45 protein-coding genes and 1 tRNA gene are annotated in these 50,621 nt (G+C 63.8%); 20 read left to right on the top strand and 26 right to left on the bottom strand.

The features are described from left to right. Positions 1–412 precede the first annotated feature (412 nt). From ACIQ09_RS07690 to ACIQ09_RS07665, 6 genes are all read right to left on the bottom strand, one after another. A complete protein-coding gene (locus tag ACIQ09_RS07690) occupies positions 413–1,255 on the bottom strand; it encodes an OST-HTH/LOTUS domain-containing protein (protein WP_398307855.1) in 843 nt (280 codons plus the stop codon). A 415-nt stretch (positions 1,256–1,670) separates the two neighbouring features. Further along, positions 1,671–2,525 carry a hypothetical protein gene (locus ACIQ09_RS07685; RefSeq protein ID WP_398307853.1) on the bottom strand — a complete coding sequence of 285 codons (855 nt, stop codon included), beginning with the start codon at positions 2,523–2,525 and terminating at the stop codon, positions 1,671–1,673. Next, positions 2,522–3,277 carry a hypothetical protein gene (locus ACIQ09_RS07680; protein WP_398307851.1) on the bottom strand — a complete coding sequence of 252 codons (756 nt, stop codon included), beginning with the start codon at positions 3,275–3,277 and terminating at the stop codon, positions 2,522–2,524. The genes ACIQ09_RS07685 and ACIQ09_RS07680 overlap by 4 nt, the downstream gene beginning before the upstream one ends. Positions 3,278–3,359: 82 nt before the next feature. Continuing rightward, on the bottom strand, positions 3,360–4,463 hold the full coding sequence (locus ACIQ09_RS07675) for a hypothetical protein (RefSeq protein WP_398307849.1): 1,104 nt from the start codon (positions 4,461–4,463) through the stop codon (positions 3,360–3,362). A gap of 8 nt (positions 4,464–4,471) precedes the next feature. Beyond that, positions 4,472–5,746 carry a hypothetical protein gene (locus tag ACIQ09_RS07670; protein ID WP_398307847.1) on the bottom strand — a complete coding sequence of 425 codons (1,275 nt, stop codon included), beginning with the start codon at positions 5,744–5,746 and terminating at the stop codon, positions 4,472–4,474. A gap of 176 nt (positions 5,747–5,922) precedes the next feature. Continuing rightward, the gene (locus tag ACIQ09_RS07665; protein ID WP_398307845.1) at positions 5,923–6,855 is read right to left on the bottom strand and encodes a nuclease-related domain-containing protein; all 933 of its coding nucleotides are present in this window, start codon (positions 6,853–6,855) and stop codon (positions 5,923–5,925) included. Positions 6,856–7,333: 478 nt separating this feature from the next. Here ACIQ09_RS07665 and ACIQ09_RS07660 point away from each other — a divergent pair, with 478 nt between their 5' ends. After that, the gene (locus tag ACIQ09_RS07660) at positions 7,334–8,392 is read left to right on the top strand and encodes a helix-turn-helix domain-containing protein (protein ID WP_398307843.1); all 1,059 of its coding nucleotides are present in this window, start codon (positions 7,334–7,336) and stop codon (positions 8,390–8,392) included. Then, complete coding sequence (locus tag ACIQ09_RS07655) at positions 8,389–8,877, top strand: hypothetical protein (protein WP_398307841.1); 489 nt, start codon at positions 8,389–8,391, stop codon at positions 8,875–8,877. Before ACIQ09_RS07660 ends, ACIQ09_RS07655 begins: the two co-directional genes overlap by 4 nt. A 130-nt stretch (positions 8,878–9,007) precedes the next feature. Here the strand turns inward: ACIQ09_RS07655 and ACIQ09_RS07650 are convergent, their stop codons facing one another. From ACIQ09_RS07650 to ACIQ09_RS07635, 4 genes are all read right to left on the bottom strand, one after another. Beyond that, positions 9,008–9,673: a type II toxin-antitoxin system HipA family toxin gene (locus tag ACIQ09_RS07650; RefSeq protein ID WP_398307859.1), complete on the bottom strand. Its 666-nt coding sequence runs from the start codon at positions 9,671–9,673 to the stop codon at positions 9,008–9,010. Positions 9,674–9,924: 251 nt separating this feature from the next. Next, positions 9,925–11,220, bottom strand: coding sequence for a HipA domain-containing protein (locus ACIQ09_RS07645; RefSeq protein WP_398307839.1), 1,296 nt, complete (start codon positions 11,218–11,220; stop codon positions 9,925–9,927). Next, the gene (locus ACIQ09_RS07640; RefSeq protein WP_296407712.1) at positions 11,204–11,488 is read right to left on the bottom strand and encodes a helix-turn-helix domain-containing protein; all 285 of its coding nucleotides are present in this window, start codon (positions 11,486–11,488) and stop codon (positions 11,204–11,206) included. The genes ACIQ09_RS07645 and ACIQ09_RS07640 overlap by 17 nt, the downstream gene beginning before the upstream one ends. A 217-nt stretch (positions 11,489–11,705) precedes the next feature. After that, a complete protein-coding gene (locus tag ACIQ09_RS07635; protein ID WP_398307837.1) occupies positions 11,706–12,776 on the bottom strand; it encodes a DUF1176 domain-containing protein in 1,071 nt (356 codons plus the stop codon). 180 nt (positions 12,777–12,956) lie between these two features. Between ACIQ09_RS07635 and ACIQ09_RS07630 the strand changes: the two genes are divergently transcribed. Beyond that, the gene (locus tag ACIQ09_RS07630) at positions 12,957–13,499 is read left to right on the top strand and encodes a DUF2058 domain-containing protein (protein WP_398307836.1); all 543 of its coding nucleotides are present in this window, start codon (positions 12,957–12,959) and stop codon (positions 13,497–13,499) included. A 39-nt stretch (positions 13,500–13,538) separates the two neighbouring features. Here the strand turns inward: ACIQ09_RS07630 and ACIQ09_RS07625 are convergent, their stop codons facing one another. Further along, positions 13,539–14,429 (bottom strand): LysR family transcriptional regulator, encoded by an 891-nt coding sequence (locus ACIQ09_RS07625; protein ID WP_398307835.1) that lies wholly within the window; start codon positions 14,427–14,429, stop codon positions 13,539–13,541. Between the two features lie 124 nt (positions 14,430–14,553). On the opposite strand from ACIQ09_RS07625, the gene ACIQ09_RS07620 reads away from it, so the two are divergent. Continuing rightward, the gene (locus tag ACIQ09_RS07620; protein WP_398307833.1) at positions 14,554–15,171 is read left to right on the top strand and encodes an NAD(P)-dependent oxidoreductase; all 618 of its coding nucleotides are present in this window, start codon (positions 14,554–14,556) and stop codon (positions 15,169–15,171) included. A 55-nt stretch (positions 15,172–15,226) separates the two neighbouring features. Here the strand turns inward: ACIQ09_RS07620 and ACIQ09_RS07615 are convergent, their stop codons facing one another. Next, positions 15,227–17,296, bottom strand: a complete 2,070-nt coding sequence (locus ACIQ09_RS07615) for a M13 family metallopeptidase (protein ID WP_398307831.1) — start codon at positions 17,294–17,296, stop codon at positions 15,227–15,229. A gap of 122 nt (positions 17,297–17,418) precedes the next feature. On the opposite strand from ACIQ09_RS07615, the gene ACIQ09_RS07610 reads away from it, so the two are divergent. Both ACIQ09_RS07610 and ACIQ09_RS07605 read left to right on the top strand, forming a co-directional pair. After that, positions 17,419–18,795 (top strand): sigma-54-dependent transcriptional regulator, encoded by a 1,377-nt coding sequence (locus tag ACIQ09_RS07610; RefSeq protein WP_398307829.1) that lies wholly within the window; start codon positions 17,419–17,421, stop codon positions 18,793–18,795. An 85-nt stretch (positions 18,796–18,880) separates the two neighbouring features. Then, positions 18,881–20,911 (top strand): cache domain-containing protein, encoded by a 2,031-nt coding sequence (locus ACIQ09_RS07605; protein ID WP_398307857.1) that lies wholly within the window; start codon positions 18,881–18,883, stop codon positions 20,909–20,911. 13 nt (positions 20,912–20,924) lie between these two features. Here the strand turns inward: ACIQ09_RS07605 and phnE are convergent, their stop codons facing one another. From phnE to ACIQ09_RS07585, 4 genes are all read right to left on the bottom strand, one after another. Beyond that, positions 20,925–21,695 carry a phosphonate ABC transporter, permease protein PhnE gene (gene phnE / locus ACIQ09_RS07600; protein ID WP_398307827.1) on the bottom strand — a complete coding sequence of 257 codons (771 nt, stop codon included), beginning with the start codon at positions 21,693–21,695 and terminating at the stop codon, positions 20,925–20,927. After that, on the bottom strand, positions 21,692–22,513 hold the full coding sequence (locus ACIQ09_RS07595) for a PhnE/PtxC family ABC transporter permease (RefSeq protein ID WP_398307825.1): 822 nt from the start codon (positions 22,511–22,513) through the stop codon (positions 21,692–21,694). Before ACIQ09_RS07595 ends, phnE begins: the two co-directional genes overlap by 4 nt. A gap of 313 nt (positions 22,514–22,826) precedes the next feature. Then, on the bottom strand, positions 22,827–23,636 hold the full coding sequence (locus tag ACIQ09_RS07590; RefSeq protein ID WP_398307823.1) for a phosphonate ABC transporter ATP-binding protein: 810 nt from the start codon (positions 23,634–23,636) through the stop codon (positions 22,827–22,829). 196 nt (positions 23,637–23,832) lie between these two features. Next, positions 23,833–24,714 (bottom strand): putative selenate ABC transporter substrate-binding protein, encoded by an 882-nt coding sequence (locus ACIQ09_RS07585; protein ID WP_398307821.1) that lies wholly within the window; start codon positions 24,712–24,714, stop codon positions 23,833–23,835. A gap of 342 nt (positions 24,715–25,056) precedes the next feature. Between ACIQ09_RS07585 and fdnG the strand changes: the two genes are divergently transcribed. From fdnG to ACIQ09_RS07530, 11 genes are all read left to right on the top strand, one after another. Further along, positions 25,057–28,128, top strand: coding sequence for a formate dehydrogenase-N subunit alpha (gene fdnG / locus ACIQ09_RS07580; protein WP_398307819.1), 3,072 nt, complete (start codon positions 25,057–25,059; stop codon positions 28,126–28,128). A gap of 10 nt (positions 28,129–28,138) precedes the next feature. After that, complete coding sequence (gene fdxH, locus ACIQ09_RS07575) at positions 28,139–29,035, top strand: formate dehydrogenase subunit beta (RefSeq protein ID WP_374477701.1); 897 nt, start codon at positions 28,139–28,141, stop codon at positions 29,033–29,035. Beyond that, on the top strand, positions 29,032–29,658 hold the full coding sequence (locus ACIQ09_RS07570; RefSeq protein WP_398307816.1) for a formate dehydrogenase subunit gamma: 627 nt from the start codon (positions 29,032–29,034) through the stop codon (positions 29,656–29,658). Before fdxH ends, ACIQ09_RS07570 begins: the two co-directional genes overlap by 4 nt. A gap of 107 nt (positions 29,659–29,765) precedes the next feature. Beyond that, complete coding sequence (gene fdhE, locus ACIQ09_RS07565; protein ID WP_398307814.1) at positions 29,766–30,698, top strand: formate dehydrogenase accessory protein FdhE; 933 nt, start codon at positions 29,766–29,768, stop codon at positions 30,696–30,698. Between the two features lie 13 nt (positions 30,699–30,711). Beyond that, on the top strand, positions 30,712–32,139 hold the full coding sequence (gene selA / locus ACIQ09_RS07560; protein WP_398307812.1) for an L-seryl-tRNA(Sec) selenium transferase: 1,428 nt from the start codon (positions 30,712–30,714) through the stop codon (positions 32,137–32,139). Beyond that, positions 32,133–34,061, top strand: a complete 1,929-nt coding sequence (selB, locus tag ACIQ09_RS07555; RefSeq protein WP_398307810.1) for a selenocysteine-specific translation elongation factor — start codon at positions 32,133–32,135, stop codon at positions 34,059–34,061. The genes selA and selB overlap by 7 nt, the downstream gene beginning before the upstream one ends. Positions 34,062–34,104: 43 nt before the next feature. Next, positions 34,105–34,201: transfer RNA gene (locus ACIQ09_RS07550), tRNA-Sec, on the top strand. A gap of 25 nt (positions 34,202–34,226) precedes the next feature. After that, complete coding sequence (locus ACIQ09_RS07545) at positions 34,227–34,703, top strand: glycine cleavage system protein H (RefSeq protein WP_398307808.1); 477 nt, start codon at positions 34,227–34,229, stop codon at positions 34,701–34,703. Next, positions 34,693–35,085: a DsrE family protein gene (locus ACIQ09_RS07540; RefSeq protein ID WP_398307806.1), complete on the top strand. Its 393-nt coding sequence runs from the start codon at positions 34,693–34,695 to the stop codon at positions 35,083–35,085. Before ACIQ09_RS07545 ends, ACIQ09_RS07540 begins: the two co-directional genes overlap by 11 nt. 2 nt (positions 35,086–35,087) lie before the next feature. Next, positions 35,088–35,684 carry a molybdenum cofactor guanylyltransferase MobA gene (mobA, locus tag ACIQ09_RS07535; RefSeq protein WP_398307804.1) on the top strand — a complete coding sequence of 199 codons (597 nt, stop codon included), beginning with the start codon at positions 35,088–35,090 and terminating at the stop codon, positions 35,682–35,684. A gap of 158 nt (positions 35,685–35,842) precedes the next feature. Then, positions 35,843–36,460 (top strand): glutathione S-transferase family protein, encoded by a 618-nt coding sequence (locus ACIQ09_RS07530; protein WP_398307802.1) that lies wholly within the window; start codon positions 35,843–35,845, stop codon positions 36,458–36,460. On the opposite strand, the gene ACIQ09_RS07525 is transcribed toward ACIQ09_RS07530, so the two are convergent. The 4 genes from ACIQ09_RS07525 to ACIQ09_RS07510 all read right to left on the bottom strand — a co-directional run bounded on the left by ACIQ09_RS07525 (position 36,448) and on the right by ACIQ09_RS07510 (position 41,194). Further along, the gene (locus ACIQ09_RS07525; RefSeq protein ID WP_398307800.1) at positions 36,448–37,359 is read right to left on the bottom strand and encodes a DMT family transporter; all 912 of its coding nucleotides are present in this window, start codon (positions 37,357–37,359) and stop codon (positions 36,448–36,450) included. The two genes, ACIQ09_RS07530 and ACIQ09_RS07525, sit on opposite strands and share 13 nt — an antisense overlap. A 139-nt stretch (positions 37,360–37,498) precedes the next feature. After that, the gene (locus tag ACIQ09_RS07520; RefSeq protein ID WP_398307798.1) at positions 37,499–38,989 is read right to left on the bottom strand and encodes an NYN domain-containing protein; all 1,491 of its coding nucleotides are present in this window, start codon (positions 38,987–38,989) and stop codon (positions 37,499–37,501) included. Positions 38,990–39,079: 90 nt separating this feature from the next. Further along, a complete protein-coding gene (locus ACIQ09_RS07515) occupies positions 39,080–40,888 on the bottom strand; it encodes a GspE/PulE family protein (protein WP_398307796.1) in 1,809 nt (602 codons plus the stop codon). A 111-nt stretch (positions 40,889–40,999) separates the two neighbouring features. Next, positions 41,000–41,194 (bottom strand): hypothetical protein, encoded by a 195-nt coding sequence (locus tag ACIQ09_RS07510; protein WP_398307794.1) that lies wholly within the window; start codon positions 41,192–41,194, stop codon positions 41,000–41,002. A 157-nt stretch (positions 41,195–41,351) separates the two neighbouring features. On the opposite strand from ACIQ09_RS07510, the gene ACIQ09_RS07505 reads away from it, so the two are divergent. Continuing rightward, complete coding sequence (locus tag ACIQ09_RS07505; RefSeq protein ID WP_398307792.1) at positions 41,352–41,621, top strand: ComEA family DNA-binding protein; 270 nt, start codon at positions 41,352–41,354, stop codon at positions 41,619–41,621. A 73-nt stretch (positions 41,622–41,694) separates the two neighbouring features. On the opposite strand, the gene ACIQ09_RS07500 is transcribed toward ACIQ09_RS07505, so the two are convergent. The 6 genes from ACIQ09_RS07500 to ACIQ09_RS07475 form a co-directional block, all read right to left on the bottom strand. Beyond that, complete coding sequence (locus tag ACIQ09_RS07500) at positions 41,695–43,032, bottom strand: ATP-binding protein (protein WP_398307790.1); 1,338 nt, start codon at positions 43,030–43,032, stop codon at positions 41,695–41,697. A 264-nt stretch (positions 43,033–43,296) separates the two neighbouring features. Continuing rightward, positions 43,297–43,908, bottom strand: coding sequence for a response regulator (locus ACIQ09_RS07495; RefSeq protein ID WP_398307788.1), 612 nt, complete (start codon positions 43,906–43,908; stop codon positions 43,297–43,299). After that, positions 43,905–45,350 carry a PAS domain S-box protein gene (locus ACIQ09_RS07490; RefSeq protein WP_398307786.1) on the bottom strand — a complete coding sequence of 482 codons (1,446 nt, stop codon included), beginning with the start codon at positions 45,348–45,350 and terminating at the stop codon, positions 43,905–43,907. Before ACIQ09_RS07490 ends, ACIQ09_RS07495 begins: the two co-directional genes overlap by 4 nt. Positions 45,351–45,359: 9 nt before the next feature. Further along, a complete protein-coding gene (locus ACIQ09_RS07485) occupies positions 45,360–46,493 on the bottom strand; it encodes a pyridoxal-phosphate-dependent aminotransferase family protein (protein WP_398307784.1) in 1,134 nt (377 codons plus the stop codon). A gap of 45 nt (positions 46,494–46,538) precedes the next feature. Next, complete coding sequence (locus ACIQ09_RS07480) at positions 46,539–47,012, bottom strand: SRPBCC family protein (RefSeq protein ID WP_398307782.1); 474 nt, start codon at positions 47,010–47,012, stop codon at positions 46,539–46,541. A 28-nt stretch (positions 47,013–47,040) separates the two neighbouring features. Next, positions 47,041–47,946 (bottom strand): DMT family transporter, encoded by a 906-nt coding sequence (locus tag ACIQ09_RS07475; protein ID WP_398307780.1) that lies wholly within the window; start codon positions 47,944–47,946, stop codon positions 47,041–47,043. A 722-nt stretch (positions 47,947–48,668) separates the two neighbouring features. Between ACIQ09_RS07475 and earP the strand changes: the two genes are divergently transcribed. Both earP and efp read left to right on the top strand, forming a co-directional pair. Then, the gene (earP, locus tag ACIQ09_RS07470) at positions 48,669–49,835 is read left to right on the top strand and encodes an elongation factor P maturation arginine rhamnosyltransferase EarP (RefSeq protein WP_398307778.1); all 1,167 of its coding nucleotides are present in this window, start codon (positions 48,669–48,671) and stop codon (positions 49,833–49,835) included. Between the two features lie 57 nt (positions 49,836–49,892). Next, positions 49,893–50,453, top strand: a complete 561-nt coding sequence (efp, locus tag ACIQ09_RS07465; protein ID WP_398307776.1) for an elongation factor P — start codon at positions 49,893–49,895, stop codon at positions 50,451–50,453. The last annotated feature ends 168 nt before the right edge of the window (positions 50,454–50,621 follow it).

The raw sequence follows: 50,621 nt of genomic DNA, 5'->3' as shown, positions 1-50,621 counted from the left end.
AACATAGGCCCCACGCCGAGCCCCTTGGGCTGCCTTCTCAATCTCCATGGTGTCCACCCTCAAAAATGGTGGACACCTTCGCGGATCAAAGAAATGGGATCAAGACGGGACAGGGGCGACGCTTACGAAAGAGGCTTCCGGGCCTCTTTCTTTTTTGGGGGCCGAAGACCCTCACGATGCACCAGGAGCCCCCACCCATGAGCGAGCTGATTCTTTACCAGACCGATGATGGCAAAGCCCAGGTCAAGCTGCGTACTGAAAGTGAATTGGCCCCCTTGGTTTGAACTGTCAAGGAATCCTTGACAGTTCAAACCAAGGGGCAAGAGCTTCAAACAGATCCGATCCGCAATGCAAAATACCTAAGGGATGCAACTTCTTGCGCAATTTGGGGCAGTTACTATCGCCCTAGCAATCACTGCCTTGCTTTGAGCCGATAGAGTGTCCGGAACCCGCCATTTTCCAAAGGCTCATCCATGACCTCGAACAACTCAGAGCCGATAAGCAGTTTCTTGAGGGTGCTGAATCCATAGCGCACTTTCAGATCCCTCAGGTTATCAGGCATCTCCCGTGCGGCCACCTGCCCAGCCGTTGCCACGTAAGTCCAACCATCAGCTCGCTGAACCTGCCCAGCGATGTCGCACAGCAGTCTGACCAACGACGAGCCCTGCAGCAACATCAATTCCATATCCCGAGCGGACTCGGGGCTGGCAAAGTAGTCCGCCATCCATTGTCTGGATTGCTGCAAACCAAGTGCAGTTGCCCTGAGGTGGTCGAACATCGGCAAGACCATCTCACGCTGTGCATCGAGATATGCCATCGCCTCGTTCATTGCGTCTTCGTCCTCAGGCTTCCAGCGCGGCAAGAAATGATGAACAAGCTCATTTCGTGCTTCAGTCATCCGCTTGAGATCCACGCGCAAAGACTCAAGGGCGTCTCTCTCGCATTCGACCCTGAAGGTAAAGCCGGCCCTGCACACCGCCTTTATTGGCAACTCTGATTCTGGCAACTCCGCGCCCGCGTCCACCAACACGTCCGCCACGTACTTTCTGACAAGCTCCCCAAGCATGCTGCGCGCCGTACTGTTCCCTTCGTCACTTTTCTCTCGGGGAGAGCCATCTTCGTACTCCACAATCTGCGAAAACTTACTATTCGCAACGAGGAACTTCAGGAATGACTCAATCAACTGAAAAGTAACGAGATTGCGACCAACACGGCGCAACACTTCGTCACTGGCTGGAGTACGGTCGGGGGACATGAAGGAAGGTGGAGACAATCAAAGAGGTCGTGGGAGAAAGTAGCTTTGGAAATGGACAATGGAGAGAAACCGATGTATCGAATGGCAGCTTATCGGCCTTTGCAGTCTTTGGGCTAGCTGACTAATTCTGGCTGCAATGCGTCGATTTTCATTCGTTCAGACTTGAATCAGCTTGGGCGGCAAATATTCAAGTTATCGGAGATGCCGCAGGCAATCAGTCAGTCTGTGGCATCAACAACACCTGACGACACTTCGCTACGTAATCGAAGCAGGGTACCTAACGGTCCTTCCGATCATGTATCTCTTTTGGGCCTCGTTGCGTACGTTGCATGATGGGGAGTCTAGAGCGCTGTCACTCGGCGTCGTAATTCAGTCCTTCGTTTCGTCGTCTGAAACCAAGGAGACTCCATCCCCCTTAGGCTAACTCAATGACACAATCTGCTGCATCTGCAACAGACTGAGCCGTTCGCAAGCCAACCTTGTATTTTTCGGCTTCACGGGTGAGATCACCGATATTTTTAAGAAAGCGATCCCGAACACGATCACTCAGCGTCACACTGTCAAGTAGCGGAATCCCCACGACCATTGCTGCTGAAAGACTCGAATTCCTTCCAGTTGCAAGGGACAGCTTCCACATCTTGGCGCGGGCATCTTCCATGCCATGGCTCTGCGCGTGTTCCTTTAACAGGCCAAACTGTGCAACCAGTCGTGGTGTGAGAACTGGAAATTTTACTGGGGCGCTGCCATCCACAAGAACGAGTTCGCGGTTGAAGCACACCTGTAGATCTGGGCGCCGGGCCTGAATGGCTTCCTTAATTTTGGTGGTCCACTGTTGATTAACCTCGCGTTCGGGAGTGGGGGAGTCGTCTGCTGACGCCGTGGGCTCCTCTGAGAGCACGCTGAGGCTGAAATGCATAAGCACGATCTGCCTTAGAAGGTCATGCTCGTTGTCTGCTTGTGCCTCGTGTGCCTCGGTAAATTTGAACGAAGCGAGTGGCACAGCCTCACGGGCCGCAGCAAAGCCAAATTGCTTCGCAACCCCCTCAATCGCCCTAAGGGTCCCAAGGATCATCTGGAATGCCCCTTCGCCAGCTGATCCGTACATACAGCGAAGAACGTCCTCGCGAATAAGTGCTCTCGCCTGAAACGTCCCGTCATATTGGACGAGTGCCCCAACGTTTAATCGCTCACCAGAGCCGGCCACTGGCTCCCAGACGAGGACGGAATAGAACGCATTTGCTTTGGAAACCAAAGAAACAAGCGTGTTCATAGATGGGCTCCTTGCAATAGGGGTGACATTGCATTGGCCGCATGACTTGGCAATGAGGTAACAAGCTGCTTGGCGAGCGACTCGCATGCGCCATAGTGTTGCCCGATAGCATGGGGTGCAGCCAGAAACTCGCTGCGAATCATGTCCCACACAGATTGGTCGGCGGCAAGGAAGGCCTGCTGTGCCATCGCCGATCCTGTTACGGCGCTACTAACGCTGGCAACAAGCTGTGAATGGAAATTTGCGGTGGCAAACAGTGCCAACCGGTTCGATAATTTGGGCATATTTCCCAGGGAGCGCTCGTGATCAATAATTGTGAATACGGTACCATTCCACAACACGTTACCCGGATTCCGGTCGCCGTTGGCGACTAGTTCATCGAACGAGATGACGTGACCAACCTGCGCCCATGTAGCTAGGATCTGGGCTAGCGCCACCAGTTGATGCTGATTCACAGTTGCTCCGATATTCAACCTTGCCGATAGGCTAGGGTATGCCGCATCCCTGGCGCCGAACCACAGGCTGTTATCGCCCGGGTGCGTGATAATGACTGGGGTAAGGGTTTGCAAGGAAAGTGCGTCACCTAGTAACGCACAAAAACACTCAGCGGCGATTTCACGATCGCCTACCATTTTCACCACACAACGCTGCGACACCCCTCCGATGTTCACAATGGCGTATTGCGCGGAATTGATCCCAGCGCCTACGGGACTGAGTGTGAACGGATTTAGCAATCCTTGCTCGATATTCATCTCATCTCCCTCATAGCAAATCTTATTGTCTTTTTGTGCTGTGCGTGCCTTTTAAGGCTGACTTAGGTATGTCTAGGAAAGATTATTTCCTGCTTGTGATGATAGAGTTCATATCGGCTTTAAGCCGCTCGTGAAAATCTTTGGGAAGACCAGTTCCCGACACGAGGTATGACGAAAGGCGAAATATAAACTGGCGGGTTCGGTTGGACTGTGTAAGCTCGGCAGCGAGCTTCTCGTCAGCTTCAACTGTTTGCTTGCCCGCATACCTTAGTGTTAAGCCGAGAACAGGGTTGCAGCATGCAAATACATCAGAGGGCGAATCTAAAAGGGCGCGCACTAGCTCAAGAAAATCTTCCCATGCGCCCAAGTCAAATTCCGGCAAAACTTGATCGTTTGTGCTGGCCATTAACTCCCGCATTTTGCGGCGAAGTTGGTATGCCTCCCGCCCACCCCAAACGTAGTAACGCAGTAGTCGCTCAAAGGTTTCCTTCGACTGGGTTTGATCAAATATATCAAAGAAAGCACGAATAATTGGCGCAAGCGAGAACGAAAGCGCGAAGACGCTGTAGCAAAAGATCGCCATATGTTGCGGTTTAGTTGGGTCGATCTCCCCTCTTGCTGCTCTGACATGGGCCAGAGTTCCTCGTAGACTCTTCGCAAAATCGGGTTCAGTTGGAAGGGAGCCACGAAGAAAATCGCCGACCTTGAGAAAGGTTGGGTTGGATCGAAGCAATGCGTGCAAACTATGCCAATTGTCGATGTCTGCGGCATAGGCGTCTTTTTCTAAGTAGCTTGGTGCAAGAGCCGCAGCGTGGCTATCAAAGAGTTTTTCATCAAAGAGATGTACCTGCATCCCTTTGGCAGAAAGCTTATGACCTTCTGATGCAGCCTTTTTGAGAATAACAAACGCCTCGCTAGCATCGATGTAACGCATTAAACCAGCAGCCCAGAACGCCCTGTTTATTGGGCTAGTCTTGTTGTTCGTCTTGCAATCAAAAATGATCCGCTCGGGCTTCGCTTGGTTGAATCTAATACCAAGAACATCAACATCAGTGAGAAGCTCCGGTGCATCAGACAACTCCCGGAGGTTAGTAATGTTAACCTCATAGAAGGGCACGAGACCTGTCGCCAAGCAATATTGGATCGCCTTGGTTTTTTGGTGTACGTCTTTATCTGTCGAAGCCATTGATATTCTCAATTAAAGGTGAGCATCAACTGCTCGAACTCAAAAACAGCTTGCTCATCTACTGCTTTTTTCTCGCGCTTACGTAACTCAGCAGCAGCAACAACAGACTGGATATATTTCTCGTCTTTCGAAAGGGCTATTCTTGCTTCGTTATTCGCTTCCATACCAGCCAGCTCTCCGGTTTGAAGAAGCTGGATTGCAAGGTCAAGTGCCGCCTTGTTCTCTTCAGTTGGTAGAAGGTGGAGTTGCCACCGCCCCGCCAAGGTTTCTTTTAGATAGGCGACTTTCATAACCACAAGATTACGGTATTGAGCATTCGCGTCAGAGTTCGATCCGAGGAATCCACGGTCTCTCAGCGCGCGCAAAATCGATAACGGCCATTTAATTTTGTACTGATCAGGCAGAAGTTGCCCCTTGCGCACTGCTGCAACTAGTGCCATAGCACGCTCATATATTTCACGATTGGCACAATCGAGGCGGGCGCGCCCTGGTTGAGGTGTGAAAAGGAAAGATTCGCTCGTATTGTCGAAAGCTATTGTTGGCGGTTTTAGAACACCCTCTTCAGCCAGTTTACTTATGAGAGCAGACTGGGTGCTGGTGAGTTTAGTACCGCCAATTTCGCCGTAAGTCATTGCCAAAGAGAGAGGCCATCCTTGGTGTCTTCGAATGACTGCTAACGCTTTTCCTATCTCGCCAGCACCGGCCGTTGCAGCAATGTCGGCCAGACCGTCCAAGTTGTCAGCAAAATATACTGGGCTGACGAGGACGTTCCTTCCGCGAACTCGATGTTCACGAATTAGCCCCCCATGACTGCCAATTTTTACGCATCTATCAAAAACTGACTTGTCGAGTCCGGATGTCGTCGCCAAGCGATCGCGGTTTTCTGGTTGCTGTTGCAAGGCTCCCAAGATATGGATTGCGGCTTGTTCATGCTCGTTAAGGGAGTCCAAGTCTTTGTGTTCGCCCAGTACAGAATACACATCCCTAAAGTGTGGAACCGTTGGGATAACGCGGTCTATCTTGGACTTCGTCGAGACGACATCGATGAACTCGACTTCTTCAAGCACTTCGATGACATCTCGCAGCGCATAAGATGGTATGTCGAAATAGAAATCAGAAACCTTGCGAAGCACTTCGTACGGAATTTCTCCAACCCCGCGAATATGAACAGCAAGTGATGCCGCCATTCCGATTGTCCGAAGCCTGTCAAACTCTGGTGCGTCCGATCGGCCGAGCCCGGTTTGGATGTCAAAGGCAAATTCAGCGACCTGCTTTTTATTCATACTCCGCCTCAAGATAATGCGATTGTTCTAATTCCATTCATGATATGACAAAGATATCAAACAAAGCAACCCAAGCGAGTGTTTGGAATGCCAGAATCTGCGAGGCAACTAACCGGCACATTACAACTCTATTTTGACCAGAAACCAAACGACAGCTTGGGCCGAACAGCCGCCCCTCACCCATTAACAAAAAACACCTCCTCCCCCTGGCATTTCTCGCACGTCACATAAAACGTATTCTTCTGCTTCCTCAGCCGCCCCAATTCGCCGCATTTCGGGCAGCTTGGTTTGATCGTCGTATTCGTTTCACACGCCTTGCAGAAGAAAAAATAGGAATAGCCATAGCGGATCTCCAGATCCGTACTGCGGCATTGGCGACAGGCGTGGCCGTTTGAAGGTGTTTCGGGACTGTCCTTTGCCGGCGGCACCGCGCTTTCCTGAGGCTTTATCGCCTCAGCGACTTCCGTTTCCACCTTGGCCTCTCCCTTCACATCCCCTTCGTGGGGGCGCAAGGGCTTATTGGTTTTGACCAGGAATTCGGCAATCTTCAGCCGGTCGGGCAGCGCGAGGCCCAGGGCCTGCCCGCTGTTCATGCGGGCGGTATTGGCGGTGACGATGCGGTCGGGCACCTGGTCGGCCTTGCACACACCCTCCACTTGCCCGGATTTGGGCCACAGGATGATGCCGCTGTCCGAGATGGCTACGTAAAGGTCGAAGGGTATGGTGGAAAAGAGGTCTGGCCGTTTCGAGGCCTTGCCCAGCACGTCGCGGAAGAAGCGCTCCTGCAGGCGCGCCTGGGTGATGGGAGAGGCCATGCCCCGCGACTGGTTGGCGCCAAACCAGCGTAGCCATTGCCCGTCGTCCTTGATCTGGATCTTCCCCACCACGCTCTTGCTCTCCACGATGGAGAGGCCGTGGGAATGGATGAGCAGGTGGTCCACCTGGGCGGCATCGCCGTTATGTTCCAGCCGGATGCCGTTGAGCACCACGATCTCCGGGTCATTGGCAAAGAAGCGCTTCAGGTAGAAGGCCATCTGCTCCTCGGCCGCACGGCCGGAGCGGGCAAACTTGTCTTCGGAGGAAAAGGGATCGAGTTCTTTGTAGATCACGGACGCGGCAGGATGAGGATCGGATGGGCATACCTTACGGCTGTAAGCACCATCGTGGCATACCAGGCCACTCTTCATCTATGCACTGCGTCACTCGACCCACCCGCCGGGCCTATTAGCTCAGCAACTCGAACCTGGCGCGAAGCACCTGCGAGCAGCACGAGGCACTGTGCAACGCCCGGGGGACTCCTTGAACTGGACGCCATCTATCACTTCGAGAACTCGCCCCTGATCGCGGCCTACACGGAACAACCCGAAACCGTCCAGTATCCGGATGGCAATCGCCTGCGCCGCTAGACACCTGACTTCGAGCTGTTCCTGGCCGATGGTTCGTCAGCGCTTATCGAGATCAAGCATGAGCTCGACCGGATTGCCGGGCACTTCACCCGTATCCGTCGCATGAGAGATCGAGTCTCACGCCGGCTCAAGGTTGACGATTTTTACTTTTTTAAATATTTTGTCAACCTAGGAGGGGACCATGATCCATGACCGCATCCGTCGTGCCCGTGTGCTTCGAGGCTTGAGTCTTGAAGAGGTGGCGCAGCGGCTGGGCGACATCAGCAAACAAGCCTTGAGTAAGTTTGAGAAGGGCGGTGCAGTGCCCAATTCAACTCGCTTGCTGCAACTGGCAAAGGTGCTGAACGTCAAGCCCGAGTATTTTTTTCGCGCAGATGCGGTGGCCTTGGCACCACTGGAATTTCGCAAGCTGGCGAAGATGCCGAAGTATCGACAGGAACAGGTCGAGGAGCAGATGCGTGAGCATCTGGAGCGTTACATCGCCTTGGAGCGGTGCTTTGATGCAGCAGATGTCGCGGTGGAAGCAACGCCCACCCACTTCATGCCAGTCTCATCCGTCGAAGCCGCTGAGGAGGCCGCTCGGAAGCTCAGAATGGATTGGGCCATCGGCGGTGATGCCATTGCCAATCTGACCGAGTTGCTCGAAGACCATGGAATCAAGGTGGCCTTGCTCGACGGTCCGGAAGACTTCGACGGCGCGTGTGCGGCGACTCACGATGAACAACATGTGTTGATCGCCTTGAACCGGACTCGCCCCGGTGAGCGCATGCGTTTTACCGCTGCGCATGAATTGGGGCACTGGGTCATGTCCTTGCCTGAAGAGATGCCAGAGAAGGAGAAAGAGGCCTGCTGCCATCGCTTTGCTGGCGCCTTCCTGTACCCCAAGGATCAGGTTGTCCTGGATTTTGGCGGGCATAAGCGTTCTCGGGTTCATCCGGTGGAACTGCTAAACGCCAAACGGCGCTATGGCGTGTCGATGCAGGTGGCGCTACGTCGCCTTAAAGATCTTCAGCTATTGAGCGATGCGGGATATCACTCGATTTATATCCAGTTCAGCAAAAACGGCTGGAGGTCGGCCGAGCCGGAGCCGATGCCCGCTGAGGAGCCCCGCCGATTCGAGTCCCTGGTGTTCTGGGGGCTGGCAGAAGATCTATTCAGCCCATCTCGCGCGTCTGAATTTCTGCAGAGGCCGATTGATCAACTGGAGCCCTTGCTACAGGTATCGACTGTTACCGCATGAGCCGGATTTACATCAGCGATACCAATATCTGGATCGACTTCAACAACGCAGGCTTGCTCAATGAGTTGTTCCAGCTCCCACTCACCTTTTGTTGTACGGAATTCGTGTTGGCTGAGCTGAACAACTTCGACCATTCGGCCTTGCTCGCACGTGGGCTGCTCGTCGAGCCGTTGGATGACACTGCGGTCATCAAGTTGTACGGCTTGATGGCCGAACACAACAACAGCTCATTGGCAGATGTCTCCTGCTATTTCCTGGCTCACGAGACAACGCGGCCGTTGCTGACCGGTGATGGTCGGCTCAGGAAGCAGGCGCAGAAAGACGGATTGGAGGTGCACGGTGCGCTATGGCTACTGGATCGTCTGGTTGAGCATGCCGTGATTCCAACAACGCGTGCAGCGGATTGTCTGGAGAGCATGTTGCTGAAAAATGCACGTTTGCCTCATGCAGAATGCCAGATCCGTCTTCAGCAGTGGCGTGCATGAGCCCAGAGCAGACGCTGGCAGCCGAAGCTCTAAGCGCAAGCTGGTGCTCGACGCCGATCCCGAGATTGAGCTGATGCTGGCCGCCCTGAAGCAGCGACTCCGTGAGCCATCCCTACCTCTGACGGGATAACTACTGCCCCAAGCGTTGGCGCAGCAAGAACGGGCGGTCAATGTGCTGGGCGAGCTCTTCGACGGAAGCTGCCGGCACGCCAGCGGCCATGAAGTGCTCGCGCCATGCATTCACCACTTCCACAACCCGGCTAACTTCGGCCTTCGCGGCTTGAGGCGTCAGCCAGTACTGCCCTGCGGCAGAGAGTGCGTTCTCGATGCTGGACTCCGCCCCCTGCGCCCCCACCGTCATTGCCTGATAGCCCAATGACTGCCCCATCGGCAGCACATCGAAGGCGGGTGCGAGCGCGTACTGCTGTGCCTGGCTGACCAGGAGAACGTGGTTCTTCTCGTGGTCGTCCGTGTTGTCGATGAGGATGTTGAACACCATGCGCCGGAACAGCTGATGCATCTGGGCACGATGGGTATCGACGTCTCCCCGGCGGCGGAGGAGTTGAGCCAGATTCGGGTACGACAGCTCGACACCCGCGGCCTTCAAGGCCACGTTGGCCGACAGCGCGTGCCATCGTCGGCCTTCCGACCGGTCGAAGCGCTTGATCGCCAGGGCGACGCCCCGCGCAAACGGAATGGGCCGCGTTTCCACCACGGCAATCCCTGCCTTTGCTGCAAGCGTCAGGGCGGCATGCTCATGCTTCGTCGCCTTCCTTGTTAGCTCTCGCCGCCGCAGCTATACGCGTTCTGCGGGCCCGCAGACGGCTGGCCTGACGCACGTCGGATTCGAGTGCCCGGACATCCTTGCCCGGTTCAGCCAAGTCCCCAAGCCCGTCCGCCAAACCGAGCAGCCACAAGGCCGAGGCATACACCCCCATGCTCACAGACGGATCCCCTTTCTCCAGACGAATCAGTGTGGGAACAGAGACCCCAAGACGGCTGGCCCACTTGTCCAACATCCATCCGCACAACCACCCTCGACACCCATCACCCCATCCCCACAATCCGCCCCGCCATCTCCCCAACAATCATGTGATCCACAACCTTGAACACACGCTGTTCAATCGGTGTAGCGGGCGCCAGCTCCGGGCTGGCGAGGGCCTTGCGAATCCCCTTTGCCACGTCGTTCACGATGCGCGCTGCCGCCTCCGCTGGAAGGCGAAGCGCCTTGCCGGCTTCGATGAGACTGTCGAGTTTCACCTCGTTGAATCTCGCCGCGCCTGGCAGTTCAATGGCCATGCGCACGGCGGGCCACGGTCCGGCCTGGGTGCCCAATGCTCTGGTGTGATAGGCGGATGTGCTCAGCAGATCGTAATGGGGCGCCAGCTCCGGCCCCAGGGCGGTCATGACAAATGAAAGGTTCTTCAGGTGGCTGTCGTCATTTGCCAGAAAGACGTTGAAGACCAGCCATCGAAAGAGTCGAAACCGCGTTGCCGCAGGATTTGCCGAGAGGGTACTTATCTCGTACAGCGTCTCCAGGGACGCCCGGCTGTACTTCAGCGTGCGGGAGATGTTGAGCAGCTGGCAGGCGTCAATGATGTGTTTTCGCTGCGTATCGGGAAAGCTGCCCAGCCTGTCGAAGCGTTCAATGATGTAGACCGGGACCGCCGCCTGGTCGTCGGGCAGGCGCCGCAGAATGACGTCCGGAACAAGCAGCCCCGCCGCCCTGGCCAGCCGCATGGTGAGGAATTCGTTGTAGGCCGATGCCGGATAATGCTCCACGTCGGGATGGTCGGGCTTGAGGATGTGCGTGGACGGCGTGGCGCCGGCAGGCTCAAACAGCTCACCTTCTTTTATGACCAGCAGCAATTTATGCTGCGCGCCCGCGGCCGACATCTTCTTTGGCGCATCACGGATCAGGGTCTGCTGCGGCAGATTGCGGATGCGGCGGGCAAGCGCATCGTCGGGCAGCGGCACAATCGCGCTGTCGGTCGGAAGCGCCTCCCCGGGTGGCAGTAAGGTCAGGGCGCCAGCCGATTCCCTCCCCAGATATCGCAAGACGTCGAAGGCATCGCGGACATTGGCTTCCCGACAGACCGCTTCTCTCAGATGCTCTTCTGGCAGGAGGTTGTCGAAGAACCACTGTACGGTTCTGACCGTGCTCCCGTCGCGATGCTCAAGCTGATGTCGTGGCAAAGCCGGCGACAGGTCAAAAGCCTGGGCAGACCTTGACCACGACGCATCGTATTTCAGCGTCCAGATGTCCTGCTCTTCGAGCAGATGGCCAACATGCTGGCGCTCAAAATAGATCTGCAGAACGCGCGCTTCACTCACCGTCAGCATCCCGCTTCTGCGCTGCACGCTGCACCAGGCGCTCAAGCTCTGCTGCCGCGGAGTCGTGGAATTCTACGGACACGCGCACCCCGAGCTCCCGGAGCAAGCGAAACACCCGCCCCATCTGCACGGTGTCCTTGCCGTTCTCCACGTCGGACGCGAACTGCTTGCTGACACCCACCATGCCCGCCAGATCGTCGATCCGGATGCCGGAGCTTTTGCGGACAGCACGAAGCACCGTGCCGATATCCGAGACGGAATCCACCGTTTTTTTCATGGAGATCTTTCCTCAGCGCTCAGTCGTCTCACGAACGATTCGTCCGACTATTATTCCTGTGATCGCAGGAATAATAGTCGGAGGCCGCAGCGATTGCCATAATTTCCTACGAGCGCAGGAATTCTCGAGCCGAATCCACCAATAGCCGATGAATTCCTGCGATCTCAGGAATATTTCCAACACACCCCATCAGGCCAGCCCAAAGCAGGCCTCCTTCTCACTCCCCCCCACCCAGCCCCACCCGCGTCGGCAGATCCCATGCCCCGCCCGGTGCGATCAGCCGACACATGCCCGTGGACGTGGCGTGGGCCAGCACGAAGCCCTTGCCGTCCCACTTCCATTCCTCCATTGACCAGCAATCCCCCAGGCCGCGGCCTTTCTGGGTGGCGGTGATCGTGCCGGCGTCGTATTCCGAGCCCTGGGTGGTGACCAACACGGGCTGGTAGGGCGGGGCTTGATTGACGATCCAGTAGCCGTAACCCACGTTGTAGGCGCCGCTCCAGCAGCGGGTGGCGACGAGGAAGCGGGTGTCGGTGAGGCGGGTGGCGGTAGGGGCTTCGTCAACGGACGGATCGGGTTCGGTGAGGTCGGGGCAGTAGTCGGTTTCGTCGTTCTTCAGGGTGGCGCGCAGGGCCTTGAGCAGGGCGGGGCCTTGTTGCTTCACCCAGGTCTTGTCACCCGACCTGGCGGGGGCGATGGCGCCGGGCTTGACGACGAGGCCCAACAGCGGGGGGAGGGCCTTGCTTTCGGGCTGGGTGCCGGGCCGGATGAGGGCGCCGGGGGTACCCAGGCGGCCCTGGAATTCGTCCATTTTGAGGAGCACGGCGGCGGCGCCGGTGTCGGAGAGGGCCCAGGTGTTGCCCTTGCGCACAAACTCGATGCTGCTCTTGCGGGTGAGGGCGGCAAGCAGGGCCTTGATCTGGGCCGGGGTGAGTTCGCCGAGGAGGCTGTCGCTGTCGAAGGCGACGGCGCCATGGGGCGTTCCGTTGATGCGGAGGGTTAGCTGGAAGTTGCGGGGCAGTTTGTCGACGACGGGGTTGTCGTCGTAGCGGCCGACCCTCACCTGGGCCGTCACCGGCTGCCCCGGCCCGGCCGGGCGGGTGAGGAGCACGGCGATGCCCAGCTCGGCGCCATCCACGCTGTAGCCGGCGGCCCGGCAGGTGCGGGTGTTGTCGCAGGCCAGCTCCCAGTCGCCGTGGAAGAAGCGGGTGCCGGGCAGGTCGGCGGCATGGAGGGCCGGCGCGGTGAGCAGCAGGGCGGCGCAGAGCAGGGGAGCGGGGCTTGGCATGGGGGTTTTCCTTGCCCGCGCGGGATGGCGGGGCCGATGGGGGATGGGTGCCGGGACGTGCGCTGGGAGTCTATGTGCCCTTCGCCCTGCCATCAATGCGTGCGGACCGATTTGCCCCTTGTTATCCTCCCTTTCCCGACCACCGCCGCGGTGGCCAGTACACATCACGGAGAAACGCCCATGGCGTCGTTGCAGGATCAATTCATGAAGGCCGGCCTGGTCAGCAAGGGCAAGGCCAAGCAGCTTAACCAGGACAAGTCTCGCCAGCAGAAGCTCGACCGCAAGTCGGGGGTCGAGACGGTGGACGAGGCCAAGCAGGCCGCGCTGGAGATCCAGCGCCAGCAGGCCGAGCGGGCACGGGAGCTCAACGCCCAGCGCGACGCGGCCGCGCGGCAGAAGGCCATCGAGGCGCAGATCGTGCAGATGATCCAGCAGCACAAGCAGGCCAAGCTCACCCGGGGCGCCGCCGAGGTGGCCTACAACTACACCCACGACGGCAAGATCAAGCGCATGTTCGTGTCGGCCCAGGTGCGTGACCACATTGCCGCCGGGCACCTGGTGATCGTCTGCCAGGGCGAGGCCGCCGAGCTGCTGCCCAAGACCATCGGTGACAAGATCGCCGAGCGCGACCCGGCCCGGGTGGTGTACGTGAAGCAGGCCGAAGTCCCCGCCGAGGACGACCCCTACGCCGACTTCAAGGTGCCCGACGACCTGATGTGGTGAGCCGGGCGTCCTGCCCCTTCAGGCCTTCCAGCCCCGGCCTCATTGCGGCCGGGCAAACCACTCCACCAGAAAATCCACCAGCGCCCGCAGCACGGGGCGCATCTGCCGGTTCGACTGGAACACCGCGTGGATGCCCAGCGACTTGGGCTCGTAACCCGGCAGCAGGGCCACCAGCCGGCCGGCGGCGATGAGCTCACGGGCCGCATAGCGCGGCTGCAGGGCAATCCCGGCGCCATGCTCGGCGGCACACAGCAGCGCCTGGGCTTCGTTGGCGCTGAGCCGCCCGCTCACCGGCACCTCCATGTGCTCACCCCTGATGTCCACGAACTCCCACAGGCTGTGGCCGAAATAGGAGTAGGTCAGGCAGTTGTGGGTGCTCAGATCGCGGGGCGTGGCCGGCGTGTCGTGCTCCGCCAGATAGGCGGGGGAGGCGCAAATCACCGAGGCGCAATCCGTCAGCCGGCGGGCGATCAGGTTGGGGTCCAGATCATTGGTGATGCGGATGGCCAGATCGATCCGCTCCTCCACCAGATTCACCGCCCGGGAATCCACACGCAGGTCCACCGCCGCCCGGGGGTGGCGGCGCAGGAACTCGGGGAGGGCGCGGGCCAACGCGCTCTGGGCCAGGGACGGGGCACAGGCCACCCGCAGCATGCCCTGCACGGGATCGGCCTCGTCGGTGCCCAGCACCGCCATGGCCGCCGACACCTCCAGCATGGCCCGGCAGCGGGCCAGCACCTGCTCGCCGGGGGGCGTCAGGCTCAGGCGGCGGGTCGTGCGATGCAGCAGCCGGGCCCCGGCCCAGGTTTCCATCTCCCGCAGGTAGCGGGTCACCATGGCCGGTGACATCTCCAGCGCCTGACCGGCGGCGGCCATGCTGCCCCGATCGACGATCTCCACAAACACTTCGGCGGCGGTGATGCGGTCCATATTCAATCGGATCGTGCAATAAAGACTTTCCGATTATGCGGTTTTTCTGCCGGATCAAGAAACATAGGATGACGGACATGGAAGGAGCAATCACGCTCCTCCACAACCTTCCAGGAGAACATCCATGTCCCACGTCGCCATCCTCGGCATCACCGGCCGCGCCGGTTCCCGCATCGCCACCGAACTCCTCGGCCGCCAGCACACGGTCACCGGCATCGCCCGGAACATCGGCCAGGCCAGCGCCCAACCCGGCCTGAGCCTGAAGGCCGCCGACGTCACCGACGGCAAGGCCCTGGCCCGCCTGCTCGAAGGCCACGATGTGGTGGTCAGCAGCACGCGCTTTGTCGGCGGCATCGACGCCCCCACCCTGATCGCCGCAGCGAAGCAGGCCGGCGTGAAGCGGGTGGTGGTGGTCGGCGGGGCCGGCAGCCTGGAAGTGGCCCCGGGCCTCGCCCTCATCGACACCCCGGAGTTTCCGGAGATCTACAAGGCCGAGGCCAGCGCCGGCGGTGTCTTCCTGCAGGCCCTGCGTGGCGAGACCGAGCTGGACTGGACTTTCATCTCCCCGCAGGCCCTGTTCGAGCCGGGCCAGCGCACCGGCCACTTCCGCCTGGGCAGCGACGCGCTGCTGATCGACGGGGCAGGCAACAGCCACGTCTCGATGGAGGACTACGCCATCGCCCTGGTGGATGAGATCGAGCAGCCCCGGCACCCCCGCCAGCGCTTCACCGTCGGCTATTGAGGCCGGCTTGGGGCGGCCCGCCCCCTTGCGGGTGGGCCGCCCTGCGTTTCTCCGCTTACCAGATCTTCACGCGATCCTTCGGGTCCAGCCACATGGGGTCACCCTTGCGGATGCCGAAGGCCTTGTAGAAGCCCGGCTCATGCTGGGAGGCCGAGTAGGCGCGGTAACCCCCCGGGGGGTGGGCGTCGGTGGCGGTGACCTGGCGCAGGTAGCCCTCCCGGGCCTTGTCCGACCACATCTGGGCCCAGGCCACAAAGCAGCGCTGCTGCTGGCTGAGCCCATCGATGCTGCGGTTCTCCCGGGGGTGAGCCTTGAGGTACTTCTCAAGGGCGCCATAGGCAAAGGCCACACCGCCCACGTCGGCGAGGTTCTCGGTGACGGCGAGGGCCCCGTTGGCGTGCAACCCGGGGAGCACCTGGTAGGCATTGGCCTGGCTCACCAGCTTGCCGGCCTGGGCGACGAAGCGGGTCTCGTCATCCTTCACCCACCAGTTGCGGACACGGCCCAGCTCGTCGTACTGGCGTCCGCCCGAGTCGAAACCATGGGTCAGTTCGTGGCCGATCACGGCGCCGATGGCGCAGAAGTTGGTGGCCGGGTCACCCTTGGGATCGTAGATCGGCGGCTGCAGGAAGGCCGCCGGAATCTCGATGGCGTTGCGCAGGGGGCTGTAAGCGGCGTTGATGACGGTGGGCAGGGTGGAGCGGGGGTCGGCAAAGGCATCCTGCTGGATAGGCCCGCCAAAGCGGGCCAGATCACGCCGGGCCATGAAGGTGGTGATGCGCTCCAGGTTGCCAAAGTAGTCGTCGGCACGCACATCCACCGACGAAGTGTCGATCCACTGATCCGGATAGCCCACGGTGATGGACACCTTGTCGAGCTTGGTCAGGGCCTGCTTGCGGGTGGCGGCGGTGAGCCAGGTGTTCTTTTCGAGGCGCGCCCGGAACTCGGCGCGCACGCGGCCCACCATGTCCTCCACCGCGTGGCGTGACGCGGGGCTGAAGTGCTTGTCCACATACAGCCGGCCCAGGGGGTGGCCGATCTTCCCGGCGATCTTGTCGAACACCTGCTTGGAGCGGGGGGGCAGCTCGAAGCCCGGGCCATAGAAAGTGCGGGTGAAGGTCAGCGCGGGGGCATTGAAGTCGGTGGACAAGCCCCCCAGGCTCATGCGCAGGTACTCCCACTTGAGGTAGGTTCGCAGCTCGTCCGGGGGCAGCTCAGAGAGGATGGCAGCCCTTTCGATCATGGACTTCACCTCGATGGCGGTGACAGCGGACGGCGGGGCCAGGCCGATCGTCGCGAAGTAAGCGTCCCAGTCAAAGCCCGGCGTCAGCGCCTTGAGCTTGGCGTAGGGCATCTCCACGAAGCGTTTCTCCGGATCCTGATACTCCACGAGGGGCTGGCGCACCCGGGCAATCCGCGTTTCCATGGCCAGCAGCCGGGCTGCAAAGGCCCTGGCCTCCGCGTCAGCAAAGCCGGCCAGCACCATGGTGTCCGTCACGTAGGTGAGATAGGCCTCCCGGAAGCGGGCCGACTCCGGCTTGAGGTAATCCTCGAAGTTCGGCATCACGAGCTCGCCGTCACCCACCACCACGATGTACCGGGTCTTGTCACGGATACCCGGGGCAATGCCCGCACCCAGCGCAACGGGTTCGTTGGTCGCCAGATACAGGCGGGCCAGTTCCGGTGCCAGCCCGCTCCTGTCCGTGATGGCAGCAATGCGCTCGAACACCGGCTTGAGGGGCGCATGGCCCAGGGCCTTCAGGCGTGCCTCGTCCATACCCGCGGTATAGAGATCACCCACCTGCTGGGTGGGGCTGCCCTTGGGCGCCGACGCGGCCTGGCGCGCCGCCTCTTCCACCACCTGCAGCAGGGTCATGTCCGTGCGCTTCGACATCAGGTCGAGCCCCGAGATGCGCACGCTGTCCGCGGGGATCTGCATGGCGTCGTACCAGCGGCCGGCGGCGTAGCGGGTGAAATCCTTGCGGGGGTCGGCGCTGCGGTCCATCTTGTCGACGGAGAAGCCGGCCGGAAAGCCAAAGGTGGGAGGCTCCCCGGCCTGGGCTGAATCTACGGACAGGGCGGCAATGGCCGCCGTGACGAGGAAAATTCGAGCAGTCGACGCCATCACATCTCCATTCAATCGGGATTACCAACGCCGAATATTAGCCGGGCGACGGCCTTCAGTGCGACGCATTGTGGCTAACCGCCACACTGACAATCCCTCGCCTCCATGGTTAAATCGGCGCCATGAATCAACGCCTCCCCACCGCCTCAAACACTTCAGCTGCCGATCACCGGGAAGCTGCATGGCCCGAATATGCCGTGCTGGTGGTGGATGACGAAGCCGGGGTACGCAACTTTCTCGAACGCGCCCTGCGGGCCCGCGGCTGCCGCGTGGAGGTGGCCGGGTCGTCCGAAGAGGGCGCCGAGCGTCTGCGCGAACAGCACTTTGACGCCATCGTGCTCGACATCGCCCTGCCGGGCCGCTCGGGCATGGAGTGGCTGCGCAGCCTGAAGAATGATGGCTTTGCCGGCGACGTGATCCTCATCACCGCCTTTGCCGACATTGAAACCGCCATCGATGCCCTGCGCGCCGGGGCCGCCGACTTCGTGCTCAAGCCCTTCCGGGTGGATCAGATCATCAACTCCCTGCAACGCTGCTTCGAGCGCGCCCGCCTCGACCGGGAGAACTTCGTGCTGCAGCGCCAGGTGGCCGGCCTGGGTGCCGAGGTGGCGGGGCTGATCGGCCATTCGGCATCCATGCGCGCCCTGTGCGACATGATCCGGCGGGTCGCACCCACCCCGGCCACGGTGCTCATCCTCGGAGAGTCCGGGGTCGGCAAGGAGGTGACAGCGCGGGCCCTGCACCAGATGAGCCCGCGGGCCGAGCGCTCCTTCGTCCCCCTCAACTGCGCGGCGGTGTCGGCCGAACTGATCGAGAGCGAACTCTTCGGCCACGTGCGCGGCGCCTTCACCGGCGCCCGCGAAGCCCGGCGCGGCCTGTTCCACTACGCCAACGGCGGCACCCTCTTTCTCGATGAAGTGGGCGAGCTGCCCCTGGCCATGCAGACCAAGCTGCTGCGCGCCCTGGAAGAAAGGCGCATCCGCCCGGTGGGCAGCGAGGCCGAGGTGCCGGTGGACGTGCGCGTGGTGGCCGCCACCAACCGCGACCTGCACGCCGAAGTGGCGGCGGGGCGCTTCCGGCGCGATCTGTTCTACCGCCTCGAGGTGCTCACCCTGTCGATCCCGCCCCTGCGCCAGCGCCCGGAGGACGTGGCCGAACTGGTGCAGCATTTCAACGCCCAGCTGTCCTCGCGCCTGGGCCTGCCGCCCCTCACCGTGACGCCCGCCGATCTGGTGCGCCTGGCCACCTACCCCTGGCCTGGCAACGTGCGCGAGCTGCGCAACCTTATCGAACGCTCGCTGATCCTCGGCAGCCTGCCGGTGCACAACCAGGTCCAGGGCATGGCCGACCCCCTTCCGCTGAGCCTGGCCGAGGTGGAGAAGCGCCACATCCTGGCCGTGCTCGACCAGTGCGGCGGCAACAAGACCCACGCCGCCACCCTGCTCGGGGTATCCCGCAAGACCCTCGACCGCAAGGCCGTGGAGTGGGGTCTGGCATGACCGGCCCGGCGTGTCGGCGGGGCGCCCGCCCTTGATCGACGTCCGGGAACGCCTCAGCCGCTCGGTCCGCAGCAAGCTGCTGGCCATGGTGCTGGCGCCCCTGTTCCTCGGCGTCCCCATCCTGCTCGGCCTGGTGTGGATGTGGGGCACCCAGGGCTACCAGCAACTGGTCAGCTACAAGGTCAGCTCCGATCTGGTCACCGCCCACGAGTATTTTGCCCACATGCACCAGACCTTGGCCGTGGACATCGCGGCCCTGGCCGGCTCCCAGCGCCTGTCCCGGGCCATGGCCGCACCGGGCGGGGCGGCCCTCGACAGCTACCTCGACGAGGCGCGCCGCCAGGCCGGGCTGGATTTCCTCTACCTCCTCGACACCCAGGGCACGCTGCGCGGTGCCGTCATGCCCCGCCACCACCCCAGCGCCCGGCGCAGCGACTGGCCGGTGGTGCGCAAGGCCCTGGCCGGCGAGGCCGCCACGGCCATCGATGTCTTCGACGCCGAACACCTGGCCGCCATCGACCCGGCCCTGCGCCAGCGCGCCCGCCTGAGCCTGGTGCCCACCCCCAACGCCGCCCCGGACGAACGCCTGGAAGAAACCCGCGGCCTGCTGATCCACGCCGCCATCCCGGTGCGCGACGAAGGTGGGCAGCTCGTCGCCGTGCTGGAAGGCGGCGTGCTGCTCAATGGCAACAGCGACATGGTGGATCGCATCAACGCCATCATCTACCGGGAGGGCACCCTGCCCCTGGGCAGCCGCGGCACCGCCACCCTGTTTCTCGGCGACACCCGCATCGCCACCAACGTGCGCCTGTTCGAGGGCGAGCGCGCCCTCGGCACCCGTGCCTCCCGGGCCGTGCGCGACCATGTGCTGCAGGAGGGCAAGGTGTGGCTGGACACCGCCTTCGTGGTGAATGACTACTACGTGTCGGGCTACGAGCCGGTGATCGACAGCTTCGGCAAGCGCGTCGGCATGCTCTACGTGGGTTTCCTCGAAGCCCCCTTCAGCGCCGCCATGCAGGGCGCGATGTTCACCCTGTTCGCGGTCTTCGTGTCGGTCAGCGTGGCCGGCTGCGTGCTGTCCCTGCGCTGGGCGCGGAGCATCTTCAAGCCCCTGGAACAGGTGGGCGCCACCATCGACCGCATCGGCGCAGGCGATGCCGAAGCGCGGGTCGGCCCGGTGGCCAGCCAGGACGAGATCGGCCAGCTCGCCGCGGCCTTCGACGGCCTCCTCGACAACCTGGCCGCCCGCCGGGCCGAGCTGCAGCGCTGGGGGGACGAACTGGACCGCAAGGTGGCCGAACGCACCCTCGAACTGCAGGAGGCCAACGCCACCCTGGAACAGGCCCGCCGCCACCTGGCCATGACCGAGAAGCTCGCCGCCATCGGCGAACTCACTGCCGGCGTGGCCCACGAGATCAACAACCCGGTGGCGGTGATCCAGGGCAACCTGGACGTGATGAAGGAGATCCTCGGCCCGGCCGCCGAGCCGGTGCGCGAGGAGATCCGCCTGATCCACGAGCAGACCCACCGCATCTGGCTGATCGTCACCAAGCTGCTGCAGTTTGCCCGCCCGGGGGAGTTTGCCGGCTATACCGAGGGCGTGGACCCCAACACCCTGATCGCCGACTGCCTGGTGCTCACCCGCCACAACCTGGAACGCCGCAACATCGACGTCCACGTGGACGCCGCCGCCACCTGCCGGGTCGAGGTGAACGCCAGCGAACTGCAACAGGTCCTGATCAACCTCATCGTCAATGCCATCCAGGCCATGCCCGACGGTGGCAGCCTGCGCCTGCACATCCGCGACTGGGAAGAAGACGGCCGGACGGTGGGCGCCACCATGGAGGTCTGCGACACCGGCCAGGGCATCGCCGCCGAAGACCTGTCACGCATCTTCGACCCCTTCTTCACCACCAAGAAGGGCTCGGGCACCGGGCTCGGGCTGTCCATCAGCTACACCATCGTCGAACGCTACGGCGGCCGCATCTCGGTGGCCAGCCAGCCCGGGCAGGGCGCCTGTTTCACCGTGCACCTGCGCAGCGAAGCGCGCTACGCCGACGCCCCCACCGCCCCCGGCTTCACCGCTCGCTGGATCGAGACCGGGCCCCGCAGCTAGACTGAACCGCCCCTCAGGCCGACGCGCGCCGCAGCCAGGCGCTCACCCCGTCCACCACCACCGCCATCACCAGCATGGCCAGAATGACGGTGCTGGCCTCCGCCTCGTGGAACAGGGACAGGCTGTAATACAGCTGGGCGCCCAGGCCGCCGGCCCCGACAAAGCCCAGAATCGCCGCCATGCGGATGTTCATCTCCCAGCGGTACAGGGCGTAGGCCAGCCACTGGGGCGCCACCAGGGGCAGGGTGGCGTAGAGGAAGGTGGTCAGCGCCGGGGCGCCACTGCCGCCAAGGGCCTCGGCGGGGGCCGCGGGCGTGTTCTCCAGTGCCTCGGCAAACAGCCGCCCGAGCACCCCGGTGGTGTGCAGGGCCAGGGCCAAGGTGCCAGCAAAGGGGCCAAGACCGGCCGCCAGCACCATCAGGGTGGCCCACACCAGCTCGGGCACCGAGCGCAGCAGGTTGAGGCTGAAACGCGCCACCTGCCCGGCCAGCCAGCCCTGGCGACCTGCCGCCGGCAAGGCCAGCCCGGCCGCCAGAAGCGCCGCCAGCAGGGTGCTGAGGAGGGAGATGGCCAGGGTTTCCAGCGCCGCCCAGGCCACCTTGGCCAGGAAGTCGGCCGAGGTATCAGGCGGAAAGAAGCGCTTCACGAAGTCCGCCGCCTCATTGGCCGCCGACCCAGTGAACAGCGCGCCGAGGGGCATGTCGAGAAAGGCAAAGCTGGCGCCCACCGCCGCGAGCAGCAGGGCCACGGCCAGCAGCGCGCCAAGGGAGATGCCCGCCCTCATGCCAGCCTCCTGCGCAAAAAGCCCGACAGGCCATCCGCCGCCAGCACCAGCACCAGGAAGGTGGCCAGGATGCTTGCCGCCTCGCCCCCATTGAGCATCTTCATGGACTGGTCCATCAGCTGGCCGAGGCCGCCCGCGCCGACGAAGCCCATCACCACCGAGGCGCGCACCGCGCACTCCCAGCGATACACGGTGTAGGACACCAGCTCCTGGGCCGCGTTGGGCAGCAACCCGTAGCACAGGGCCGCCAGCCGCCCGCTGCCGGCTTCCAGCAGAATGCGCGCCGGGCGGGCATCAGTGGATTCGAGGATCTCCCCATACACCTTGCCCAGCATGCCCCCGTAGGTGATGCCCAGCGCCAGCACCCCGGCCGCCGCGCCCAGGCCGAAGACGCGCACGAAAAGCAGCGCCCACACCAGCTCCGGCACCCCGCGCAGCACCGCCAGCACCCCGCGGGCCAGCCCGCGCAGGATCTGCCCGACCCAGCCACCGCGCCCCGGCCCCAGGCGCGAGATGGACAGGCTGCGGGTCATCAGCAGCCCCAGAGGCACCGCCAGCAACATGGACAGGGCAATGCCCGCCGTCGCCATGGCCAGCGTCTCCACCGTGGCTTTGGCCAGCATCGCCAGGAACTCAGGCGCGGTCTCCGGCGGCAGAAAGCCCCCCAGAAAATGCCCCATGGCCTGCAGGTTGCCCGCCTCGAACAAAGCCGCCGGACGAAAATCCGTCAGGCGCAGCAAGGGCCACAGCAGCACCAGCGCCACCAGGGTCCAGCCCAGCCGCGGCAGGGCCGCCGGGTCACGGGTGGCGGCAGTCATCGAGACAGACCCGACGCAGGCAGGATCTTGAGCGCCTCTGACCCGATCATCCGGCGGGTGAAGCTGCAGGGGCTTACAGGAGGCTCTGACGGCGAATGGAGAGACAGTAGGGGCGACTTCAGTCGCCCGCGGACGTCGGTCAACGGTTTGCTCGCGATCAACGCGTGGAGGGCGACTGAAGTCGCCCCTACAGGAGTGGCCGCATCGACCGTCAGACGACCCGTCAAACTGAGGAAAACTGGATGAACTCGACCCCATGGCAGCAAGCACGCCAGCCGTCGGATGACATCCCCTCTGCAGTCATGGCCGGGCCTCATGCACACCTCAGGGGCGGCAGGCCGGGGGCAGGCGTATCGGCCGGCTCGTGAGTGACAGGAAGCACCCCTTCCGCCGCGTACAGATCCCGCAGCATCGCCTCGCTCACCGCAGCGGCCGGTAGGTCAAAGACGATCGCCCCTTCCTTCACCCCGACCACCCGCGGAAAGTGGCGCAGGGCCAGATCCACCGCATGCAGGCTGGCCACCAGGGTCACCCCGCGGCGCACCGCCTCCTCGTTGAGCAGGGCCACGGTGAGTTCGGAAAGGGCCGGGTCCATGGCCGACACCGGCTCGTCGGCGAGCAGCAGCTCAGGCTGCTGGTACAGCACCCGGGCCAGGGCCACCCGCTGCAGCTGACCGCCGGACAGGCGGTCGCAACGCTCGTAGAGGCGGTCGGCCAGATCCAGGCGCGCCAGCTCGCGGGCAGCGCCCTCCGGGTCCACCGGCATCAGCAGCGATGCCAGGGCCTTCCACAGGGGCCACTGGCCCAGGCGCCCAGCCAGCACCGCCGTCACCACCCGCTGGCGCGGGGGGATGGGCGGGGCCTGGTGCACCAGGCCGATGCGCGAACGCAGGCGACGCAGGGCCCGGGGCGAATCCGCCCAGGGTTCGCCCCCCAGCAGGCGCACCTGGCCCTCAGCCGGGCGCAGCGATGCGGCCAGCACCCGTAGCAAGGTGGTCTTGCCGGCACCAGAGGCACCGATCAAGGCCACCCGCTCGCCCGGCGCCACCCGCAGGTCGACGCCGCGCAGGGCGCGAAAGCCATTGGCGTGGGTCAGCCCGACGCCATCCAGGGAAAAACCCATGGTGATCCTTGTTTCATCCAGAACCCGATGAGGAGGCAAAAAGGCCGCTCGGAGGGACCGTAGGGGCGACTGTAGGGGCGACTTCAGTCGCCCGCGGACTTTGATCAGGGGCATGGCGGTGAATCAACCCACGATGGGCGACCGAAGTCGCCCCTACAAGTCGCCCTTACGGAGAGATTCGACCTGAATCCGTCCCCTACTTCAGCAGCCCGGCCGCCTGGGCCGCCGTCTCGATGCCCTTGTAGTTCTCCGCCTTGGTGGGGATGAACTTGCTGGCGCGCTGCAGAGCCATGATTTCCTTGTGGGCGGGGTTGGCCGGATCAAGCTTGAGGAAGGCCTGAGTGAGCTTGGCCTGGATCTTCGGGTCCAGGTCACCGCGCACCGTCCAGTTGTAGTCGAAGTAGGGCGGGGTGGTGGCAAAGACACGGACCTTGGTGGTGTCCACCTTCTTCTGCTCGACCAGCTTGTCCCACACCGAGGCGTTCAGCACGCCCGCATCCACCTTGCCGGCCTGCACGAAGGCCACGGTGGCGTCGTGGGCGCCCGAGAAGGCGGTGCTCTTGAAATCCTTGTCCGGGTTGATGCCTTCCTGGCCCAGGAAGTAGCGCGGCATCAGGTGGCCCGACGTGGAGGAGGGCGAACCGAAGGCAAAGGTCTTGCCCTTGAGGTCGGCGAAACCCTTGATGCTGTCGCTGGCGGTGATGAAGCGCGAGGTGAACTTGGCGTCCTCGGCGCGCTGGACCAGGGGCACGGCGGTGCCGTTGGTGCGGATCTTGGCCTGCACGAAGGTGAAGCCCCCCAGCCAGGCCATGTCGATCTTGCGGGTGGCCAGGGCCTCGACCACGGCAGCGTAGTCGGTCACCGGCACGAAGCTGACCTTCATGCCCGTTTCAGCCTCAAGGTAAGCCCCCAGGGGAGCAAACTTGCGCTGCAGTTCGGTGGGCGCCTCGTCGGGAATGGCCGACACCCGGAGGACTTCCTCCGCGTGGGCCAGCAGGGGCAGACCGGCAAGGCCGGCCAGTGCGGAAGCAACACAGGCGCGCAGCAGCGCACGCCGCGGGTAGGGCATGGAAGTCATGGACAGCTCCTCGATCGGCACCCTATGGGGCACCCGCTGCCGGGACGAGGGAGTACGGCCCCGGCTGAAGTCCGGACACCGGCAAGGCCGGGCCCGCTGAAAACATCAAAGCGGTACACAGACCGCGAGGCCGACTATAGCGGCGGCAGGCTCAAGAGTGAACACGCCTGGATCGCACACGGGCAAGACGGGACATTTTGTCCATCGCAAGGACAAAATGTCCCACCCACCGATCCAATTCCTCAGGCAAGCGCTTGATTCGTAAAGCCCCCACCCCTGGCGCGGGGATTGCAAGGCGACAAGACGCTGTTCATCAACAACAACGGAGGAGGAAGAGTCACCATGCAACTCTCACGGCGCCAGTTCTTCAAGGTGGCTGCCGGGGGCTTGACCGGATCGAGTCTGGTCGCGATGGGCTTTTCGCCCACTGCGGCCCTCGCCGAAGTTCGCACCTTCAAGCTCGCGCGCACCACGGAAACGCGCAACACCTGTCCGTACTGTTCGGTCGGTTGCGGCATCATCATGTACAGCCTCGGCGACAAGGCGAAAAACGCCCACGCCGAGATCATCCACATCGAAGGCGACCCGGACCATCCGGTCAATCGCGGCAGCCTGTGCCCCAAGGGCGCCGGCCTGCTCGACTTCGTGCATAGCAAGAACCGGCTCAAGTACCCGGAAGTGCGCGAGCCCGGCACCAGGGAATGGAAGCGCATCGGCTGGGACGAGGCCTTCACCCGTATCGCCAAGCTGATGAAGGAAGACCGCGACGCCAATTTCGTCGCCAAGAACGCCGATGGCGTGACGGTTAACCGCTGGCTTACCACCGGTTTCCTCGCCGCCTCCGCCTCCAGCAACGAGGCCGGCTACATCACCCACAAGGTGGTGCGTAACCTGGGAATGCTCGCATTCGATAACCAAGCGCGTGTCTGACACGGCCCGACGGTGGCAAGTCTTGCCCCGACGTATGGCCGCGGAGCCATGACCAATCACTGGACCGACATCAAGAATGCGGACGTGATCCTGATCATGGGCGGAAACGCCGCCGAAGCCCACCCCTGCGGCTTCAAATGGGTAACCGAAGCGAAGGCCAAGAACAAGGCCCGCCTCGTGGTTGTGGATCCGCGCTTCACGCGATCCGCTGCGATGGCCGACCTGTACGCGCCCATCCGCACCGGCACCGACATCGCCTTCCTGGGCGGGGTGATCCATTACCTGATCACCAACAACAAGGTGCACATGGACTACATCAAGTCCTACACCGACATGACTTACCTCGTGAAGGACGAGTTCGCCTTTGCGGACGGCTTCTTCACCGGCTACGACGCAGACAAGCGCAAGTACGACAAGTCCACCTGGGATTACCAGATGGGTGAGGACGGCTTCGTCAAGACCGACCCCAGCCTGGAAAACCCGCGCTGCGTGTGGAACCTGATGAAGGCCCACTTCAGCCGCTACACCCCGGACGTGGTGGAGAACATCTGCGGCACGCCGAAGGACAAGTTCCTGCAGGTGGCCGAGCTGCTCGCCTCCAGCCACACGCCGGACCGGGTGATGACCATCCTCTACGCCCTCGGCTGGACCCAGCACAGCACCGGTTCGCAGATCATCCGCACGGCAGCCATGGTGCAACTGCTGCTCGGCAACATCGGCCGGGCGGGTGGCGGTGTGAACGCCCTGCGCGGTCACTCCAACATCCAGGGCCTCACTGACCTGGGCCTGCTCTCCAACCTGCTGCCGGGCTACATGACCCTGCCGGGCGAGAAGGAAACCGACTACGACGCCTACATCGCCAAGCGCGCACCCAAGCCCATGCGGCCGGGGCAGCTGTCGTACTGGCAGAACTACGGCAAGTTCCACGTCAGCCTGATGAAGGCCTGGTACGGCAACGCCGCCACCAAGGAAAACAACTGGGCCTTCGACTACCTGCCCAAGCTCGACAAGACTTACGACGTGCTGCAGGTCTTCGAGCTGATGCACCAGGGCAAGATGAACGGCTACATCGCCCAGGGCTTCAACCCCCTCAACTCCTTCCCCAACAAGGCGAAGGTGGGGGCCGCGCTGTCCAAGCTCAAGTACCTTGTGGTGATCGACCCGCTGGCCACCGAAACCTCCGAGTTCTGGCAGAACTACGGCGAGTTCAATGACGTGGATCCGGCCAAGATCCAGACCACGGTGTTCCGCCTGCCGTCCACCTGCTTTGCCGAAGAGGACGGCGCCATCGTCAACTCGGGCCGCTGGCTGCAGTGGCACTGGAAGGGCGCCGAGCCCCCCGGTGAGGCCAAGACCGACCCGGAGATCATGGCCGGCCTGTTCCTGCGCCTGCGCGACATGTACAAGAAAGATGGTGGCGCCTTCCCTGACGCCATCCTCAATCTGTCGTGGCCTTACAAGGTGCCCTACGAGCCCTCGCCCGAAGAGCTGGCCAAGGAATACAACGGCAAGGCCCTGGCCGACCTGGCTGATCCGAAGGATCCGACCAAGCTCATCAAGAAGGGCGGCGAGCTGCTCGACGGCTTTGCCCAGCTGCGTGACGACGGCTCCACCGCCTGCGGCTGCTGGATCTTCTCCGGCGCGTGGACCGAGAAGGGCAACATGATGGCCCGGCGCGACAACGCCGATCCCTTCCACAACGGCCAGACCCTCAACTGGTCCTTCGCCTGGCCGGCCAACCGACGCATCCTCTACAACCGCGCGGCGGCCGATCCGGCCGGCAAGCCATGGGATGCCAAGCGCAAGCAAGTGTGGTGGGACGCCGCCCAGAGCAAGTGGGTGGGCTCCGACGTGCCCGACTTCAAGGTGGATTCCGCCCCCGAGGACGGTATGGGTCCCTTCATCATGAACCCGGAGGGCATCGCCCGCTTCTTCGCCCGGGGCATGATGAACGAAGGCCCCTTCCCCGAGCACTACGAGCCCTTCGAGACCCCCATCGGCGTCAACCCGATGCACCGCAACAACCCCAAGGCCACGTCCAACCCGGCCGCACGGGTATTCAAGGGAGACATGGAGGCCTTCGGCACGGCCAAGGACTTCCCCTACGCGGCCACCACCTACCGGCTCACCGAGCACTTCCACTACTGGACCAAGCACGTGGAGTCCAATGCCATCATCCAGCCCGAGCAGTTCGTCGAGATCGGTGAGGCGCTGGCGGCAGAGAAGGGCATCCGGGCCGGCGACAGGGTCAAGGTGAGCTCCAACCGGGGCTACATCAAGGCCGTGGCGGTGGTGACCAAGCGCATCAAACCTCTCAAGGTCGACGGAAAGACTGTTCACCACGTCGGGATTCCGCTTCACTGGGGCTTCAAGGGGGTGGCCAAGAACGGCTTCATCACCAACACTCTGACGCCTTTCGTGGGAGACGGGAACACCCAGACGCCGGAGTTCAAGTCCTTCCTGGTCAACGTCGAGAAAGCCTGAGGAGATCGCCATGGCACTGCAATCACTGGATATCGCCAAGCGCTCGGCCACCACGACCGAACCGCCCCAGGCGCGCAAGACCCTTGAGGTCGCCAAGCTCATCGACGTCTCCAAGTGCATCGGCTGCAAGGCCTGCCAGGTGGCGTGCATGCAGTGGAACGACCTGCGTGACGAAGTGGGAAGCTGCGGCGGCACCTACGACAACCCGACGGACATGACCGACCAGAGCTGGACGGTCATGCGCTTCGCCGAAGTGGAGTCGGAGGAGCGGGGCCTCGAGTGGCTGATCCGCAAGGACGGCTGCATGCACTGCGAGGACCCGGGCTGCCTGAAGGCCTGCCCGGCCCCCGGCGCCATCATCAAGTACGCCAACGGCATTGTGGATTTCCACCAGGAAAACTGCATCGGCTGCGGCTACTGCGTAACCGGCTGCCCCTTCAACGTCCCGCGCATCTCGAAGAAGGACAGCAAGGCCTACAAGTGCACGCTGTGTTCCGACCGTGTCGCGGTGGGCCTGGAGCCGGCCTGCGTCAAGGTCTGCCCGACGGGCTCCATCAGCTTCGGCTCGAAGGAGGACATGAAAGAGCTGGCCGACGAGCGCATCACCGAGCTGAAGGAGCGCGGCTTCAAGAACGCCGGCCTGTATGACCCGGCCGGGGTGGGAGGCACGCACGTCATGTACGTGCTCAACCACGCCGACAAGCCGAGCCTGTACAGCGGCCTGCCCGCCGACCCGACGATCGCACCCACCGTCTCCCTGTGGAAGGGCTTCGCCAAGCCCCTCGCCATGGCCGGCATTGCCGCCGCGGCGCTGGGTGGCCTCTTCCACTACGTGATGAAGGGCCCGAACGAAGTGTCCAAGGAGATCGAAGCCGAAGTCGAAAAGGAACTGGAGGGCGAAAAATGATCCGCGATCCGTCCGACCTGCAACGCTACAACGCGTCCGAGAGGGCCAACCACTGGATCACGGGCATCTGCTTCATCCTGCTCGCGCTCTCCGGTCTGGCACTCTTCCATCCGGCCCTGTTCCCCCTCACCAGCCTGTTCGGTGGCGGAGTGTGGACGCGCATCCTGCACCCCTTCATCGGGGTGATCATGATGCTGTTCTTCGTGGTGATGTTCTTCCGCTTCAAACGCCTCAACCACATGACCGACACCGACTGGGAGTGGGTCAAGCGGGCGAAGGAGATGGTGGATGGGGATGACCACAACATGCCGGAGATGGGCAAGTACAACGGGGGGCAGAAGCTGCTGTTCTGGTTCCTCGGCCTGGCCATGCTGGTGCTCTTCGTCTCGGGCATCGTCATCTGGCGGGCGTACTTCTCCCATTACTTCCCCATCGGCGTGATCCGTACCGGCGCCGTACTGCATGCGGTCTTCGCCACGGTGATGATCATCGCGATCATCGTCCACGTGTATGCCGCCATCTGGGTCCGGGGCACCATCCGGGCCATGCTCTACGGCACCGTGACCCGCGCCTGGGCCAAGCAACACCACCGGGCCTGGTATCGCCAGATGACCGGCAAGTAGCACAACCCGGCGGGGGTGGCAGCGTTCGTCCCCGCCGACTGAATCCCCCGGGCACGAGTCGATCAAACGACCCCGTGCCCCAGAGCCCCGGAACATTTTGGAACGCCATGCAGACACTGCGCAGCCCCGAAGAAATCGCCACCCAGGCCGTCGGTGAGGACAGCTCCAACCGGCTTCCCTCTACCTGGGTCTTTGCCAACCGTGCCGAGCGCCTGCGGGCCCTGGCCGGCGACCACGCCATGGCCGACTTCCTGCTCTTCTGCGCCCGGATCGCCGACCTCCAGCAGCAGGAGCTCGACCGCCTGCGCCCCCTTACCCCCCGCCCCGACGCTACCCTGCTCAAGCGCTGCCGCGAACACGGCATGCCGCCCCTCGACGCCCAGGGGGGCGAGCTGCCGGAAACCTGGTTCAGCGTGCTCCAGAAGCTCGCCACCGCCCTCGACCCCTATGCGCCGCCGGTGCTGCAATCGGCCCTGCTAAGCCTGCCCGGCATGGCACGCAGCGCCATGGACGAACTCGCCCGCAGCATCCTGCGCTGCGAGGAAGCACCGGACACCGTCATCGAACTGGCCCTCGCCCCCCTTGTCGGCGCTGCCCTGCAGGTTGCCTGGACAGCCCGCGCCCTGGCCCTCGCCGAAAGTGACATCCCCGCCGGCTTCGAGGACAGCCTGTGCCCGGCCTGCGGCGCCCACCCGGTGGCCTCCATCGTGCGCATCGGCGATGCCGGCCACGGCGTGCGCTACGCCACCTGCAGCCTGTGCGCCTGCGAATGGCACGTCACCCGCATCAAGTGTGTGCCCTGCCACAACACCAAGGGCATCAGCTACCAGAGCCTCGAAGGCCGGCAGGGCGCCCTCCACCCCGGCGTCAAGGCCGAAACCTGTCCCGAATGCCAGGCCAGCCTGAAGATCGTGTCCATGGAGAAAGACCCGCTGGTGGACGCCTTCGCCGACGACCTGGCCACCCTGGCCCTCGACATGCTGGTGGACGAAGCCGGCTTCCACCGGGCCGGCCGCAACCTGTTCCTGTTCACCCCCTAGGAGACTTCCCACGATGGCGTCCATGGTCCATGGCACCACGTCCGACGACGGCACCGCTTACCGCGCCCTGCCCAGTCTCGACCGACTTCTCGCCGCCGCCCCCGGCCTCATCGAGGCCCATGGCCGCAGCGAAACCACCCAGGTGCTACGGGAGGTCCTCGCGACCGCCCGCCAGCGCATTGGCGAAGGACATTCCGCCCCTGAACCCGGCGGCTTGCTCCGGGACGCCGAAACCCGCCTAGACGCCCGCGCCGCGCCCAGGCTCAAGCGCGTCTTCAACCTCACCGGCACCGTGCTGCACACCAACCTCGGCCGCGCCGTGCTGCCCGAGGAGGCCATCACCGCCATGGTGGACGCCGCCCGCTCCCCCTGCGCCCTCGAATACGACGTGGATACGGGCGGGCGCGGCGACCGGGACGACGTGGTGAATGAACTGCTGCGCGAACTTACCGGCGCCGAAGCCGCCACCGTGGTCAATAACAACGCCGCGGCGGTCTTCCTGCTCCTCAACACGCTTGCCCAGCGCAAGGAGGTCATCGTCTCCCGGGGCGAGCTGGTGGAGATCGGCGGCGCCTTCCGCGTGCCCGACATCATGAAGCGTGCCGGCGCCCGGCTGGTCGAAGTGGGCTGCACCAACCGCACCCACCCCAAGGATTTCGACGAGGCCATCGGGCCCCGCACCGGCCTGCTGATGAAGATCCACACCAGCAACTACGCCGTCGAAGGTTTCACCGCCAGCGTCGGCCAGGCCGACATGGCCCGCATCGCCCACGCCCGCGGCCTGCCCTTCGTCGAAGACCTGGGCAGTGGCACCCTCACCAACCTGGAACGCTGGGGCCTGCCCCACGAACCCACCCCGCGGGAGGCCATCTCCAATGGCGCCGATCTGGTCAGCTTCTCCGGCGACAAGCTCCTCGGTGGCCCCCAGGCCGGCATCCTGGTCGGCCGCAAGGACCTGATCACAAAGATCAAGAAGAACCCCCTCAAGCGCGCCCTGCGGGTCGGCAAGATCACCCTCGCCGGGCTGGAAGCCGTGCTCCGTCTGTATCGCGACCCGGACACCCTGGCCGAGCGCCTGAGCACCCTGCACCTGCTCACCCGCCCCCGGGACGCGATGCTCGCCCAGGCCGAACGCCTGCACGCCCCCGTGGCCGCCACTCTGGCCGGCTGGCCCCTGACGGTCAGTATCGAACCCATGCTGTCGCAGATCGGCTCCGGCAGCCTGCCGGTGGACCGCCTGCCCTCCGCCGGCCTGGTGTTCCGCCCCCAGGGCCGCAAGGGCGGCGTGCTCAACAAGCTCGAAGCGGCCCTGCGCGGCCTGCCGGTGCCGGTCATCGGACGCATCGCCGACAACGCCCTGCACCTCGACCTGCGCTGCCTGCCCCCCGACGACGAAGCCGCCTTCCTCACCCAGTTCCAGGCGGGCTTCACCCCATGCTGATCGGCACCGCCGGCCACATCGACCACGGCAAGACCACTCTGGTCCGCGCCCTCACCGGCGTGGACACCGACCGCCTGCCCGAGGAGAAGCGCCGCAGCATCACCATCGAGCTAGGCTACGCCTACCTGCCCCTGGCCGCCGACGACGGCAACCCGGATCGGGTGCTCGGCTTTGTGGACGTCCCCGGCCACGAGAAATTCGTGCCCACCATGCTGGCTGGCGCCAGCGGCGTGGATTTCGCCCTGCTGGTGGTGGCAGCCGACGACGGCCCCATGCCCCAGACCCGCGAGCACCTGCAGATCCTCGAACTGCTCGGCCTCAGCCATGGCGCAGTGGCCCTCACCAAGGCAGACCGGGCCAGCCCCGGGCGCATCGCCGAAGTCACCGGGCAGATACACGCCCTGCTCGCCCACACCGCCCTGGCCGGGGTGCCGGTCTTCCCGGTGTCGGCCATCACCGGCAGCGGCGTGGCCACGCTGCGCAGCCATCTCCTGGAGGCAGCCCGGGCCATGCCCGCCCGCAGCGCCGAGGGCGAATTCCGCCTCGCCGTAGACCGGGTGTTCACCCTCTCCGGTGCCGGCACCATCGTGGCCGGCACGGTGCACGCCGGACAGGTCACCGTGGGCGACAGCCTCATCCTCGCCCCTGGTGGCACGCCTGCCCGGGTACGCAGCCTGCACGTGCAGAACCGCAAGGCCGGGCAGGGCCATGCGGGCCAGCGCTGCGCCCTCAACCTCGCCGGCCTGGCGGTGGACAAAGTGAAGCGCGGCGACTGGCTGGTGGGGTCCGCCAAGCCGCCGCCCGCCACCCGTCTCGACATGGACCTGCGCCTTGCCGCCGATGCCCCCCGGGCCCTCGCCCATGGTGCGGTCGTGCAGATCCACCATGGCACCCGCCATCTGCTCGGCCGGGTCGCCCTGCTTGATGCCACCCTCGAAAAGACCGGCCTGCCGCCCGGCGGCCGCTGCCTGGCCCAGCTTGTCGCCGATGCCCCCGTGCACGCCTGCCGGGACGATCTGGTGGTCCTGCGTGACGGCCACGGTCAGCACACCCTCGGCGGCGGACGCATCCTCGACCCCTTCGGCCCGGTGCGCCACCGCCGGGCGCCGGAGCGCCTCGCCGTGCTGGCCGCCCAGGCCATCGCCGATCCGGCCGAACGCCTGCCGGCCGTGCTCGACAAGGCACCCCTCGGCCTTGATTTGGCCCAGCTGGCCGCCGCCGAGAACCGGCGCCCTGACGCGCTGCTCGCCCTGCTGCCCGGCGCCCGCCCCTGCGCGAAGGCCGGCTGGCTAATCGGCGCCGCCCCCCTGGACACCCTCGCCAGCCGGGTCGAAGCCCGCCTCGCCCAGCACCACGAACAACACGGCGACGAGCGGGGGGTCGAACGCGACCGCCTGCGCCGCATGATCGCGCCAGCCATTCCCGCCGCCGCCTTTGCCGAATGGCTGGACGGCTGGCTTGCCACTGGCCGCCTGGCCCGCAGCGGCAGTGCCTGGCATCTGCCCGGCCACCGGGTCGAGCTGGACGATCGTGATCGCCAGCGCGCCGAAAAGCTGATGCCCTGGCTGCTGGAGAAGCCCTTCGATCCCCCCTGGGTCCGCGACATCGCCTCACGCCTCGGCGAACCCGAAACCCTGACCCGCGAGCTCCTCAAGCGCCTCGCCGCCCGTGGCGAAACCTGCCAGGTGGTGCGCGACCTGTTTTACGCCCCGGCCGCAGTACGCAGCCTGGGCCGCATCGCCAGCGAGCTGATGGGCGAAGACGACTGCATCCGGGCCGCCGCCTTTCGCGACCGCAGCGGCCTCGGACGCAAGCGGGCCATTCAAATCCTCGAATATTTCGACCGCGTCGGCTTTACCCGCAAGGTCGGTCGCGGGCACGACGAACAGCACCGAATTCGTGGCGATCTTCCGGTAAGTTGAGTTTAAATGCGCTAAAATACTGTCAATTAACGTTTTCCTGAACGGAAGGGATGCGTCCCCCGGTGGGGCGACTGGTCTTCAAAACCAGGAGGGGCCGTCAAGCGGTTCCTGGTGGGTTCGACTCCCATTCTCTTCCGCCATTCCTACCCTTCAGCGAGCCCCACCATGCCCCAGTTGCGCGGCTGCGATTTTCCGGATGCGCTGCTCTACCACCCGGACAGCCACCTGTGGTTCGCCCCCCTGGGCGAGGATCGCTACCGGGTTGGCGTGACCCGCTTCGGCGTCGCCCTGTCCGGCGAAATCCTGCTGTTCACCCCCAAGCCCACCGGCGCCACGGTGGACGCGGGGCGCGGCTTCGGTCTGCTCGAGGCAGGCAAGACGGTATTCCCCGTCAAGACCCCCTTCAACGCAAGGCTGGTCCGCGCCAACGACGCACTCGACCCCTCCGCCCGGGCCATGAACCGGGCTCCCTTCGACACCTGGATGGTCGAGTTGCAGGCTGTCGGCGCACTGCCCGCCGGGGCCCTGCTGGCCTGGCCCGAGGCTGGGCCGGAGATCACCCGCATCATGGATCTCTACGCCTTCCGCGACCTGTCCGACTTCTCCACTCCACTCTTCCACGAGGACGACCGTGACTTCTGAAGCCCCGCTGCAGAAGCTCGCCCTCCTCGTGTGGGCCGCCGACCCGAGCCGGCCGGAACTCTGCGCCACGCCCTTCTACTTCGCCGCCGCCGCCGCCGCGATGGACGTGGAGGTGGAGATGTACTTCACTGCCCGCTCGGTGGAACTGCTCCGCCAGGGCGTGGCCGAAAAGCTGGAGGCCGCCGCCGGCAGCGGCAAGTCGGTGGCCGATTTCCGGCGCGAGGCCCTGGCCTTTGGGGTCCGGCTGTATGCCTGCCCCACCGCGCTGGCCAGCCACGGCGTTCCGGACAGCACGCTGATCCCCGCCCTTGCCGGCCAGGCCGGTGCGGCCGCCTTTCTGGGTCGCAGCCTCGATCCGGCCTGGCGCACCCTGAGCTTCTGAAGATGTCCCAGAACAACACCATCACCGGGCTCATCCTCGCCGGCGGCCTCGGCAGCCGCATGGGCGGGCAGGACAAGGGCCTCGTCGAACTGGCCGGCCAGCCCATGGTGAAACACGTGCTGGATCGTCTGGCGCCCCAGGTGCATCAGCTGATGATCAACGCCAACCGCAACGCCGCCGCCTACGCAGCGTTCAGCCCGTGGGTAGTGCCCGACCGGCTGGCGGGCTTCGTCGGCCCCCTGGCCGGCCTGGATGCGGCCCTGCACGACCCCGCACTGGAAGGGGATTGGGTGCTGACCTGCCCCTGCGACTCACCCTTCCTGCCCCTCGACCTGGCCAACCGCCTGCTCGCGGCTGCCCAGGCAGCCGCTGCCGACCTGGCCATGGCCAGCGCCAACGGCCAGCCCGAACCAGCCTTCCTGCTCGCCCACCGGCGCCTCACCCCCGGCCTGGCGGCCTTTCTCGAAGGCGGCGGTCGGCAGATCCGGCGCTGGGTGGGCGAGGCGCAGCATGTGGTGGTGGATTTCTCCGACTGCCCCGGGGCCTTCTCCAACATCAACACCCCCGAAGAACTGGCCCGCCAGGCACCTGGCCGCTAGGGGCAATCCGACAAACCCGCGGCGCAAAGCGGACAATCGCGCCAGCGGATATCCACCCGCGCCCGACTCGCTGCCTGCTGGCAGGCCTTTCCGCCTGCCCGCGGCAATGGCCTTCGTCTTGCTTCACGGAAAGTCTCCGCCATCCAGGACGACACGCCATGAAGTTCTACATGACCCCCGGTTCCTGCTCCACCGGCATCCACCTTCTGCTCGAAGAGGTGGGCGCCGTGTTCGAGGTCTACATCGTCAATCTACCGGCCGGCGACCACCTGAAGCCCGACTACCTGGCCATCAACCCCAGGGCAACGATTCCCGCCCTGGTCCTCGACGATGGCCGCTCGATCACCGACTTTCAGGCCATTGCCTGGTGGCTGGCACGCCAATACCCCCGGCGCAAGCTGCTCCCCGACGACGCGGCCGGCGAAGTCTGTGTGCTGGAATGGATGGACTACGCCGTCGGCACGATCCACGGCCAGGGCTTCACCCGCATCTTCACCACCGCCAGCTATACCCCCAATACCGCGGACCATGAGGCCGTGCAGGCCCGGGGCCGGGAGATCGTGACCCGGGGTTTTGAGGTGATGAATGCGCAACTGGAAGGCCGCGACTACCTCGCCGGGCGTTTCTCGATTGCCGATGCGGCGCTGTTCTACACCGAGTTCTGGGCCGAACACCTGAAGATGAGCCTGCCCCCCAACTGCCGCGCCCACTACCTGCGCATGCTCGAACGCCCGTCCGTGCGTCAGGTGCTGGCGGAAGAGGGCTACCGGGTCTGAACGGCCCTGCGGCTGGACATCCAGCCGAACAGGGAGAGCAGGGCGAGGCCGCCGCCGATCAGCAGGATGCCGGCAACCTCGCTGGCCTTGAAAGCCTCGCCCAGGGCCAGGCGGGATGACAGGATGGCCACCACCGGAGTGCCCAGCACCGACAGGCTGGCCTCCCAGGCCGGCACCCGGTCGAGAATCCACACCCACAGCCACCAACACAGGGCCACGCTAGCCACCGACAGGAAGATGATGATCGCGATGTAATGGCTGCTCCAGTCGGTGCTGCGACCGGGGGCCAACTCGGCCAGCAGCACCAGGGGCACCGAGCCGATGATCATCTGCCAGGTGGTCAGCACCAGCAGGTCCACCGGCTCGCGGCGGCGCAGGCGCTTCAACAGCACGGTACTGACCGCCCAGCACACCGCCGCGCCAATCCCCAGCATCTTGCTGAACAGGCTGGAATGCATGTTCCAGGGCTCGATGATCAGCAGCAGTCCGCCGAGCGTGGAGGCGGCCGCCAGCCACTGCTTGCCGCGCACCCGCTCGCCCAGCAGCGGCCAGGCCAGCAGCAGGGTCCAGATCGGCATGGTGAAGATCAGCACTGCCGTCTTGCCGGGCCCCCCTTCCACCAGCGCCCAGGTCTGCAGGGCCACGAAGCCGGTGATCTGCACCAGACCCAGCACGGCGGTCTCCCCCGGGGCCACCAGGCGCATGGACTTGCCCATCAACTTCACTGCCACCACCAGGGCCACCGCGCCACCCACGCAGCGCTGGGCCGCCAGGGCAAAGGGCGAGGCATACACGAGGCCCTGCTTGAGCAGCACCCAGGTGTAACCCCAGGTACACGACAGGACGATCAGCGCCAGCGCTGGCAGGTAGCGGGCGAGGGAGGGGGGAAAGGCTGGCATTCGCGGCACCGGCGATGCCGGACAGACGGATCGGAGAAGTGGGTCAGGCAGACAGGCGGGGGGAAAGTTCATTGCCCGACTCCGCCGCTGCAGGGCCGCGGTACGGCAGCAACACGCACTGCCGTACCGGGCTGTGCGATCAGGCTTCCGGTTTGCGCGGGCGACGGCTGCGGGCAGGCGCCTTGCGGGCGGGCTTGTCGGCGGCATCGCCTGGCTGCGCCGGCGCGGCAAGCTCGGCGGGAGCCACCTCGCCCCCCGTTTCAACCACAACTTCAGCGGCCTTGCGTGTACCGCGCCCCTTGCGGCGGGTATCGGGGCGGGGCGCCGCTTCGGGTGCAGCCTCGGCAACAGGGGCCGACGGAGCCACCGGTGCTTCGGCAGCCGGCTCCACGGTTGTGGCGGCAGCACGGCCCCGGCGACGGCTCGTCTTGGCCACCGGCGGCGCCTCGGGTGCTTGAGGTGCTTCAGCGGGCTCCGGGGCTACCGGAGCTTCAGCTTCGACGGCGACAGGGATGGGTGTGTCGGTGACCTTGCTGCCATCCCTGCGACCCCGGTTACGGGGACGACGGGTGTCGGCCGGTTCGGCCTGGGGCGCAAATTCGGACTGGGCCACATGCTCGGCGTAGGCCGCTTCCAGCTCGCTGCGGGCGGCCGCCAGATCATCGACCCTGGGCTTGTTACCAGCACGTCCGCCGCGCCGCGATGCGCGCCGGGCATCGGCCTGCTCGGCCACGGCGCTGTCGGCCTGTCCTTCCGGGGTAACCGACGGCTCGGCCGCTGCGGCCACGGGCTGTTCGGTACGGGCAGCCCCGCCGGAGCGATAAACGTAGGTGCCGGATTTTTCGTCCCGGCCAAACTCCAGCAGTCCGCGGGACTGGGCCTCTTCGAGCAGGTTGCCGAATGCACGGAAGCCATAACGGGTTTCGCTGAAATCGGGCTTGCGGCGCTTGATGGCCTCCTTGAGTACCGAGGCCCAGATCTTCCCGGTATCACCCCGCTCCGCCAGCAGGGCTTCGAAGGTTTCGGCAGCGATCTCGACGGCGCGGGTACGCCGGGCGTCGAGCTCTTCCTTGCGGCGCTTTTCCTCTTCGGGGCTGCGCCGGCTGGATTGCTGGGCTTCCCGGGGTTCGCGGCGGGCCGCCACCTGGCGCGTCTCGCGGACCAGGTCGTCGTAGAAGATGAACTCGTCGCAGTTGGCGATGAGCAGGTCGGAGGTGGATTGCTTGACCCCCACACCGATCACCTGCTTGGCGTTCTCGCGCAGCTTGGACACCAGCGGCGAGAAGTCGGAATCACCGCTGATGATGACGAAGGTATTGACGTGGCTCTTGGTGTAGCACAGGTCGAGGGCGTCCACGACGAGGCGGATGTCGGCAGAGTTCTTGCCGGACTGGCGCACATGGGGGATCTCGATCAGTTCGAAGTTGGCTTCGTGCATGGTCGCCTTGAAGCCCTTGTAGCGGTCCCAGTCGCAATAAGCTTTCTTGACGACGATGCTGCCCTTGAGGAGCAGACGCTCGAGAACGAGCTTGATGTCGAACTTTTCGTAGTTCGCGTCGCGCACGCCCAGGGCCACGTTCTCGAAGTCACAGAACAGGGCCATGCTGACGTTTTCGGGGGATGAGGCCATAGGGGCTCCAGGATTCGGCGAAGATGCTGCGCAGGGTACGCCCAAAAGGGCCGGAAGTGGGCCGGAAGTCGCCTCCGGCACGGCTTCAGCTCAGGTGACTTCGCTGTTCTCGGCCGGTGGCGCAACCTTGACGACCTCTTCCAGGGTCGTGACCCCGGACGCCACCTTGAGGGCACCGGACAGGCGCAGGGGCTTCATGCCTTCGCGGATGGCGATATCACGCATCCGCGCGATATCCATCTCGGCGCTGACCGCCTTCTTCACCTCTGGCGACATCAGCAGGATCTCGTACAGCCCGATGCGCCCCATGTAGCCGGTCATGCGGCATTCCATGCAACCGACGGCCTTGTGGATGCGGCTCGGACGGGGCGCCTTCCAGGGTGTCACCAGGTGATCCCAGATGGCTTCTTCCTCGGGCGTCAGGGGGTGAGGCCGCTTGCAGTGGGGGCACAGGATGCGCACCAGGCGCTGGGCCATGATGCCGAGCAGGGTAGCGTTGAGCAGGTAGGCCGGCACGCCCAGGTCGAGCATGCGGGTAACCGCGGACGGGGCATCGTTGGTGTGCAGGGTGGACAGCACCAGGTGGCCGGTGAGGGCGGCCTGGATGGCCATCTCGGCGGTTTCCAGGTCGCGGATTTCGCCCACCATGATGATGTCCGGGTCCTGCCGCATCAGGGCCCGCACACCATCGGCAAAGCCCAGCTCGATAGCCTGATGCACCTGCATCTGGTTGAAGGCCGGCTCCACCATCTCGATCGGATCCTCGATGGTGCACACATTCACCTCGGGGGTGGCGAGCTGCTTGAGGGTGGAGTAGAGGGTGGTGGTCTTGCCGGAACCGGTCGGCCCGGTGACCAGGACGATGCCGTGGGGCTTCTCGGAGATGGAATGCCAGCGCGCCTCGTCCTGCTCCGAAAACCCCAGCTCGGCCATGTTGCGGACCAGCACTTCGGGATCGAAGATGCGCATCACCAACTTTTCGCCAAAGGCCGTGGGCAGGGTGGACAGGCGCAGTTCAACCTCCTTGCCGCTATTCACCCGGGTCTTGATGCGGCCATCCTGGGGCCGGCGCTTCTCCACCACGTCCATGCGGCCGAGGATCTTGATGCGGCTGGTCATGGCCGTGAGCACCGGCATCGGCATCTGATAAACCTGATGAAGGATGCCGTCGATGCGAAAGCGCACCAGCCCCATGTCGCGGCGCGGTTCGATGTGGATGTCGCTGGCGCGCTGCTCGAAGGCGTATTGCCACAGCCAGTCCACGATGTTGACGATGTGGCGGTCGTTGGCGTCGAACTGGCGGTTGCCCTGGCCAAGCTCCACCAACTGCTCGAAGGACGACAGGCTGGCGCCGCTGTTCCCGCTGCTCTGGGCCGCGTTCTTGACCGAGCGGGCCAGGTTGTAGAACTCCACCAGATAGCGCGCCACGTCGGCCGGGTTGGCCACCACACGGCGGATGTCCTTCTTGAGGTAGCCGGCCACCTCCTTTTCCCATTCCCGCAGGTAGGGCTGGGTGGTGGCCACCACCACTTCGCGCAGGCCCACCTGCACCGGCAGCACCCCGAAACGGGTGGCGTAGGCGGACGACATCACCGCAGTCACGGCGGCAAAGTCGATCTTCAGGGGGTCGATGCGGTAGTAGTCCAGCTCCACCTTGCCAGCCAGCCATTCGGTGAGTTCCTCCAGACCAAGCACCCGGTGGGGCGGCAGCCTGGAGGCCAGTTTCTGGCCGGCAATGATGATCAGGGGGTGGGCATCGGAGGGCCGGATGCCCTGGGCAAGGCGCAGGTTGTCGGCATCGGCCTGCGTCACCATACGGTCGGCGATAAGCAGGTCGAGCACTTCGGCCAGGCTCAGCCGGTGTTCATGAACGGGTGCGCTACGTGACGAGGACGGCATCGGACAGGGCCGGCGAGGGAGCATGTCGCCCCACCGGGGGCGGGTTGATCGCAGGCGTCGAGCATAAGCGCAATCCACCCGCCCGGGCCGGATTTTTTCGGGCCTTTACCCTCACCAGCCCCGATGCTCCCGCTGATACCCACGCTGATAGCCCGGCCCCGGAGCGGGCGGCACCACCATGACCGGCGGAGCGGAGTAGTGACGATGCCCGTGACCATGACCGTACCCACGACCGTGGCCGACGGGAAGGACGACACAGGCACTCAGGGAGGCGGCAGCCAGGATGATGCAGATGAGGCGTTTCATGACTTCACTCCAGAAAGGGTTGCCTCCCTTCAACGCCGCGCGGCGCCAGCAGTTGCGGTGCAATCGTCTCCGGATGTTGCAGAGCCACAATCAAGTATCTTGCCAATGGCATATGAACTGACATTAAAATGTAAATGTCATTCAACCGGAGACCACCATGAAGCGCATCCTGTCCCTCATTGCCCTGACCCTGGCCGGCGTCAACCTGGCCTTTGCCGCCGTCAACATCAACACCGCCACCCCGGCAGAACTCGACAGCGTGAAGGGCATCGGGCCCGCCAAGGCCCAGGCGATTGTTGATTACCGCAGCAAGAACGGCCCCTTCAAGAGCGTGGACGACCTGAAGAACATCAAGGGCTTTGGCGACAAGAACCTGGCCAAGCTGAAAGGCGAACTGAGCGTGACGGGAGGAGAAGCGAAGAAGTGAAGGCTGCCGGGGCCATCCCGACAGCAAGGCCCGGCGCTCCGCCGGGCCTTTTCAATGGCCACCTTCGGTAACTTTATGGCGTATGCCGGCCCGAAAGGCACCGCAGCACGGCGCGGAACAACACTTCGGGTTCCACCGGCTTGGTGATGAAATCGTCCATGCCCGCGTCCATGCAGCGCGCCCGGTCTTCAGCCAGAGCGTTGCCGGTCATGGCCAGGATGGGCGCGGTGCACCCCGCAGCGCGCAGCAGCCGGCTGGCCTCCAGACCATCCATCACCGGCAGCTGCATGTCCATCAGGATCAGGGCGTAGGTGCCGGTCGCCCCCATCTCGACAGCCTGCTGGCCATTGGCAGCCAGATCCGGCTCAAGGCCCACATCCCGCAACAACTCCAGTGCAACGTCCTGATTCACCGGTTCATCTTCCACCACCAGCACACGGGTGCCATGGAAGTGACGCAGCAGAATCTCCTCTCCCTCCAGCACCTCCCGCTGGGGCGGCTGAACGTCGGCCCCCTCCTGGAGCAGCACCGTCAGCCAGAAAGTGCTGCCAACACCCGGTAGGCTTTCAGCGCCCACTTGCCCACCCATAACCTCGACAATCCGCCGGGTGATAGACAAGCCCAGGCCAGTGCCGCCGAAACAGCGCGTGGTGGCGTCCTCCGCCTGCTCGAAGGGCGCGAAGAGCCGCTGCAGGCATTCGGCGCTGATGCCGATGCCCGTATCCGTCACCTCGAAACGCAGGCGCAGGCCGTCAGCTTCGCGCGCCTCCACCCAACCACACAGGCTCACGCATCCGGATTCGGTGAATTTGGCAGCATTGCTCAGGTAGTTGAGCAGAGCCTGACGCAAACGCGTCTCGTCGCCACGCAGGCAGGGCGGCATCCCGTGCACTTCGATCTTCAGCACCACACCCTTGCTGTGCAGGCTGTCACCAATCACAGCGACGACCGAGTCGATAAGGTCGGCAAGGCGGAAATCACGAGTTTCCAGCACCAGCTTGCCGGCCTCGATCTTCGACAGATCAAGGACATCCCCAACCACTGCGAGCAGGTGCCGCGCCGCTTGGTCGATGCGATCAAGCTGGCGGGTCTGGCGCCGGTTTGCCCCGGCCCGCCGTACCAAATGGGCCATGCCGAGGATGGCATTTATCGGCGAACGGATCTCGTGGCTCATGCTCGCAAGGAAGGCGCTCTTGGCCCGGGTCGCCGCCTCGGCCTCCTCAGCCCGGCGGATCAGCTCGGCATTCAGTGCATGAACCTCGCGGGTGCGCTCGTGGAGCTCCCGCTCGAACCGCCCCTGCTGCGCGGCCAGGGCCACACGCATTTGCCGCAACCACCATGCCATACCCGCCACAAGACTCAGCAGACTCAACACGAGGGCAAGCACCAGGGTCAGGTTCGCGTTGGTCATGGGCAAGCCCGAACCCAAAGCCTGACGTGCCTTAGCATATCCACAAGGCTGGCTGGAATCACGGATAGCGCGGTGACACTAACAGCCGGCAAATGACGCAAGACGGATCGAAGAGAATGCAAAGAGAACGGCGAGGGCAAGGACGCTCCCGGAATCGAACCGGCAGGACATCAGATCCTGCCTTGTGGACGCGTGGAGGGTCGCAGACCCCGCCCGTCTTGTCTGTCAGACAAACCTGACAGTCCCGCCCTCAAGACTCGTTCTTCAGGGCAGACCGTGACGAACAGCCATGGCGATCAGTTCGGCATTGCTGTCTACCCCGATCTTGTCGAGGATGCGCCGGCGGTAGGTACTGACGCTCTTGGCACTGATGCCAAGGCGCAAGGCAATCTCGCTGGCGGGGGTTCCGACCAGCAGTCCAGCCAGCACTTCTGCCTCGCGGCCCGAAAGACCAGCGAAGGGGCCGTCAGCCGGGGCCGGGGCATGACCCTGTGACAGAAAGGCTGTTCCCCCCGCCAGAACCCGGCGCAGGCCGTCGATGATAGTGGCCACGTCGGCGTCCTTGTTGATGAAGCCCTGGCCTCCGGCCCGCCGCACGTAGTTGGCGTACTGACTGGCCGGATACATCGAGAAGAACATCACCGGCGTGCGTATCCCCCTGGCCCGCAAGGATTCGAGCACTTCGACACCACGCCGCTCGGGCAGGGCAACATCGAGAATCAGCAGATCGGGAGCGAGGCTCTCAGTCAGGCGCTCGGCGGTCAGACCATCCGCCGCCTCACCGACCACCAACATGTCTCCGCAGGAAAGCAACATGTCGCGCAGTCCCTGGCGGACAACACTATGGTCATCCGCAATCAGGATGCGGGCCTTCACCGCTGAACCTCCCCGCTCCCGAAGACCAGGGGAATGCGCGCACGCACCCGGGCGCCCGGCGGCCCCGGATCAACCGTCACCAGCCCCCCATGGCGTCGGGCCCGCTCGCGAATGCCCGCCAGCCCCAGCCCTCCTTCCCGCGGGCGGGTAAAGCCGGCGCCATCATCGGACACGGACAGGGTCAGCGCCTCCCGACCCGCCGACAGCACGATGGCAACCCGGGTCGCCCCCGCATGCCGGGCCACGTTGGTCAGCAGTTCCTGAAGGATGCGGAACAGGTCCACCCGCAGGGACTCCTCCGGCTCGCGGCCCAGACGGGCCAGGCGGGTCGTGACCCGGATCCCGGTGGTGCGTGACCACTCACCGGCATACCAGCGGCAGGTTTCGACCAGCCCCAGATCATCGAGCATGGGGGGACGCAGGCGGGTACTGATCTCGCGGGCCGTAAGACTGGCCCCGGCGAGGGTGCTGCGCAGCCCTGCGAGCGCCAGCACGCCCTCCTCACTGACGTGAGGTGCCAGCGCATTCAGGCCGAAGACAGCCGCGGTGAGGGCCGCACCCAATTCATCGTGGATCTCGGCGGCAATCGCCTTGCGTTCCTCCTCCCGGACCTGCTCGGTCTCGGCCAGCAGAGCCCGCAAGGAGGCGCGGGACTGGTCAAGAGCCTCACCCACGGCCTTGAGGCTGGTGATGTCACGACCGACCGACTGGATCTCGGTCACGCGGCCGGCAGCGTCGAAGGTGGCACGATTCACGAACTGCATCCAGCGCATCTCACCGCTGGCGGACCAGACCCGGTTTTCGATGGTGACGACCGGATTGTCGGGCGACAGTCTGGCCAGCTGGACATTGATCAGCGGCAAATCGTCCGGGTGAGCCACCGGATGCCAGTGCCGCCCCAGGAGTTCGTCCTCCGATTTACCGAAGAAGCGGCAATAGACTTCATTCACAAACAGAAAACTGCCGTCTCCGGCAAACCGGCTGATCACTTCGGTCTGATCCTCAACGACCGTGCGATAACCTTCTTCACTGGCTCTCAAGGCGCACTCGAGCTGATGCTGCCGGCTCACGTCCTGGTAGGCGAGGACGAGTCCTCCTTCCGCTGAGGGCGTCGCTTCCATTGCGAAGAAGACGGAGGCCATGGCCTGATCACAGGCAAACGCGTAGCGAAAAACTGCCTCCCGCCCTGCCAGCACGGCGGCCAGTCCATCGGCCACCAGGGTGCCAAACCCCGGCCGCGTAAGGGCCCTGCGGGTCAGCCCGAGGAAATCACAGCCGGTGGTACAGGCTTCCCTGAACGGGTGGTCCGCCGGCTGCACCTGCGCAAAGCCGCGAAAAGCCGCGTTGACGAACCGCACCCCACCGGCGTCATCGAGAACGACGATGCCGGCGGTCAGCGCATCCAGTACGCCCCGGGAAACCTCCACGACAGAAAGGGACAAGCCCCGGCGTCAAGCGCGGATGACGGTTTCCAGGGCCGACAGGCACAGGGCGATGTTGGCCGGGCGGCTGGAGTGGCCCATCAGGCCGATACGCCACACACGGCCGGCCAGTGCCCCAAGCCCGGCGCCGATCTCGATGCCGAACTCGTTGAGCAGGCGGCTGCGCACCTGGGCTTCATCCACACCTTCGGGCACCCACACGGTGTTGAGCTGGGGCAGGCGGGCATCTTCGCGCACCACAAACTTCAGGCCCAGGGCCTCCAGCCCGGCACGCAGGCGCAGGTGGTTGTTGTGGTGGCGTTGCCAGGCGTTCTCCAGGCCTTCCTCGGCGAGCATCACCAGGGATTCGTGCAGACCATAGAGGGGATTGACCGGCGCGGTGTGATGGTAGGTGCGCTTGGCGCCGCTCCAGTAGCCCAGCACCAGGCTCAAATCCTGGAACCAGCTCGGACAAGGGGTCTTGCGGGCACGGATGCGCTCGACCGCAGCCGGCGAGAAACTCACCGGCGAGAGGCCCGGCGTGCACGAAAGGCATTTCTGGCTGCCGGAATACGCAGCATCGATCCCCCACTGATCCAGCAGCACCGGCACCCCACCAAGGGAGGTCACGCAGTCCATGATCGTCAGCGCCCCGTAACGCCGGGCGATGGCGGCCAAAGTGGCCGCATCGGAGAGGGCGCCGGTGGATGTTTCGGCATGCACGAAGGCAAACAGGGCCGCATCGGGATTGGCCGCAAAGGCTTCTTCCACCTTGGCCGGATCCACCGGCGCACCCCACGGATCCTCGACGATAACCGGCACACCACCGCAACGACGCACGTTCTCGGCCATGCGCTGACCGAACACCCCGTTGATGCACACCACCACCTTGTCACCCGGGCTGACCAGGTTCACAAAGCAGGTTTCCATGCCCACCGAGCCCGGTGCGGAGACCGGGAAGGTCAGCTCGTTCTCCGTTTGGAAGGCATAACGGAGCAGGCTCTTGAGCTCGTCCATCATGCCCACGAAAGCCGGATCCAGGTGACCGACGGTGGGACGGGCCATGGCGGCAAGCACCCGCGGCGGCACATCGGACGGGCCAGGGCCCATCAGGGTGCGGACGGGGGGCTGGAAGGACGCAATGCGGGGCGAATCGATTTTCATGGTGTCTCCTGATGTCATTTTTGTGTGCCGGGCTCTGGGGCCACCTTACTGGGGCCGGCCGTTGGCAGCGATCAAACGGATGATGCGGACGGTGTCGAGATCGGACTCCCGGTACGCTGCCTTCACATACTCGGATACCTCCACACCTTCACCCGCCCCCATGCCCTCGGGCAACGTGGTTTCGTAGGTGAAACGCAGGTAAAGGTGATCGGCGGCGGGTTGATCGAAACGGATGGTCAGACGCCCGCCGGCATGTTCTGTCGTGGCTGCGGATTCGAAACAGACCCATTCGAGATACCGGAAAGTGACCGTGTCATGCACGCTGGCCTGGCCGAAATGCAGCTTGCGCTCCACCCGGTTACCCTGGCGCGACAGGATTGTGCAGCGCTCAAGCCCGGGCAGGAACACGGTGGGCTCTTCCACCCGATACATCAGGCCGTGCCAGACCTGTTCCACGCTCAAGGGCTCGACGAGCGGATTGAGGGGGTTGTTGATCTCGATGAGATGTTCGAAATGCAAGGGCTGCTCCCAAAGTCAGCCCTGCAGTCTAGCCTTTCTTGAAACCGGTCGTCAGCCAGATGCCGGTCAGAATTAACGCAATTCCGAAAAAATGGTACGCCCTGGGGACTTCCCCCAGGAAGAGCGCGGCCAGGATAGTGCTGAAGGCCGGCATCAGATGGATGAACAGGCCGGCCCGGGAAGCCCCCACTTCACCCACCGCCCGATTGTAGAACACGTAGCCAAGGAAGGCCGGGAAAATTCCGGTGTAGGCGACCCCGGCGAGGGCCGAGGGGCTCAGATGCAGGCTGGCACCGGAGGCCAGCTCCCACCACGCCAGCGGTGCCAGCACCATCAGGCCAATCACCGTCAGGGTTGCCAGCAGGGCCATCGGATGCAAACCCACTGGCCGCCAGCGGAGACCAAGGGTGTACAACGCCCAGGACAGGACCGCGGCCAGCATCCACAGATCACCGACGTTGAGGCTCAGACCTGCCAACACGGCCAGATCTCCGCGACTGACGATGGCCATCACCCCGACGAAGGACACCCCCACACCAAGCGACTCCACAAGGGTTGCCCGATGTCCCAGGAACCAGGATATGGCAATGATGGCAATCGGGATGAAGGAGTTGAGCAGCGCTGCATTGGTCGCCGTGGTGTGCACCAGCGCCACGTAAGCCAGGGTGTTGTACGCCCCGACACCCAGTACCCCCAGCACAGCCAGGATCCCCCATTGCTTCTGCGTCATGCCCCGCAGGGCCTTCAGATGGGGCCATGCAAAAGGCAGGGTCAGCAACAGCGCCAGACTCCAGCGTGCAAAAGCCAGGCTCATGGGCGGAACAGCATCCCGCAAACCACGGCCCACCACCATGTTGCCTGACCAGAACAGGACAGTCAGCGTCAACAGCAGGTAGGGATGGGTAAGCCCACGGGGCAAGCGAAGTACGGGCATGGAGGACTGCCTTGGGCAGGACGGCCCCGGATTATGGGGGAGGTCCTGCTTGTCCGCGCTTGGGATCAACCCCTATGCGCAATCGCCCTTCAGGGGCCTGAATGGTGTTCAGGGTTTGTTCTTGTATTTTTCTTTATATATATAAGTACATGTTAACGGTGTACAGCCGTTTTCTGTGGATAAGTACTTATTTCACTTTTAAAACAGTGGTTTTTACCCTGTAAAAAGCTCTGGAAAACGGGGCTGATATGAGTTGGACGGTTTGGGGACGATTCCTGCACGTGTGGCAGGAAGTGCTTTTGTCCACATTTTCTCCGGGTCTTTCCCAGGGTACTTGTACACAGCTCCAAGCCTTCTGCGGGGGGATCTTCATGCAGGTGAAGGACGGATCGATGGGGGTTGAAGTCTCCAGGGCGGAGGGTTTGGCTTTCTGTTTTTAGATTTTCGCCCTTGCCTTGGTTGTCCAGGAAGGCTGTTTTAAGCTGTATCTGTTTTGTTTACTGTTTTTGTTTATATATAAATACTGTTAACTATATAGCTCATCGCTTTTCTGTGGATAAGTACTTTATCTCCTTATTTTTCATATCGATAGCCAGTTCATAAGGTAGTCTGTTAACGCCGGGGCAGGCTGTGTGGTGATTGTTGAGCAAATTTGCCCTCGCTTCGGGAAGCCGCTTTGTGCACAATTTGCCCGACCTTTCTACCCTGGTTTATCCCCAACTTTGACCAGCAAACTGCAGTCACCCGGTTTTCCCACTGCTCCGGCACGCTGCTGGGACGTTTTCTGCCCTGTTGTGGATAACTTTGGCGACATTGGTGTCTGCTGGCGTCTGGCCCGCCAACTGGTTGCCGAGCACGGACTTGCTGTCCGTCTGTGGATCGATGATCTGAAGAGTGCGCGCCGTCTGATCCCGACCCTGGATCCACAAGCTGCCTGCCAATGGGTGGAGGATGTGGAGATTTGCCATTGGGCCGAGCCCTTGCCCGAGGTGGTCCCGGGAGAAGTAGTGATCGTCGCCTTTGCGGGAAGCCTGCCGAACACCTTCCTGACCGCGATGGCCTGTTGTGCGCCGTGTCCCCGGTGGATCAACCTCGAATACCTCAGCGCCGAGTCCTGGGTGGCGGGGTGTCATGGCCTGCCTTCGCCGCATCCGGGGCTGCCCCTGGTTCAGCACTTCTTTTTCCCAGGGCTGGACAGCGGCACCGGTGGTCTTCTACGCGAGGCCGATCATGCGGTCCGTCGCAGTCAGTTTTCGGAAGACGCCTTCCGCCGTTTCTTTGACCTTCCCCCGCGGGAGCCCGGTCAATGTCTGGTCTCGCTGTTCTCCTACGAAAATCCGGGCCTGGGGGAGCTGCTGGCGAGCTGGTCTCACGGCAAACGGCAGGTGCTGTGCCTGGTGCCGGAGGGGCGGGTTCTTCCCGGGGTTGCAGCCTGGCTTGGTGTCAGCGGTTTGCAACCCGGTGACCGGATCAGAAAGGGCAGCCTCACCGTGACGGTCCTGCCCTTCGTCGAGCAGTCGCGATATGACGAAATGCTATGGGCTTGCGATCTGAATTTCGTGCGAGGTGAAGATTCCTTCGTACGCGCCCAGTGGGCAGAACTCCCCTTCGTCTGGCATATCTATGCCCAGCAGGACGATGTACATCTGGAAAAACTGAACGCCTTCATGACGCGCTACGTGGCGGGCTTGACTCCGTCTGCTGCCCGGGCTGTGGAGAATTTCTGGCGCGCCTGGAACCGTGGTGAAGGTGTGGGCGCCAGCTGGCCTGCCTTTGAGGCTGCCCTGCCGGCGCTGGCGAGTTACGCCCCGGCGTGGTCGGCACACTTGCAGGACGCCGGTGACCTTGCCGGGAATCTGGTGCGATTCTGTAAAGTTGAGATAGAATAATAAGTTACCTATTCACCGTGGCCCGTGCCGCGTAATCTTCAGCAAGCAGGAAAAAGCATGAAAACCGCAATGGAACTCCGCTCCGGCAACGTGATCATGGTGGGCGCCGACCCCCTGGTGGTTCAGAAGGCCGAGTACAACAAGTCCGGTCGCAACGCCGCTGTCGTCAAGATGAAGCTCAAGAACCTGCTGACCGGCGCACCGTCGGAGTCGGTTTACAAGGCTGATGACAAGTTCGAAATCGTGGTTCTCGATCGCAAGGAAGTGACCTATTCCTACTTTGCTGATCCGATGTACGTGTTCATGGACGCCGACTACGAGCAGTACGAGGTCGAGGCCGAAAACATGACCGATGCCCTCAAGTACCTGATTGACGGCATGCCCTGCGAGGTAGTGTTCTACAACGGCAAGGCCATTTCCGTGGATCTGCCCACCACTGTCGTGCGTGAAGTCGAATACACCGAACCCGCCGTCAAGGGTGATACCTCCGGCAAGGTTCTTAAGCCGGCCCGCATTGCGCCGAGCGGCTTCGAACTGTCCGTTCCGGCCTTCGTTGAAATCGGCGACAAGATCGAAATCGACACCCGCAGCGACGAGTACCGCAACCGGGTCAAGTAATCCTGGCACGCAAACGGGTTGCGGGGCCTTCAGGCCCTGTGCCTTTTGCAGCGGAGGTCATCCTTTTGTCTATCTGCTGCGTTAGCTTCTCGCGTGTCTGCAAAAGCGGACGGAATTTAGCCTCAGGTTTTCCCCTTTCAAAAACCACCCAGCTGGAGAGTCATTCAT

Origin of the sequence: Zoogloea sp., assembly GCF_044344315.1 — a bacterium.
GTDB lineage: Bacteria > Pseudomonadota > Gammaproteobacteria > Burkholderiales > Rhodocyclaceae > Zoogloea.
This window is presented reverse-complemented; position numbering and strand designations above follow the sequence as displayed.

Excerpts from the sequence above, each read along its gene's own strand:
- ACIQ09_RS07690 (WP_398307855.1), bottom strand. The coding sequence starts at position 1,255 with ATGTCCCCCGACCGTACTCCAGCCAGTGACGAAGTGTTGCGCCGTGTT.
- ACIQ09_RS07685 (WP_398307853.1), bottom strand. The coding sequence starts at position 2,525 with ATGAACACGCTTGTTTCTTTGGTTTCCAAAGCAAATGCGTTCTATTCC.
- ACIQ09_RS07680 (WP_398307851.1), bottom strand. The coding sequence starts at position 3,277 with ATGAATATCGAGCAAGGATTGCTAAATCCGTTCACACTCAGTCCCGTA.
- ACIQ09_RS07675 (WP_398307849.1), bottom strand. The coding sequence starts at position 4,463 with ATGGCTTCGACAGATAAAGACGTACACCAAAAAACCAAGGCGATCCAA.
- ACIQ09_RS07670 (WP_398307847.1), bottom strand. The coding sequence starts at position 5,746 with ATGAATAAAAAGCAGGTCGCTGAATTTGCCTTTGACATCCAAACCGGG.
- ACIQ09_RS07660 (WP_398307843.1), top strand. The coding sequence starts at position 7,334 with ATGATCCATGACCGCATCCGTCGTGCCCGTGTGCTTCGAGGCTTGAGT.
- ACIQ09_RS07655 (WP_398307841.1), top strand. The coding sequence starts at position 8,389 with ATGAGCCGGATTTACATCAGCGATACCAATATCTGGATCGACTTCAAC.
- ACIQ09_RS07645 (WP_398307839.1), bottom strand. The coding sequence starts at position 11,220 with ATGCTGACGGTGAGTGAAGCGCGCGTTCTGCAGATCTATTTTGAGCGC.
- ACIQ09_RS07640 (WP_296407712.1), bottom strand. The coding sequence starts at position 11,488 with ATGAAAAAAACGGTGGATTCCGTCTCGGATATCGGCACGGTGCTTCGT.
- ACIQ09_RS07635 (WP_398307837.1), bottom strand. The coding sequence starts at position 12,776 with ATGCCAAGCCCCGCTCCCCTGCTCTGCGCCGCCCTGCTGCTCACCGCG.
- ACIQ09_RS07630 (WP_398307836.1), top strand. The coding sequence starts at position 12,957 with ATGGCGTCGTTGCAGGATCAATTCATGAAGGCCGGCCTGGTCAGCAAG.
- ACIQ09_RS07625 (WP_398307835.1), bottom strand. The coding sequence starts at position 14,429 with ATGGACCGCATCACCGCCGCCGAAGTGTTTGTGGAGATCGTCGATCGG.
- ACIQ09_RS07620 (WP_398307833.1), top strand. The coding sequence starts at position 14,554 with ATGTCCCACGTCGCCATCCTCGGCATCACCGGCCGCGCCGGTTCCCGC.
- ACIQ09_RS07615 (WP_398307831.1), bottom strand. The coding sequence starts at position 17,296 with ATGGCGTCGACTGCTCGAATTTTCCTCGTCACGGCGGCCATTGCCGCC.
- ACIQ09_RS07610 (WP_398307829.1), top strand. The coding sequence starts at position 17,419 with ATGAATCAACGCCTCCCCACCGCCTCAAACACTTCAGCTGCCGATCAC.
- ACIQ09_RS07605 (WP_398307857.1), top strand. The coding sequence starts at position 18,881 with ATGGTGCTGGCGCCCCTGTTCCTCGGCGTCCCCATCCTGCTCGGCCTG.
- phnE (WP_398307827.1), bottom strand. The coding sequence starts at position 21,695 with ATGAGGGCGGGCATCTCCCTTGGCGCGCTGCTGGCCGTGGCCCTGCTG.
- ACIQ09_RS07595 (WP_398307825.1), bottom strand. The coding sequence starts at position 22,513 with ATGACTGCCGCCACCCGTGACCCGGCGGCCCTGCCGCGGCTGGGCTGG.
- ACIQ09_RS07590 (WP_398307823.1), bottom strand. The coding sequence starts at position 23,636 with ATGGGTTTTTCCCTGGATGGCGTCGGGCTGACCCACGCCAATGGCTTT.
- ACIQ09_RS07585 (WP_398307821.1), bottom strand. The coding sequence starts at position 24,714 with ATGACTTCCATGCCCTACCCGCGGCGTGCGCTGCTGCGCGCCTGTGTT.
- fdxH (WP_374477701.1), top strand. The coding sequence starts at position 28,139 with ATGGCACTGCAATCACTGGATATCGCCAAGCGCTCGGCCACCACGACC.
- ACIQ09_RS07570 (WP_398307816.1), top strand. The coding sequence starts at position 29,032 with ATGATCCGCGATCCGTCCGACCTGCAACGCTACAACGCGTCCGAGAGG.
- fdhE (WP_398307814.1), top strand. The coding sequence starts at position 29,766 with ATGCAGACACTGCGCAGCCCCGAAGAAATCGCCACCCAGGCCGTCGGT.
- selA (WP_398307812.1), top strand. The coding sequence starts at position 30,712 with ATGGCGTCCATGGTCCATGGCACCACGTCCGACGACGGCACCGCTTAC.
- selB (WP_398307810.1), top strand. The coding sequence starts at position 32,133 with ATGCTGATCGGCACCGCCGGCCACATCGACCACGGCAAGACCACTCTG.
- ACIQ09_RS07545 (WP_398307808.1), top strand. The coding sequence starts at position 34,227 with ATGCCCCAGTTGCGCGGCTGCGATTTTCCGGATGCGCTGCTCTACCAC.
- mobA (WP_398307804.1), top strand. The coding sequence starts at position 35,088 with ATGTCCCAGAACAACACCATCACCGGGCTCATCCTCGCCGGCGGCCTC.
- ACIQ09_RS07530 (WP_398307802.1), top strand. The coding sequence starts at position 35,843 with ATGAAGTTCTACATGACCCCCGGTTCCTGCTCCACCGGCATCCACCTT.
- ACIQ09_RS07525 (WP_398307800.1), bottom strand. The coding sequence starts at position 37,359 with ATGCCAGCCTTTCCCCCCTCCCTCGCCCGCTACCTGCCAGCGCTGGCG.
- ACIQ09_RS07520 (WP_398307798.1), bottom strand. The coding sequence starts at position 38,989 with ATGGCCTCATCCCCCGAAAACGTCAGCATGGCCCTGTTCTGTGACTTC.
- ACIQ09_RS07515 (WP_398307796.1), bottom strand. The coding sequence starts at position 40,888 with ATGCCGTCCTCGTCACGTAGCGCACCCGTTCATGAACACCGGCTGAGC.
- ACIQ09_RS07510 (WP_398307794.1), bottom strand. The coding sequence starts at position 41,194 with ATGAAACGCCTCATCTGCATCATCCTGGCTGCCGCCTCCCTGAGTGCC.
- ACIQ09_RS07505 (WP_398307792.1), top strand. The coding sequence starts at position 41,352 with ATGAAGCGCATCCTGTCCCTCATTGCCCTGACCCTGGCCGGCGTCAAC.
- ACIQ09_RS07500 (WP_398307790.1), bottom strand. The coding sequence starts at position 43,032 with ATGACCAACGCGAACCTGACCCTGGTGCTTGCCCTCGTGTTGAGTCTG.
- ACIQ09_RS07485 (WP_398307784.1), bottom strand. The coding sequence starts at position 46,493 with ATGAAAATCGATTCGCCCCGCATTGCGTCCTTCCAGCCCCCCGTCCGC.
- ACIQ09_RS07475 (WP_398307780.1), bottom strand. The coding sequence starts at position 47,946 with ATGCCCGTACTTCGCTTGCCCCGTGGGCTTACCCATCCCTACCTGCTG.
- efp (WP_398307776.1), top strand. The coding sequence starts at position 49,893 with ATGAAAACCGCAATGGAACTCCGCTCCGGCAACGTGATCATGGTGGGC.